The organism is Hymenobacter sp. 102 (assembly GCF_049949205.1).
In the GTDB taxonomy this organism is placed as follows: Bacteria; Bacteroidota; Bacteroidia; order Cytophagales; family Hymenobacteraceae; genus Hymenobacter.
In genome coordinates, this window is sequence record NZ_CP188172.1 from 2,607,091 (window position 1) to 2,664,761 (window position 57,671).

49 protein-coding genes and 1 riboswitch (2 of these 50 only partly in view) are annotated in these 57,671 nt (G+C 61.2%); of the genes, 33 read left to right on the top strand and 16 right to left on the bottom strand.

Annotation, left to right across the window (positions count from 1 at the left end):
- The 4 genes from ACN19L_RS11215 to ACN19L_RS11230 all read left to right on the top strand — a co-directional run.
- Positions 1-86, top strand: the end of a protein-coding gene (locus ACN19L_RS11215; RefSeq protein WP_426489600.1) for a hypothetical protein. It extends 418 nt beyond the left edge of the window; 86 of the gene's 504 nt are visible here — the last part of the coding sequence; its start codon lies beyond the left edge, outside the window; it ends in the stop codon at positions 84-86.
- A 21-nt stretch (positions 87-107) separates the two neighbouring features.
- Positions 108-767 (top strand): outer membrane beta-barrel protein, encoded by a 660-nt coding sequence (locus ACN19L_RS11220; protein ID WP_426489601.1) that lies wholly within the window; start codon positions 108-110, stop codon positions 765-767.
- Between the two features lie 94 nt (positions 768-861).
- Positions 862-1,539 (top strand): outer membrane beta-barrel protein, encoded by a 678-nt coding sequence (locus tag ACN19L_RS11225; RefSeq protein ID WP_426489602.1) that lies wholly within the window; start codon positions 862-864, stop codon positions 1,537-1,539.
- A 164-nt stretch (positions 1,540-1,703) separates the two neighbouring features.
- On the top strand, positions 1,704-2,717 hold the full coding sequence (locus tag ACN19L_RS11230; protein ID WP_426489603.1) for a transglutaminase-like domain-containing protein: 1,014 nt from the start codon (positions 1,704-1,706) through the stop codon (positions 2,715-2,717).
- A 151-nt stretch (positions 2,718-2,868) separates the two neighbouring features.
- Here ACN19L_RS11230 and ACN19L_RS11235 read toward each other — a convergent pair whose 3' ends face one another.
- Positions 2,869-4,551: a S41 family peptidase gene (locus tag ACN19L_RS11235; RefSeq protein ID WP_426489604.1), complete on the bottom strand. Its 1,683-nt coding sequence runs from the start codon at positions 4,549-4,551 to the stop codon at positions 2,869-2,871.
- A 421-nt stretch (positions 4,552-4,972) separates the two neighbouring features.
- Between ACN19L_RS11235 and ruvX the strand changes: the two genes are divergently transcribed.
- The 4 genes from ruvX to ACN19L_RS11255 all read left to right on the top strand — a co-directional run bounded on the left by ruvX (position 4,973) and on the right by ACN19L_RS11255 (position 9,643).
- On the top strand, positions 4,973-5,383 hold the full coding sequence (gene ruvX, locus ACN19L_RS11240; RefSeq protein WP_426489605.1) for a Holliday junction resolvase RuvX: 411 nt from the start codon (positions 4,973-4,975) through the stop codon (positions 5,381-5,383).
- Complete coding sequence (def, locus tag ACN19L_RS11245; RefSeq protein WP_426489606.1) at positions 5,380-5,979, top strand: peptide deformylase; 600 nt, start codon at positions 5,380-5,382, stop codon at positions 5,977-5,979. The genes ruvX and def overlap by 4 nt, the downstream gene beginning before the upstream one ends.
- Positions 5,980-6,127: 148 nt before the next feature.
- Complete coding sequence (locus ACN19L_RS11250) at positions 6,128-7,105, top strand: zinc dependent phospholipase C family protein (protein WP_426489607.1); 978 nt, start codon at positions 6,128-6,130, stop codon at positions 7,103-7,105.
- Between the two features lie 195 nt (positions 7,106-7,300).
- Positions 7,301-9,643 carry a patatin-like phospholipase family protein gene (locus tag ACN19L_RS11255; RefSeq protein ID WP_426489608.1) on the top strand — a complete coding sequence of 781 codons (2,343 nt, stop codon included), beginning with the start codon at positions 7,301-7,303 and terminating at the stop codon, positions 9,641-9,643.
- Positions 9,644-9,837: 194 nt separating this feature from the next.
- On the opposite strand, the gene pulA is transcribed toward ACN19L_RS11255, so the two are convergent.
- The 3 genes from pulA to ACN19L_RS11270 all read right to left on the bottom strand — a co-directional run bounded on the left by pulA (position 9,838) and on the right by ACN19L_RS11270 (position 13,377).
- Positions 9,838-11,844 (bottom strand): type I pullulanase, encoded by a 2,007-nt coding sequence (pulA, locus tag ACN19L_RS11260; RefSeq protein ID WP_426489609.1) that lies wholly within the window; start codon positions 11,842-11,844, stop codon positions 9,838-9,840.
- A 150-nt stretch (positions 11,845-11,994) separates the two neighbouring features.
- Positions 11,995-12,744 carry an alpha/beta fold hydrolase gene (locus tag ACN19L_RS11265; protein WP_426489610.1) on the bottom strand — a complete coding sequence of 250 codons (750 nt, stop codon included), beginning with the start codon at positions 12,742-12,744 and terminating at the stop codon, positions 11,995-11,997.
- A gap of 24 nt (positions 12,745-12,768) precedes the next feature.
- Positions 12,769-13,377: a TlpA family protein disulfide reductase gene (locus ACN19L_RS11270; RefSeq protein ID WP_426489611.1), complete on the bottom strand. Its 609-nt coding sequence runs from the start codon at positions 13,375-13,377 to the stop codon at positions 12,769-12,771.
- Positions 13,378-13,725: 348 nt separating this feature from the next.
- Between ACN19L_RS11270 and ACN19L_RS11275 the strand changes: the two genes are divergently transcribed.
- Complete coding sequence (locus ACN19L_RS11275) at positions 13,726-14,439, top strand: hypothetical protein (RefSeq protein WP_426489612.1); 714 nt, start codon at positions 13,726-13,728, stop codon at positions 14,437-14,439.
- A 12-nt stretch (positions 14,440-14,451) separates the two neighbouring features.
- Here the strand turns inward: ACN19L_RS11275 and ACN19L_RS11280 are convergent, their stop codons facing one another.
- The 4 genes from ACN19L_RS11280 to ACN19L_RS11295 all read right to left on the bottom strand — a co-directional run bounded on the left by ACN19L_RS11280 (position 14,452) and on the right by ACN19L_RS11295 (position 19,366).
- A complete protein-coding gene (locus tag ACN19L_RS11280) occupies positions 14,452-15,786 on the bottom strand; it encodes a family 1 glycosylhydrolase (RefSeq protein ID WP_426489613.1) in 1,335 nt (444 codons plus the stop codon).
- A 101-nt stretch (positions 15,787-15,887) separates the two neighbouring features.
- The gene (locus ACN19L_RS11285; RefSeq protein ID WP_426489614.1) at positions 15,888-17,570 is read right to left on the bottom strand and encodes a GMC family oxidoreductase; all 1,683 of its coding nucleotides are present in this window, start codon (positions 17,568-17,570) and stop codon (positions 15,888-15,890) included.
- 99 nt (positions 17,571-17,669) lie between these two features.
- A complete protein-coding gene (locus ACN19L_RS11290; protein ID WP_426489615.1) occupies positions 17,670-18,266 on the bottom strand; it encodes a gluconate 2-dehydrogenase subunit 3 family protein in 597 nt (198 codons plus the stop codon).
- Between the two features lie 95 nt (positions 18,267-18,361).
- Entirely contained in the window at positions 18,362-19,366 is a 1,005-nt protein-coding gene (locus ACN19L_RS11295) for an SDR family oxidoreductase (RefSeq protein ID WP_426489616.1), read from the bottom strand.
- A gap of 218 nt (positions 19,367-19,584) precedes the next feature.
- On the opposite strand from ACN19L_RS11295, the gene ACN19L_RS11300 reads away from it, so the two are divergent.
- The 13 genes from ACN19L_RS11300 (at position 19,585) to ACN19L_RS11360 (ending at position 33,315) form a co-directional block, all read left to right on the top strand.
- Positions 19,585-19,716, top strand: a complete 132-nt coding sequence (locus ACN19L_RS11300; protein ID WP_426489617.1) for a hypothetical protein — start codon at positions 19,585-19,587, stop codon at positions 19,714-19,716.
- 89 nt (positions 19,717-19,805) lie between these two features.
- Positions 19,806-19,919, top strand: a riboswitch (SAM riboswitch).
- A 73-nt stretch (positions 19,920-19,992) separates the two neighbouring features.
- On the top strand, positions 19,993-23,733 hold the full coding sequence (metH, locus tag ACN19L_RS11305) for a methionine synthase (protein WP_426489618.1): 3,741 nt from the start codon (positions 19,993-19,995) through the stop codon (positions 23,731-23,733).
- A 240-nt stretch (positions 23,734-23,973) separates the two neighbouring features.
- Entirely contained in the window at positions 23,974-24,930 is a 957-nt protein-coding gene (gene metF, locus ACN19L_RS11310; RefSeq protein WP_426489619.1) for a methylenetetrahydrofolate reductase [NAD(P)H], read from the top strand.
- Positions 24,931-25,036: 106 nt separating this feature from the next.
- Complete coding sequence (locus ACN19L_RS11315; protein WP_426489620.1) at positions 25,037-25,507, top strand: tetratricopeptide repeat protein; 471 nt, start codon at positions 25,037-25,039, stop codon at positions 25,505-25,507.
- A gap of 289 nt (positions 25,508-25,796) precedes the next feature.
- Positions 25,797-26,366, top strand: a complete 570-nt coding sequence (locus ACN19L_RS11320) for an energy transducer TonB (protein WP_426489621.1) — start codon at positions 25,797-25,799, stop codon at positions 26,364-26,366.
- A 54-nt stretch (positions 26,367-26,420) separates the two neighbouring features.
- A complete protein-coding gene (locus ACN19L_RS11325) occupies positions 26,421-26,948 on the top strand; it encodes a hypothetical protein (protein ID WP_426489622.1) in 528 nt (175 codons plus the stop codon).
- Positions 26,949-27,008: 60 nt separating this feature from the next.
- The gene (locus tag ACN19L_RS11330) at positions 27,009-28,568 is read left to right on the top strand and encodes an N-acetylmuramoyl-L-alanine amidase (protein ID WP_426489623.1); all 1,560 of its coding nucleotides are present in this window, start codon (positions 27,009-27,011) and stop codon (positions 28,566-28,568) included.
- Positions 28,569-28,787: 219 nt separating this feature from the next.
- Complete coding sequence (locus ACN19L_RS11335; RefSeq protein WP_426489624.1) at positions 28,788-30,191, top strand: OFA family MFS transporter; 1,404 nt, start codon at positions 28,788-28,790, stop codon at positions 30,189-30,191.
- 38 nt (positions 30,192-30,229) lie between these two features.
- Positions 30,230-30,367: an MFS transporter small subunit gene (locus ACN19L_RS11340; RefSeq protein ID WP_426489625.1), complete on the top strand. Its 138-nt coding sequence runs from the start codon at positions 30,230-30,232 to the stop codon at positions 30,365-30,367.
- A 93-nt stretch (positions 30,368-30,460) separates the two neighbouring features.
- The gene (locus ACN19L_RS11345; protein WP_426489626.1) at positions 30,461-30,892 is read left to right on the top strand and encodes a DUF2007 domain-containing protein; all 432 of its coding nucleotides are present in this window, start codon (positions 30,461-30,463) and stop codon (positions 30,890-30,892) included.
- Positions 30,893-30,978: 86 nt separating this feature from the next.
- A complete protein-coding gene (locus ACN19L_RS11350; protein ID WP_426489627.1) occupies positions 30,979-31,140 on the top strand; it encodes a hypothetical protein in 162 nt (53 codons plus the stop codon).
- Between the two features lie 3 nt (positions 31,141-31,143).
- Entirely contained in the window at positions 31,144-32,295 is a 1,152-nt protein-coding gene (locus ACN19L_RS11355; RefSeq protein WP_426489628.1) for a DUF692 family multinuclear iron-containing protein, read from the top strand.
- A 297-nt stretch (positions 32,296-32,592) separates the two neighbouring features.
- Positions 32,593-33,315, top strand: a complete 723-nt coding sequence (locus ACN19L_RS11360) for a tetratricopeptide repeat protein (RefSeq protein ID WP_426489629.1) — start codon at positions 32,593-32,595, stop codon at positions 33,313-33,315.
- Positions 33,316-33,333: 18 nt separating this feature from the next.
- Here ACN19L_RS11360 and ACN19L_RS11365 read toward each other — a convergent pair whose 3' ends face one another.
- The gene (locus ACN19L_RS11365; protein WP_426489630.1) at positions 33,334-34,572 is read right to left on the bottom strand and encodes a molybdopterin molybdotransferase MoeA; all 1,239 of its coding nucleotides are present in this window, start codon (positions 34,570-34,572) and stop codon (positions 33,334-33,336) included.
- A gap of 305 nt (positions 34,573-34,877) precedes the next feature.
- On the opposite strand from ACN19L_RS11365, the gene moaC reads away from it, so the two are divergent.
- The 3 genes from moaC (at position 34,878) to ACN19L_RS11380 (ending at position 38,934) form a co-directional block, all read left to right on the top strand.
- Complete coding sequence (gene moaC, locus ACN19L_RS11370; protein WP_426489631.1) at positions 34,878-35,366, top strand: cyclic pyranopterin monophosphate synthase MoaC; 489 nt, start codon at positions 34,878-34,880, stop codon at positions 35,364-35,366.
- Positions 35,356-36,534, top strand: a complete 1,179-nt coding sequence (locus ACN19L_RS11375; RefSeq protein WP_426489632.1) for an NTP transferase domain-containing protein — start codon at positions 35,356-35,358, stop codon at positions 36,532-36,534. Before moaC ends, ACN19L_RS11375 begins: the two co-directional genes overlap by 11 nt.
- Before the next feature lie 132 nt (positions 36,535-36,666).
- Complete coding sequence (locus ACN19L_RS11380; protein ID WP_426489633.1) at positions 36,667-38,934, top strand: S41 family peptidase; 2,268 nt, start codon at positions 36,667-36,669, stop codon at positions 38,932-38,934.
- 110 nt (positions 38,935-39,044) lie between these two features.
- On the opposite strand, the gene ACN19L_RS11385 is transcribed toward ACN19L_RS11380, so the two are convergent.
- Both ACN19L_RS11385 and moaD read right to left on the bottom strand, forming a co-directional pair.
- Positions 39,045-39,464, bottom strand: coding sequence for a molybdenum cofactor biosynthesis protein MoaE (locus tag ACN19L_RS11385; protein ID WP_426489634.1), 420 nt, complete (start codon positions 39,462-39,464; stop codon positions 39,045-39,047).
- Positions 39,465-39,628: 164 nt separating this feature from the next.
- On the bottom strand, positions 39,629-39,871 hold the full coding sequence (moaD, locus tag ACN19L_RS11390; RefSeq protein WP_125417260.1) for a molybdopterin converting factor subunit 1: 243 nt from the start codon (positions 39,869-39,871) through the stop codon (positions 39,629-39,631).
- Between the two features lie 179 nt (positions 39,872-40,050).
- On the opposite strand from moaD, the gene moaA reads away from it, so the two are divergent.
- From moaA to ACN19L_RS11410, 4 genes are all read left to right on the top strand, one after another.
- Positions 40,051-41,040, top strand: a complete 990-nt coding sequence (gene moaA / locus ACN19L_RS11395) for a GTP 3',8-cyclase MoaA (protein ID WP_426493581.1) — start codon at positions 40,051-40,053, stop codon at positions 41,038-41,040.
- Between the two features lie 58 nt (positions 41,041-41,098).
- Complete coding sequence (locus tag ACN19L_RS11400; protein ID WP_426489635.1) at positions 41,099-41,404, top strand: DUF1294 domain-containing protein; 306 nt, start codon at positions 41,099-41,101, stop codon at positions 41,402-41,404.
- Between the two features lie 213 nt (positions 41,405-41,617).
- A complete protein-coding gene (locus ACN19L_RS11405) occupies positions 41,618-42,418 on the top strand; it encodes an alpha/beta hydrolase (RefSeq protein WP_426489636.1) in 801 nt (266 codons plus the stop codon).
- An 81-nt stretch (positions 42,419-42,499) separates the two neighbouring features.
- Complete coding sequence (locus ACN19L_RS11410; RefSeq protein WP_426489637.1) at positions 42,500-43,315, top strand: DUF2490 domain-containing protein; 816 nt, start codon at positions 42,500-42,502, stop codon at positions 43,313-43,315.
- A 109-nt stretch (positions 43,316-43,424) separates the two neighbouring features.
- Here the strand turns inward: ACN19L_RS11410 and ACN19L_RS11415 are convergent, their stop codons facing one another.
- The 3 genes from ACN19L_RS11415 to moeB form a co-directional block, all read right to left on the bottom strand.
- On the bottom strand, positions 43,425-43,736 hold the full coding sequence (locus ACN19L_RS11415; RefSeq protein WP_426489638.1) for a hypothetical protein: 312 nt from the start codon (positions 43,734-43,736) through the stop codon (positions 43,425-43,427).
- 6 nt (positions 43,737-43,742) lie between these two features.
- The gene (locus tag ACN19L_RS11420) at positions 43,743-44,906 is read right to left on the bottom strand and encodes a putative sulfate/molybdate transporter (protein WP_426489639.1); all 1,164 of its coding nucleotides are present in this window, start codon (positions 44,904-44,906) and stop codon (positions 43,743-43,745) included.
- A gap of 208 nt (positions 44,907-45,114) precedes the next feature.
- A complete protein-coding gene (moeB, locus tag ACN19L_RS11425; protein ID WP_426489640.1) occupies positions 45,115-46,224 on the bottom strand; it encodes a molybdopterin-synthase adenylyltransferase MoeB in 1,110 nt (369 codons plus the stop codon).
- 184 nt (positions 46,225-46,408) lie between these two features.
- On the opposite strand from moeB, the gene fdhD reads away from it, so the two are divergent.
- The 4 genes from fdhD (at position 46,409) to ACN19L_RS11445 (ending at position 51,338) form a co-directional block, all read left to right on the top strand.
- Complete coding sequence (gene fdhD, locus ACN19L_RS11430) at positions 46,409-47,287, top strand: formate dehydrogenase accessory sulfurtransferase FdhD (RefSeq protein WP_426489641.1); 879 nt, start codon at positions 46,409-46,411, stop codon at positions 47,285-47,287.
- A gap of 80 nt (positions 47,288-47,367) precedes the next feature.
- Complete coding sequence (locus ACN19L_RS11435) at positions 47,368-47,694, top strand: DUF7009 family protein (protein ID WP_426489642.1); 327 nt, start codon at positions 47,368-47,370, stop codon at positions 47,692-47,694.
- A gap of 45 nt (positions 47,695-47,739) precedes the next feature.
- Positions 47,740-50,289 carry an FdhF/YdeP family oxidoreductase gene (locus ACN19L_RS11440; RefSeq protein ID WP_426489643.1) on the top strand — a complete coding sequence of 850 codons (2,550 nt, stop codon included), beginning with the start codon at positions 47,740-47,742 and terminating at the stop codon, positions 50,287-50,289.
- 410 nt (positions 50,290-50,699) lie between these two features.
- Positions 50,700-51,338, top strand: coding sequence for a hypothetical protein (locus ACN19L_RS11445; RefSeq protein ID WP_426489644.1), 639 nt, complete (start codon positions 50,700-50,702; stop codon positions 51,336-51,338).
- An 86-nt stretch (positions 51,339-51,424) separates the two neighbouring features.
- On the opposite strand, the gene ACN19L_RS11450 is transcribed toward ACN19L_RS11445, so the two are convergent.
- Positions 51,425-53,881 carry a BamA/TamA family outer membrane protein gene (locus ACN19L_RS11450; protein WP_426489645.1) on the bottom strand — a complete coding sequence of 819 codons (2,457 nt, stop codon included), beginning with the start codon at positions 53,879-53,881 and terminating at the stop codon, positions 51,425-51,427.
- Positions 53,882-53,937: 56 nt separating this feature from the next.
- Positions 53,938-57,671, bottom strand: partial view of a translocation/assembly module TamB domain-containing protein gene (locus ACN19L_RS11455; RefSeq protein ID WP_426489646.1) — the 3' portion only. 1,753 nt of this gene lie beyond the right edge of the window; 3,734 of the gene's 5,487 nt are visible here — the last part of the coding sequence; the start codon falls outside the window, past its right edge — the gene reads right to left on this strand; the stop codon is at positions 53,938-53,940.

The following is a 57,671-nucleotide window of genomic DNA, read 5'->3' on the forward strand; positions in this document are numbered from 1 at the left end:
CCGGTTCTGGGTATGTTCGTGTAGGAAGTGATTTAAATAGTGGTGCTGGCGGAGACTACATCTTTTTCTGCATTAAACATCGGTAATACACATTCCTCCTTTCTGCCGTGCGCTCTTACTATACTTCCCTGCTAGCTTGCCTTCTGCTGTCAGCATCTGTACACTGTACAGCCCAGGATACGCCCGGCTTTCCGCGGCTGTACGCTGGCATCTATGCGTCAGCAGGAAACTACCCCATTTTTTACCCAAGAGAAACAACATCCTACCTGATTGCCTCAAAGCCGGTGCAGGTAGGTGTCGGGTACCGTTTTACACCACAATGGGCCATTCAGGTAGGCTACACGGGCAGTCGGCAAGCCTTTCATGATGCGGGAGGCTACATAGGCTCAACCGGGCAAGCCGTAGCTTACGATACGCGGGATACACAACGGAACACGGCTCTACCTCTGTTGGCCCGGTATACCGTTACCCGGCGCACCTCCCACCGGCTGCAATTCGATGCCCTGGCAGGTATTACCGTCGTTTGGGCTTCTTATCACAAGCAGGGCTACCGAACTGAGAACGGGGCTACTGTTTTTCAGGAAAACAGGGCCAACCGCGCCACCAACGCATTTTTAACTGTCGGGCCTAGCTTGCGCTACGTTTTGGGCAAGCACTTGCAACTAACTGGTGCGGTGGCGGTGCATAAGTCTTTGCACAAAGCCAGTGCTTCCCCCGGCTTAGGCACTTCGGTAAGTGCGGGGGTGCAGTATCTATTTGGCAAGTAGTGAGCAGTACGTGAAGCAGTGGCGCAAGCCTTGAAAAAGCCCGTTGCACAGTAATGCAACGGACTTTATTATCAATGAATTAACAGGCTTACTTGTGAGGCACTACCTTTTTCTGCTTTGCTGGTTGTTTCCTGCAGTCCTACATGCTCAGGATACATCCAGCTTCCCCCGCTGGTATGGCAGCCTGCAATACGGCCGGCAGAATTATCAGCTTTTTCGTCCTAATAACCCGGAACCCTGGCGCACCAATCAGCGGCGGCCGCAATTGGCCTTGGGCTATCAATTCACCCCACGCTGGGCGGTACAGGCAGGCTGGGGACCTGCCCGATATAGTGGCACAAACTCGGCCATCGGGACAAATGAATTAGGGCAGCCGCTGACAGAAAATAGCTGGGGAGAGGACCGCAGCAATGTATTCTCCGTTTCCGGGCGCTATACTCTCCCCCGCGAAGTGCTGAAGCATCTGCAGTTTGAAATAGTAGGTGGCCCGATAGTTTTGACCGACCATAACTGGGGAGAAACCACGCACACGGAAAACGGACAGGTCACGCTTTATCATAAGAGCGACATCCGCTCCGTGAATGTGTATGCGCTGCTGGGCGCGGGGGCAGTATATTCTTTCGGCCGGCATTTCCAGGCTACCGCCGACCTGACGTTCAACAAGAACTTCAAACGCACGCTGGACGCCTACAATGTATATACTACCGGCAACCGGGCCGGCATCAGCCGCTCCGTGAGCCTGGGCGTGCGGTACCGGTTTCTGTACCGCTAAGTTTGCTCGAACCCGTTGTACGGCCCTGCTGGCTTCCGCCGGCGGGGCCATGTTGTTTTCTGAAACCGGGCCACTGTTTGGCGCTTGGTCGTCGGCAGCAGTAGCCGAACGGCCACTAACTGGAAAACGCCGGTGGCCAGCAACTTTTCTGCCCGTCCGTAGCTTTGCATAGTTCGCCAACTGCCCGCGCCGTGTACTCGTTTCTGCTGCCCCTGCTCTCGTTTCTTGCCCCCGATGCGCCGGCCGCGCCCGCGCCGCGCAGCCGCACGTTCACCTTCACGTACGCGGCCACCGTGCCGCCCCTGCCCGCCGGCACCGACTCGGTGGAGCTGTGGCTGCCGGTGCCCCACCCCGATGCTTCCCAGCAAATCAATGGCCTGACGGTGAAAACCACCGCGCCCTACACCGTGCGCACCGGCCAGTACGGCAACCAGCTGCTGCACCTGAAAGTAGCCGCCGCCCAGGCTGCCAGCCTGCGGGTGGAAATGCAGCTGCAAGCCACCCGCCAGGAGCGCCTCAACCCCTACCTGACCAGCACCGCGCCCAAAAAAGCCCGCCGCGCCGAATCCACCGACCCCGACATGGCCCGCTGGCTGCAACCCGACCGCCTCGTGCCCCTCGACGATAAAATCAAGCAGTGGGCCCAGGAAGTCGTCACGAAGGCCCAGGCCAAAACCGACCTCGAAAAAGCCCGCGCCATCTACGAGCACGTGGTGAGCACCGTGACGTACGACAAAACCGGCCAGGGCTGGGGCCGGGGCGACATCTACTACGCCTGCGATGCCCGCCGCGGCAACTGCACCGATTTCCACGCCGTGTTTATCGGCTACTGCCGGGCCGTAGGCATTCCGGCGCGCTTCAGCATCGGGTTTCCGCTACCGCCCGAGCGGGGGCAGGGCGAAATCAAGGGTTACCACTGCTGGGCCGAGTTCTACACGCCTGAAACCGGCTGGGTGCCCGTCGATGCCTCCGAAGCCGCCAAAAATCCCACCCGCCGCGACTACTTCTTCGGGGCCCACGACGAAAACCGTCTGGAGTTCACCCGGGGCCGCGACCTGGTGTTGTCGCCGCGTCAGGAAAGCACCCCGCTCAACTACTTCATCTACCCCTACGCCGAAGCCGACGGCAAACCGCTGACCGGCCTCCAGCAAACCTTCCGGTTTCAGGATGTGAAGTAGTAATTATGGCCGTTAGGAAAGCTTATAAGACTGTCATGCTGAGCTTGCCGAAGCATCTCTACCGCTTCGGTTGTTCGGTAGAGATGCTTCGGCAAGCTCAGCATGACAGTTCTATTTTTTTGGCAGTGGCCTAGCGGCAACCCTTTCTTTCCTACTTCTCCAGCAGCCCAAGCATCACGGGGTTATTGGGCTCCTGCACGGCTTTCAGGGCCTGCTGCATTTCGGCGTCGTCCTGGTTCAAGACCTGGAAGTAGGCCGATTTGCCGTAGGCGCTGCGAGCAATGAGGGCTTTGAGCTGAGTGCGCAGCAACGGCGTGCTGCGGCGCAGGCCGGCGGCATCGGCCGGCACGCCATTCTGAGCCGCGCGGGCGGCCAGCTGCTGCAGTTGCGCTTCGCTCACGCGGAACGCCTGATTGAACTGCTCAAACCGCAGGGCTTCCAGCTCGCCTTTGTGCTCCTGGTAGTAGGTCACGGCAAACTCCCGCACCAGGTTGTTGCTCTGCAGCCGGGTGTAGTAAGCTGAGGTAGCCGAGGTGTCGCGGGGCACAAAAAGGTCGGGCATGATGCCGCCGCCCCCGTACACGGTGCGGCCGTGGGCGGTGCGGTAACGCAGGGAATCGGCAAAATGGATGCTGTCGGCGTGGAACAGCTCGCCGTGGCGCAAACGGTTCTGCAGGTCCTTCTCGTACTCACCCAGTCCGCCCCGGTAGGATTTCTGGATGCTGCGGCCCGAGGGTGTGTAGTAGCGGGCAATGGTGAGGCGCAGCTCCGAGCCATCGTTGAGGGCAATGGGCTGCTGCACCAACCCTTTACCGAACGTACGGCGACCCACCAGCACGGCCCGGTCGTGGTCCTGCAGGGCGCCGGCCAGCACCTCGGCGGCCGAGGCGCTGCCTTCGTCCACCATCACCACCAGGGAGCCTTCCTCGAACTCCCCGACTACCCGGGAAAAGGTCTGGGTGTCGTACTGGTCACCTTTGCCGTCGGTGTACACAATCTTTTTGGTGCCCCCGATGAACTCATCGGCCATTTTGGTGGCCCGGTCGAGGTAGCCACCGGGGTTGCCGCGCAAATCCAGCACCAGCCGCGTAAGCCCCTGCCGACGCAGGTCGCCGAGGGCGGCCTTGAACTCATCGTAGGTGCCGCTGGCGAAGCGGCTTACTTTAATGTAGCCGGTCTGGTTGTCCACCATGTAGGCCACGTCCACCGAGGCATTGGGGATGCGGTTGCGCGTTACCTGCACGTTGATGGGGCGCGGCAAACCGCGCCGCATTAACTGCAGCACCACGTTGGAGCCCCGGGGGCCGCGCAGCTTGCCGAACATCTGCTCCGTGGTCATGTGCACGCCCGAAACCCGCTGCCCGTTCACGGCCAGAATCCGGTCACCGGGCTGCAGGCCGGCCTGCTCGGCGGGCCCTTCGCTGAGCGGAGCCACTACCGTTACCGTGTCGCGGAACAGGTTAAATTCTACGCCAATACCGTCGTAGTCGCTTTGCAGAAAGGAGGAAGCCTGCTGCTGCTGCCTGGCGGGGATAAATACGGAGTGCGGATCCAGACGCTCCAGCATGCGGCTGATGGCGTAATCCGACAGTTCCTCGGCATTCACCGAGTCCACGTAGTCCCGGTCCACGTAACTGAGGATTTCCTTGAACTTCAGGTAGCCCCGGGCCGTGAGGTCGGGGTTTTGGTCGGACGGGCGGAAGGGATTGGACCCCAGCAGGATGCCGGCCAGTAGTGCCAGCCCCAACAGCAACGGCTGCCGTACCTGCCGCCGGGTATTCCGCGGGGTCGGCTTCGACGCGGACAGCGACGAGTCAGGAGGCTCGGGGGTCATAACGCGTTGAGAGAGTAACAGTTTAGCCGATAGGTGGGAATGCTCAGTACAGACAGGTCTTCAAAACTATTGAAACTTTTCCAAGAAACCACAACGCCTAGCAGACCGTCCGCTACTTTCAAATAACAGTACAATTTTTTATTCATCCAGAACAATAAAATACCTCCGCAGATTATTCCAGTGCAATACGAAATCAACTGACTGTGAATCGAATACAAAGGTTATTTTATCATTTTAAAAAGAAGGCGGCTCTTCGACCAATGCTGACTTTCACGCCGTGAGCAACTGTTTGCGGGTGGCCTACGGCTTTTGGTGCCCGACCAGCGGCTGGCACCTTTCTTCGGGGGCCTCGTATCTTTGTGCGCGGGGGCGACTCACCGATTGCGTAGCGGCCCCGCCACGTACCTTTATTCCTGTTCCGATGGGCCGCATTCTTGCCATCGACTACGGTCATAAGCGGGTGGGTCTTGCTGTAACGGACCCGCTTCAGCTGATTGCCACCCCGCTGGACACCATTCACAGCCAAGACCTGCTGACTTACCTGAAGGCGTATCACCAGCGCGAACCGCTGGCGGCCCTCGTCATTGGCATGCCCAAAAGCCTCAACAACGAGGCCACCGACTCCACCAGTGCCGTGGTGGGTGTGGTGCGCAAGCTGCGCAAGGAGTTCCCGACGGTGCCCGTGCACGAAATTGACGAGCGGTTTACCTCCCGCATGGCCCACGCCGCCATGCTGGCCGGGGGCCTCGGCAAAAAAGACCGCCGCGACAAAGCCACCGTAGATAAGGTGGCCGCCACCATCATTCTGCAATCCTACCTCGAATCCCGATGATTTACCCCATTGTTGCCTTCGGCGACCCAGTGCTGAAAGCCAAAGCCAAACTTATTCCAGCTGATTTTCCGGCTGCGGAACTCAAGCAGATTATTGCCGACATGTACGACACCATGTACCACGCCCACGGCGTGGGCCTGGCCGCGCCCCAGGTGGGCAAAAGCATCCGGCTGTTTGTCATTGACTCCGAGCCGATGCTGGATGAGGACGAGGACGGCAACCCCATTGTGGAGGAGCCCACGGCGGCTCCGGTAAAGCGGGCCTTCATCAACCCCCAGATGGTAAGCGAAACCGGCGAGGAATGGGGTTTTGAGGAAGGCTGCCTGAGCATTCCGGGGGTGCGCGAGAAAGTGGTGCGCCACTCCACCATTGTACTGCGCTACGAGGACGAACACCGCCAAGAGCACGAGGAAACCTTCTCGGGCATGACGGCCCGCGTGATTCAGCACGAGTACGACCACCTGGAGGGCGTCCTGTTCACCGACTACGTGTCGGGTCTGAAGAAGCAACTGCTCAAAGGCAAGCTGGCCCGCATCAGCAAAGGCGATGTGAATGCCGACTACCGCATGAAGTTTGCCGGCCAGGGCCGGCGGTAAGCATTCGTTCGTTCCTTTCTTTCCGTTATCCGGAGCAGCGCGAAGGACCTTATCATGTCAGAACAAATCGGTTCAGGCACGGCAAGGTCCTTTGCGCTGCTCCGGATACCAGTTTTTTCTTCTGGCTGAGGTTGTTACCTTATGCTCTATGAAATCCTTATCCCGTTATCAGCTGACTATTTTATGCCTGTTGCTCACGGCTTCCTCGGCCCAGGCCTGGGGGTTTTTCGGGCATCGGCTGATTAACCGGCTGGCGGTGTACACGCTGCCACCCGAAATGATTGGCTTCTACAAAGCCAACATCGACTACCTCACCGACAACGCCACCCGGCCCGACTCCCGCCGCACGGTAGTGCCCGGCGAGGCCCCGCGCCACTTCCTGGACGTGGACGTGTACGGCGACTCGGCCCTGACCAAACTACCCCATAACTACGCCGATGCCGTGGCTTTGCTGGGCGAGGACTCCTTGCTGCGCCACGGCATTGTGCCCTGGCAGGTAGCCCGGATGAAGGGCCAGCTCACGGCCGCCTTCCAGGCCCACGACGCCGACCGGATTCTGCACCTCTCGGCCGATATGGGGCATTACGTGGCCGATGCCTGCGTACCGCTGCACACCACTCACAACTACAACGGGCAGCTGACCGGGCAGCGGGGCATTCACGGACTCTGGGAAAGCCGCCTGCCGGAGCTGCTCAGCAACGGCTACGACTTCTTTACCGGTCCGGCTCCGTACCTCGACCGGCCTACCGACGCCATTTGGACCACGGTGGCCCGCTCCAACGCGGCCGTGGACTCGGTGCTGCGGTTTGAGCGGGAGCTAAGCCAGAAAACGCCCGAGGACCGCAAGTACGGCTTCGAGCAGCGCGGCAACCTCACCGTGCGCACCTACTCCCGCGAATTCGCCCGCGAGTACCACCAGCGTCTGAACGGGCAAGTGGAACGGCAGATGCGGCTGGCTCTGCGGCTGGTGGGCGCGTTCTGGTACACGGCCTGGGTGGATGCCGGCCAGCCCGACCTTGACCGGCTACCCCGCACGCCTTCCGAGAAGGAGCAGCAGCGCCTGGCCCTGGAGGCTAAGCAAACCGAGCAGGCGCCCGCCAAACCCGTAGCCGGCCACGAAGAATAGCGGGGGATGCGCTCTGCAAAGCCGGCTGACTATTCGCCGGATACCCGGCTTTCACCCGCTTTCAGCCCGCGAAAAAGGCCCTGCGCCGAGTGAGGCGTACGGCTCAGCTCGGGGCGCGCAACTTGCCGGCTTGGTCTGCGTAGGAAACGCGCCCCTCCTTCGGGGCTTTTCCCCGTTCCATTCCCCTCCGTTTGTATGCGTAACTCTACTTGCGTCGTTGCCTTCCTATGCGCGTGGCTGCTGGCTTCCTTTACTGCTCAGGCCCAGAAAGTAGGCTTGGTGCTGAGCGGGGGCGGGGCTAAAGGCCTGGCCCACGTGGGTGTGCTGCGGGTGCTGGAGGAAAACCGGATTCCCATCGACTACATTGTGGGCACCAGCATGGGGGCCATTGTGGGTGGCATGTACGCGGCCGGCTACTCGCCCCGGGAAATTGAGGAAATCATTTTAAAGCCCGAGTTTCAGACCTGGGTTTCGGGCCGGCCCCTGGAGGGCAAAGTATTCAACTACTACGATACTGACCCCAGCCCCGCCGCCCTGCACCTGCGCCTGGCCCTCGACTCAACCCTGAAAGTGCGAGTGACACCCCGCCTGGTGGATGACGTGACCCTGAACTACGTGCTGGCCACCATGCTGGCCCCGGCCGGGGCCATTGCCAACTACAACTTCGATAACCTGCTGGTACCGTACCGGGCCGTGGCTTCCGAGGTGTTCACCCGCGAGAAGGTGGTGCAGCGCAACGGCTCCCTATCTGATGCCGTGCGCAATTCCATGGCGTTTCCGCTGGCATTCCGGCCTATTCGTCAGGCCGATGGCCGCTACCTGTTCGACGGGGCTGTGGTGGATAACTTTCCTACCGGCGTAATGCGGCAGGAATTCAAGCCCGACGTCATTATTGGGGTGAACGTGGGCGACGTAGCATTTGAGAAATACCCCAAAGAACGGGATGACGCGCTGCTGACCAGTACGCTGCTGTTCCTGGGCTCCAACGTGGCCGATACGACCTCCGTGGGCCGCAACGGCATCTTCATTCAGCCCAAGCTGGGCGACATTACGGCGGCCGATTTTACCAAGGTGAAGCAACTGGTGGCGCTGGGCACCCAGGCCGCCGTGGAGAAGCTCCCGCTGATTCAGCAGCGCATTACCCGCCGCGAGGATACCTTGGCGCTGCAAGCCCGGCGCCGGGCTTTCCAGGAGCGGGCCCCGCGCCCCGAGTTTAAGCAGGTGAATGTACAGGGCATTCCGGAAGTACAGCAGACGTTTGTGCGGCGCTTCTTTCAGCGCTCCGGCTCTACCTACTCCCCGGCCGATATTGAGGAAGGCTACTACCGCTTGGTTAACAACGACTTCTTCAACAACGTGTACCCCCGCATCCGCTACGACCGGGACAAGCAGGGCTACGTGCTGAACGTGGATGCCCGCCAGAACTCCAACCTCTCCACCGACCTGGGCGTGCTGCTGACGACGCGCTCCATGAACAACTTTTACATTGGGGGCAGCTACCGCTACCTGAACCGCTACCTGTACACCATCAAGGCTGATGCCACCATCGGGCGCTTCTACAACGGGGCCCGGGGCTCGTTCCGGGTGAGTATTCCGGGCAACGTACCGGTGTATTTCGAGCCCACTATCCTGTTCAACAACTTCAACTACCAGGATACCGGCGGCCTGCTGGGTACCGGCAAAGCCGCCCAGAACATCCAGATTCAGCAGCGCGACCTGAAAACCTTCGTGCAGGTGGGCATTAGTCCCAACTACCGCAGCCGCTACGTGCTTAGCGGGGGCCTGTTCACCAACCGCGACAATTTTGCCAACACCGACCAGATTCGCTCCGATGACAAGCTGGACATCAGCCGCTTCCAGGGTGGCACGGCCGCCGTGCGATTCGAGCGCAACTCCCTTAACCGTCGCCAGTACCCCACGGCCGGCCGCCGCGTAGAGGTAGCTTTCCGGGGCGTGAGTGGGCAGGAGAAGTACGAGCCGGGCTCCACCGCTGAGGGGCTGACGGCTCGCAGCCATAATCACCAGTGGCTGAAAGCCACTCTGTTTATGGAGCAGTATTTTAACCTCAATAAAGTAGATACGGTAGGGGCCCGCACCAATGCCTGGGGCTTTATGGTGGATGCCGTGGCCAGTACGCAAGGCAAGTTCTCCACGTACCGCTCCTCCCTCACGGCCGCCCCGGTCTTTCTGCCCTTACCCGACTCGCGCACTATCTTTCTGGATAATTACCGGGGCACCGCCTACGCGGCCGTGGGCCTGCGCTACGTGAAGGCCCTGTTGGGCTCTTTGGAATGGCGCACCGAGGGCTACGTACACACGCTGATTCGCCCCTGGGAGCGGCAGGCTGAACGCCCGTTAGAGGCCCGGCGCGGCACCATTGCCACCCGCCCCTACCTTACCCTCATGACGGGTTTCCAGTACCAGACGCCCGTGGGTCCGGCCGCCCTGCAGTTTATTCACTACGACGAGAAAGAGCACAAATTCGGCGTCTTCGCCCACATCGGCTACGTGCTGTTCCGGGACCGGTCGTTGGATTAATGAAACGTCATTGCGAACAAAGCGAAGCAATCCGTCCTGCGAACAGCTCAAAGCCTTGGTAAGCACAAAGCCCCTGACGTCCGTGCTGATGTCAGGGGCTTTTGAATGGGTCGATATTTAGCGCTTAGAGAAGGACGGATTGCTTCGTCGTACCTCCTCGCAATGACACCTCACTCACTCACTCACTCACTCACTCACTCACTCACCAGAATCAGGGCGGAAGAGGCCGGCACTTCCACCGTGGCCCCGGCGGCTACCGGCAGCGGGCGGAGGCCTTTCTGGTTGATTTCATCTCCGCTGAGCACTACCGAGTAGGTACCGCCGGACACGGGCAGGTGGGCGAGTTGGCGGTTGCCGTTGAACAGGACCACGATGTTGTTCCACTCGTCGCCGCCGGCGTGGTTTTTCAGGCGGTAGCCAATGGTGGTAGCGGGCAGATTGGGCAGGAATTCCAGATGCTGCTGAATGAGCTCCTGCGTGGGCAGGCGGAAGGCCGGGTGAGCCTGGCGCAGGGCAATGAGTTGGCGGTAAAACGCAAACACGCGGCCGTACTGCGCCTTCCGGCGCCAATCAATCTGGTTGATGCTGTCGGGCTGGTTGTAGGAATTGTGGGAACCGAACTTAGTGCGCAGAAACTCGTCGCCGATGGGCAGGAAGGGTACGCCCTGGGAGGTAAACACGATGGTGTTGCTGAGCAGGTCCATCCGCAGCCGTTCCTCCTCCGAAGCCCCGGGGTTGGAGGCGGCCAGCTTATCCCAGAGCACCATATCATCGTGGCAGGCCACGTAGTTGATAGTTTGGGCCGGGGAGGCTGCCCAGGGAGCCTGGGAGTAGTTTACCTTGGTGTAATTCAGCTGGGGGTGCTGGGTAGCGGCCACAATACCGAACTTCACGCTTTCTTCCAGGCCCGGCCGGCCGCTGGCAAACCCCGGCTCCGTCTGGCGGGCAAAGTGGCCCTTCACCCCGTCGCGCAGCTCATCCGAAAACGCCGCCACGCGGTCCATTTTCAGCACGTTGACTTTCAGGGCCCGCTCGGTGTCGGGCAACGGACTGCTGCCGGCCGTCCAGCCTTCCCCGTACACGAAAATGCTGTGGTCCTGCTGGTCCAGGGCCACGCGCACGGCCCGCATGGTGCGCAGATCCAGCACGCCCATCAGGTCAAACCGAAACCCATCGGCGTGAAACTCCCGGGCCCAGTACGCTACTGACTCCACGATGAGCTTACGCACCATGGGCCGCTCGGAAGCAATTTCGTTGCCGCAGGCGGCCGCGTCGGAAAGGGTGCCATCGGGGCGGTGGCGGTAGTAGTAGCCGGGCACCAGCTGCTCGAAGGAGGTGCGCCCAACGGCCGTGGTGTGGTTGTACACCACATCCAGCACCAGCCGCAGGCCCCGGCGGTGCAAGGTTTGTACTACCTGCTTCAACTCCCGAATGCGGCTGGCGGGGTCAGTGGGGTCGGTAGCGTAAGAGCCTTCGGGCGCGGAGTAGTGCAGCGGGTCGTAGCCCCAGTTGTATTGATTATCGGTTAAACGGCTTTCATCCACTGAGGAGAAGTCGTTGGTAGGCAGCAGGTGCAGGTGGGTGATGCCCAGCTCCGCGAGGTGGTCGAGGCCGGTTCTGACGCCGCCGGGGCCGCGCGTGCCGGCTTCCGTGAGGCCTAAGTATTTGCCCTTCTGCTGCACGCCCGACTGCGGGTGCATGGACAGGTCGCGCACGTGCAGCTCCCCAATCACTACATCGGTTGGCTGCTTGAGCTGAGGCCGCGCGTCCTCGTCCCAGCCGGCCGGGTTTACGGTGGCGGGGTCAAGCAGAGCCCCGCGCTGGCCGTTCAGGCCCACCGCGTGCACGTAGGGGTCGGGTACTTCGGCCATCTTCTGGCCTTTGATGGTGGCCTGCACCACGTAAAACCGGCCGGCCGGCTGAGCGGGCAGGGTGTACACCCAGGTTCCGCCCGATGATTTCTGCATGGCGTACTCCGCCGCCGGGCTTCCTCCGGTACCGGTAGTGTAGAGCTTTAGTTGGAGCTTTTCAGCCGTTGGGGCCCATACCCGCAGGCGGGCCTGGCCCTGGCGGAACGTCAGACCGAGGTCAGGACCCTCATAGGTGGGGTAGGCATCGTAGCCCTCCCCTACCTGGGCCGTGCGGCAGGTAGTCAGGGAAAGAGCGACGGAAACAAGCGTCGGGAAGAGCCAGGCGTTCATAGAGGGCAGAAAAGTCAGCCCGCAAGTTCGGGGGTTTGCCGCGCTTCCCAATACGTTGGACAGGCCGGTTTCAATGGGTACTGCACCGGATATCCGGCCGTGCCGGCAACAACCGGCCCAACGGGTTGAGGCAGCTAAAGCAGAGTGTTGTTATGCCGTTTTCAACCGCTCGGCAAACCGGCGCAGTAAGGCCGCTACTTCCTGCGGGGCCTCGTAGGGCAGCAAGTGGCCTGCTCCTTTGATAATTTCCAACGGAGTACCCTCGGGCAGCAGCGGCAGGGTTTCCAGCCCGTGTACCGAAGGCGACATCACCGCATCCTGGTCGCCGGCCACAATCAGGCAAGGTACCAGCACGTCGCACATCCGGGTGCCCATATTTTCCCGGCTGCCGTGTAGCAGCCAGGCATCCCAGGCGGCCCGGGAGCTGCGCAGGTTATCCTGCACAATCTGCTGGTGTACTGCCGCGGGCAAAGGCCGGGCGGTAATGGTGCGGAAGGTTTTTTCGGCTTCGGCAGGCTTACCGTAGGCTTTCACGCTACTCATGCGGTCCTCGTCGGTCATAGGCTCGGGCGTGGGTGGGGACGGGCTCAGCAGGGCCACGCCCGCCAGACCAACAGGCTGCCGGGCCGCCAGAGCCAGTGCTATTTTCCCACCCATACTGTGCCCCACCAGCACGTACCGCTTCAACTTTCGCTCAGTAATGAATGCCGCTACTGCGTCGGCGTAGGCATCTACTGAAAATTTGTTTGCCTCGGATGGAGCTGCGCCCCCAAAGCCCGGCAGGTCGGGGGCGAGGAACGGGTAATTGGGGGCCAGAAGCTGGGATATGGCGTCGAAGGCGCGGCTGGAACCGGCCCAATAGTGCAAGCCGATGAAAGTGAGCGGAAATGATGCAGGCATACCCGCAGTACGCAGCCAGCCGGGCTAGGGCTGACCAGAATCGGCCAGTTTTTCCAGTGCGGCCTGAAACGCCGGGGTATCGTAGTCGGCCATACCCTCGTGGCGGGCGGCTACCCGTCCGTCGGGGCCCAGCAACACGGTGGTTGGGATGGACTCGGTATCAAAGGGAGCGGGCAGCGCAGCCGTGGGGAAATACACGGGCATGGTGTAACCCCGGCGCTGTACCAGGCGCTGGGCTTTAGCGGGGTTTTCGTCCAAAGAAATCAGCACAAAGGCTACTTTGTCCTTGTCTACCCGTTCATATAAACGCTGCAAACCAGGCATTTCGGCCACGCAGGGTGGGCACCAGCTGGCCCAGAGGTTCACCAGCACCGCCTTTCCCCGCAACTCCCGCAGGTTCAGGGTGCTGCCATTGAGGCCGCGCAGGGTAAGCGCGTGCGGGTAGCCGCCCATTGTAAGCCGGGCCGGCGGGCCAGCTGGAGCAGTGGGTAAAGCAGGCCGCCACAGACCCGTAGCTAACAAACCTTGTTGCAGCCGGCCCAGTACGGGCGTGCGCAAATCGGTGGTCAGAACGACGATAAAGGCTAGTAGAAGCAGCCACTGTAACGCGGTGCTGAGTTTGGGACGACTCATTGAGAACGGGTATTCACTGCAGTAAAACGGACAAAGCTACTCCCACCGGAATACTAACCGCACGTACACCCTGGCAAAACCCCTACAGGCTCCCTGGTTGTGTATCAGCCCGAACACCCAGGCCCTCCCTACATGCCGTTGAGCGTACCAATCTGCCGGTTGAAAAGTCAGATGTGCTGGGTGCTTACCTTTCAGATTCACCGCCTGGCACCCAAAAACCGGCTTTATACAGCTACGCACTACCATCTACCTGACTAACAGAAGTCAGGCGAAGCCGAATTCCGGATTGTATGGAACGGAAATAAAGCTGCTTCTTCGGCTTCTAGTCTATCATCTCCTGCTACCGCCATGAAATCTGCTATTCACCCCAGCCTGTTTGCCGCCGCCGCGAGTCTTATACTGGGCGGCGGCTGTCAGAAACAGGACCCCACTCCGGACTGCCCGGGCGGCTGCACTACTGTGAAAGGGCGTTTCGTAACGGGTAACGGCCAGGCTCCCCTGCGCGGAGTTGGTCTGACGCTGGTGTGGTATAAGGGCTGGGGATTTTTTGGGCGCACCGGCGCACGTACCAAGGCCACTGCCACCACCGATGCCAACGGTAGCTATACCCTAAACTACTCCCTGAGCGAAGAAGAGGTCCAGACCGGCCACCTTCATGTTGATGTGAAAGCGCCCTCTTACTTTGGCGTGAGTGGGGTGTACCTGCCGGCACCCCAGCAGCGCGACACTACAATAACGGCCCCTACCTACTGGCTGCCCCGCACGGCCAAGCTAACCTGCCAGCTTACCAATTCAACTGCACTACAGGGAAGTGACCGAATCAGCGTAGATATCAGTTTCAAGCCGGGTCCGGCCCGCACGGGTTTCCAGGCTACCATTGGCGGGTTTGCCAGCGCGGCCCAGGGAGGCAGCAGCAGCTTTGAGCCCGAAGTACCGGCCGAGCAATTACTGCGCATCAAGGTGCTGCGGTACCGTAATGGGTCGTATGTTTCGTTCCGCACCACCCAGGATTCAATGTTGCTGGCCCCAAACGAAACGCGCACGTATCCGGTGGCTTTTTAGCACGCAGCGGCGCTATTTCTCCACTTTGAGCGTGGCGGGGCGGCCGGTAAATTCGAACATCTCGGCATGGGGCACAATGGTTATCTGGCCGAACTCCTGAATCATCATCTTGTAGCTCTCCCCCACCGGCCGGATTTTCCGGTCCAGGTCGTAGAGGCCGCAGGCGTTTACCTTCAGGCGCTTCTCCCGCAGGCTGATGTCCCAGTCTACCTGATCCAGCAGGCTGTACCAGGTGAAGCCCACTACCGGTACCCCATCCTGCCGGATGCGCTGCACGTTCACCCACTGTTTCCACAGCCAGCACTCGGCGTCCTTGGGGTTGAAGGTGTTGGTTTCGGTGTGCATTACGGGCTTGCGGTACCGCTCGTAATACTGTTTGGTCATGGTGTACCAGCCCAGCACATCCTCAGCCTCGCACCAGTCGCCGTTGGGCTTGATAATTTTCTCGTTCCGACCATAATAGTCATTGCCCATGATCTGGTAGCCGGGCGGCTCGCCGGCCATAAACCACTTCAGCTCCTCCCGGCTCATACCGTTATCCATGCAGTACAGCAACACTTCCGCATCAATGGTGTGGGCGTACAGCAAATCGAGCGACAGGAAGCGCAGCTTGTTCTGCAGCCGGATTTCGGGACTTTCCACGGCCCGCATCTCGTGGATGTACTCGGCCGACTCACTTTGCACAATGATGCAGTCGGGCCGCACTTTGGCAATCTGCTGGGTGCCCATGATGCTGGCCGCCGTAATGTGCTTCATGGCCGTAATGAAGGCACGGTCGTCCTTGAGCTGTTCGTTCCAGATACCGTCTTTGGCCGAGGCCCGGGCGGTTACATAAATCTCATTTACGGGCGTGTAAAACCGTACCCAGGGGTAGCGCCGGGCCACGGCACCGCAATACTCCGCGAAGTGCACCGGCAGTTCGGGGTTCTGAAAATTGCCTATCCAGTCGGGTACGCCGAAATGCATCAGATCCAAAATGGGCGTGATACCCAGCCGCTTGATTTCGGCCATGGCCAGATCCGCAAATTCCCAGTCGAACTGGCCCGGCCCTTTATGAATGAGGTAGTACGGCAGGTTGTAGCGCAGCACTTTCAAACCCAGTTCCTTCACCAATCCCAAATCTTCCTTGTAGCGGGTATAATGGTCGGTTTCGGCCAGCAAATCGCGCCGGATGGTGCCGTTGGCAATGGTCGGATATGAGCACTCTATACCAGTGGCAAACATAAAGTTGCCTGGCGTACCGGTGGGCAACCCGGAACCGTCGTGGCCGCCGGCGCCACCAAACTGGTCGCCCTCGTAGCCACCTTTACCGAATTTCTCTTCAATATGAGTGAGGAAGGATTTCATGTGTTAGTGCTTAGTGCCTAATGCTTAGTTGGTCGTGTTTGGGAAGCAGATGTTAGTTTCTCCTGGGTTGATGAAATAGTCTAAGCCCCAAGCACTATCCCCTACGCACTCAAACTGGCCAGAAACTTATCGGCGGTGCGCAGACTCAGGGCCATGATGGTAAGAGCCGGATTAACGCTCAGGGCGCTGGGGAACACCGAGTTGTCGCAGATGTAGAGGTTGGGCACATCAAAGGCTTTGCCGTCGGGATTTACCACCGCGTCGTCGCCGCTGCGGCCCATGCGGGCCGTTCCGATAACGTGAGCATACCGTTCAAATGCCCAGATATCGGTGGCACCGGCAGCTTCCCAGATCTGGCGCATAATGCGCTCCGCGTGCCGGTTCATGCGCTGCTCGTTTTCCTGGGCCGTGAAGTGCAAACGAGGCTTGGGCAGGCCGCGGGCGTCCTTTTCGTCGCTGAGCTCCATAAAGTTGGCTTCGTGCGGCAGGCAGTCACCCAGAATGTTGATGCCGGCAATGTGGTTGTAGTTGCGCATATAGTCGCGCAAGGGCTGGCCCCAGAGCTTGCGCTGGCGTACCATCTGGGTGGCAAACGTTACGGGCATCACCCCGATGCTTTGCAGCAGGTAGCCGCCGGCAAAGTCGGCATCTTTCGGCCGGTGGGTGTCCTCAGAAATCAGGCCGCCGGGAATGCCTTTGTAAGGCCGGACATCCTCCTGGAACGTGCCCCACACCTGCATACCGGGGTGGGCCATGAAGTGTTTGCCCACGTGGCCGCTGCTGAGCGCTAACTCATTAAGCATGAGCAGACGGGGCGTTTCCACGGCCCCGGCGCACAGAAACAGGTGGCGGCAGCGCTGGCGCACGGTGCGGCCGTGCTGCTCGTACACCACGCCCGTTACGCGGCCCGAAGAGTCGCGCTCAATTTCCGTCACGTAGGCATCCGCCCGGATTTCGGCCCCGTAGCTTTCGGCCAGCGGCAGGAAGGTCACGTCCATGCTGGCCTTGGCCCCGCGGTTGCAGCCGGCCTGACAGAAGCCCCGATTGGTGCAGGCCTCGCGCCAGCCGAGGCCCTCCTGGTAGTAGCGCGCCGAAAGGGCCGCATTAGCCGCCGGTGAGGTTTGGATTCCGAGCTGCCGACAGGCGCGCTCCATCAGCTGAGCTGCGCCGTTTAAGGGCAACGGCGCTAATGGGTAGCCCTTGCGGCGGGTAGGGTCCCAGGGGTAGGGCGTGGGCCCCGAAATGCCCAGGAAGTGCTCAATTTCCTCGTAGTACGGCTCCAGCTCCTCGATACCAAAAGGCCAGTCCACACCCTGACCGAAATCCGTGTGCAGTTGCAGGTCGCCGCGGTGGGCGCGGGGCGTGTAGGCGGTGTAGTGCAGCGTGGAGCCGCCCACGCCGGTGCCGGAATTATTCTTGCCAAAGGCCACCGGGTTCTGGCCCGCCGAGAGGCGCTCATCGTTCCAGAACAGAAAGTTCTGGGCTTTCTCATCGGTGGCGTAGTCCTTGGTCGGGTCGCGGCGGGGACCGGCTTCCAGGGCCACTACTTTCAGACCGGCCATGGCCAGCCGGGCCAGCAGCGGTGCCCCGCCCGCTCCGGTGCCAATCACTACGCAGTCCACTCCATCAGTTGGGTCGGGCAACGGATCAGGGGATTCCTCGCCGGTAGGCTCCGTAACCGGAGTGGCTTCGTTTTCGGCCAGAATGCGTTGAAGCAGCGGGTCCTGTATTTCAGGCTGAACCGGGTTCAGTACGCCTTCTTCGAGTACTTCTTCGTCGGGCATTTTAAGAGTAACTGAGTAGTTGAGTAACTGAGTAGAGAGTGATTAAGTAGCCGGGTAATCACCTGTTGATCAGTACAGATTACTCAGTTACTCAGGCACTCAACTACTCTCCCGCGGTTCCCGGTCTTCCCGCTCATTGAGGCCGATGCGCTGCCAGCCGGGCACGTCGGCCATGCCTACGTAGCCGATTTCTTCCTGGGCCAGCGGATGGGCGTAGTAGCTCTCCGTCAACTCAGCCAGCATTTCCTCGAAGAAGCGGTTTTGCGGTAACTGCTGCCAGTTTTCGCCCGGAGCTTCGCCGGCTGCCAGCTGCCCGATTACCTGGTCCTGCTGCGCCGGCGTCAACTCAACAAAGGCCTGCTCAAAGATCTGCTGCGCCGCCTGGTTGATGCCGCCTAAGCCCAGACGGTACGCTTCCCGGTCGGGGGGCATGGCGTCGTAGCGCCAGCCGTCGGCAGTGCCGGCCAGCAGGCGCTTATCTATGTTAGGAGCCAGCTCGATGGGCGTTTCCCGCTCGGGCTGGGGGAATACGCGGGCGGCCACGGCTTGCAGCAGTGCGTAGGTATCGGCGTCGAAAAACTGGGGCTGATAATTGGCCGGGGCATTCAGGCGGGCCTCCAGCGCAGCGCGGGTTGCGGGCGTTACCTGGTCGGTAGCCAGCAGGGCCCGGACGGTACCTTCGGGATAGTGGGGCATATGGTGAATGAGTAAATGAGTGAATGAGTGAGTAGTGAGCAGTTGGAATGAGTTACTGCACGTAGCTTCCCTCATTCACTCATCTACTCATTCACCTACTGGTCGCTGCTCATTTTGCCGCCGGTTACGTGCACCAGCGAGCCGGTCATGAAGGAGCCATCCTGGGAAGCCAGCAGCACGTAGGCCGGAGCCAGCTCTTCCGGTTGGCCGGGGCGGGCCAATGCCACCTCGTAGCCAAACTTCTCAATTTCCTCTCGGGGCATGGTGCCGGGAATGTTGGGCGTCCAGACCGGGCCGGGCACTACGCAGTTTACCCGGATACCCCGCTCGCCCAAGTGAGTAGCCAGGCTCTTGGTAAGGGCGTGAATGGCTGATTTGGTGCAGGCATAATCAATCAGAATTGGAATGCCCGTCAGCCCCACAATGCTGCCGGTGTTGATAATACAGTCGTCCTTTTTGAGGTGCGGCACGGCCGCCTGGGCCATCCAGATATAGCCGAGAATGTTGGTATCGAAGGTGCGGCGGATCTGCTCCTCGGGAATGTCCTCGAACTTCTCCTGCGCCATCTGGAAGGCGGCATTGTTGACCAAAATGTTGAGGCCGCCCAGCTCGGCGCGGGTACGGCGCACGGCCTGCTTGCACTGCTCCGGGTCGCGCACGTCCAGCTGCAGCAGAATGCAGCGGCGGCCCTGGGCTTCCACGAGGCGCTTGGTTTCCTCGGCATCCACCACATTTTCGTTGAACAGTACGGCTACGTGAGCTCCTTCCATGGCAAAGGCCACGGCCACCGCCCGGCCAATACCGGAGTCGGAGCCAGTTACCAGCGCAATCTTGTCCTGCAACTTACCAGCGGCGCGGTAGGTGCTGAAATTCATGGCAGGCTGCAGCTTCATATCGGCCTGTTTGGCGGGATAAGGCAGCGTCTGGGCGTGCTGTTTCATATCCTTGGCCGTAGGCCGCTTCACGGGGGCGGGTGCTTCGGCGGCGGCTTTGGCAGCCTGTTTGGCAGCGGGCGTAGCGGCCGTTTTGGCGGTTTTACCAGTAGCAGGGGTATCGGGGGTGGCAGCTTTTTTGGGAGCCGCCGCTTTTTTAGCAGCCATAGAGCGGAGTGGTCAAGGAATACGATTGAGCTTATGCCTTACGCGAAACTGATGAGGTTGTTGAGCGCAGGCCAAATTGATGTACGTACACGCAGATGTTTATGCTTACAGAATTTCGGCATCTGCCGCATGGGCCCGGGTTTACATCAACTCACTACTACAGGCCCACGTACCACCTTTACCAACAGGAAGTTTACTTAGCCCTGTTTCCATCCGTTATGCCCACTAAGAAAACCACTGCTTCGCATACCACTGCCAAGAAAGAAGACCCCTGCTGGAAAGGCTACGAGCAAGCCGGCACCAAAAAGAAAGACGGTAAAACCGTACCCAACTGCATCAAGAAAGATTAGCTGCAACCCGGTACGCTGCAACAGGCCCGGCCGCACGTGTGCGGCCGGGCTTGTTGTTTTTCGGGCGTTGCGGCGTATCTTCGTCCTGTTACTTATCCAGAAAGACCGAGGGATTGGGCCCGATGACGTCTTAGCAACCTGAAATAAAACAAGGTGCTAACTCCCTTTCCACCGTCTTAGCGGGCGTTGGAAGAAGATAAGTGCGGAACCGGCCTGCGCGCCCGGCTCTTTCTGGATAGGCACTTTTCGCCGCTGATTTCCCTTAGAAGAGCCGATATGCCGACCGTTTCCCCTGCCCCCGCCCCCGTTGCATCCCCTCTCCACGATATCCTGCGCCGCCGCGTGCTGATTCTGGATGGTGCTATGGGTACCATGATTCAGCGCCATACGCTCACGGAGGACGATTTCCGGGGCCCGCGCTTCCAGGACCACCCCAGGCCTTTGCGCGGCAACAACGACCTGCTGAGCCTCACCCGGCCCGACATTATCAAAGGCATCCACGCCGAGTACTTTGCCGCCGGGGCCGACATGGTGGAAACGAATACGTTTTCGGGCACTACCATCGCCCAGGCTGATTATGCCCTGGAGCACATCGTGTACGAGTTGAACTACGAGTCGGCGCGTATTGCCCGCGAGGTAGCCGACGAGTTTGAACAGAAGGACCCCACGCGCAAGCGGTTCGTGGCCGGCGCCATCGGGCCCACCAACCGCACTGCCTCTCTCTCGCCCGACGTAAACCGGCCCGGCTTCCGCGCCGTGACGTTCGACGAGCTGGCTACGGCCTACCTGGAGCAGGTGCGCGGGCTGATTGACGGCGGCTCCGACGCACTGCTGATTGAAACCATCTTCGACACGCTGAACGCCAAAGCGGCTCTGTACGCGGTGCAGCAGTTCTTCGACGAGGGCGGCCGGGTGGTACCCATCATGATTTCGGGCACTATTACCGATGCCTCGGGCCGCACGCTGAGTGGGCAGACGGTGGAGGCCTTCTGGAACTCCATCCGCCACCTGCCGCTGCTGAGCGTGGGCCTGAACTGCGCCCTTGGGGCCGACCAGCTGAAGGTGTACATTCAGGAGCTGAGCCGCCTGGCCGACGTGCACATTTCGGCCTACCCCAACGCCGGCCTGCCCAACGCCTTTGGGGGCTACGATGAATCGGCCCAGGAATTTGCGGCGGTGGTGGAAAACTACCTGCAGGACGGGCTAGTGACGGTGGTGGGCGGCTGCTGCGGCACCACGCCCCAGCACATTGCCGAGCTGGCCAAGCTGGCCGATAAATATCAGCCCCGCCAACTGCCCGCCGTGAAGCCCGCCACCCGCCTCAGCGGCCTGGAGCCCTTCGGCATTACCGAGCAGAGCCTGTTTGTGAACGTGGGCGAGCGGTGCAACGTAACCGGCTCCCGCGCCTTCGCCCGCCTCATCCGCACCGGCAACTATGAGGCGGCCCTGCAGGTGGCCCGCGACCAGGTAGAGGGCGGCGCCCAGGTGCTGGACGTGAACATGGACGAGGGCATGCTTGACTCGGAGCAGGCCATGACCACCTTCCTGAACCTGATTGCCTCCGAGCCCGACATTGCCCGCGTGCCGGTGATGATTGACTCCTCGAAGTGGACGGTGCTGGAAGCCGGCCTCAAGTGCGTGCAGGGCAAGAGTATCGTCAATTCCATTTCCCTGAAAGAAGGCGAGGAAGCCTTCCGGGCCCACGCCCACAAAGTGCGCCAGTACGGGGCCGCCGTGGTGGTAATGGCCTTCGATGAGCACGGCCAGGCCGACAACTACCAGCGCCGCATCGACATCTGTAAGCGCAGCTACGACATCTTGGTCAACGAGGTAGGCTTCCCGGCCGAGGATATCATCTTCGACCCCAACATCCTGACCGTCGGCACCGGCATCGACGAGCACCGCAACTACGCCCTCGATTTCATTGAGGCCGTGCGCTGGATTAAGGCCAACCTGCCCGGCGCCCTGACCAGCGGGGGCGTCAGCAACATCAGCTTCGCCTTCCGGGGCAACGACGTGGTGCGCGAGGCCATGCATTCGGCCTTCCTCTACCACGCCATCCGGGCCGGGCTGGATATGGGCATTGTGAACCCCGGCCAGCTGGCCGTGTACGACGATGTGCCCCGGGAATTGCTGGAACTGGTGGAAGACGTGCTGCTAAACCGCCGCCCCGATGCCACCGAGCGGCTCGTGGACTTCGCCGAAACCGTAAAGGACCAGAAAGCCACCGGATCCGGGGCCGTAACCAATACGCTGGCCTGGCGGGAGCTGCCCGTGGCCGAGCGCCTGCAGCACGCGCTGGTAAAAGGCATTACCGAATTCATCGACGAGGACACCGAAGAAGTACGCCGGCAAGTGGGCCGCCCTCTCGACGTGATTGAAGGCCCCCTGATGGCCGGCATGAACGTGGTGGGCGACCTGTTCGGGGCCGGCAAAATGTTTTTGCCCCAGGTAGTGAAGTCGGCCCGGGTGATGAAGAAGGCCGTGGCTTACCTGCAGCCCTTCCTGGAAGCCGAAAAAGCCGGCAGCGCCCGGCAGTCGGCCGGCAAGATTCTGCTGGCCACGGTGAAAGGCGACGTGCACGACATCGGCAAAAACATTGTGGGCGTGGTGCTGGCCTGCAACAACTTTGATATTGTGGATTTGGGGGTGATGGTGCCGCTGGAGCGGATTCTGGACGAGGCCCAGAAGCAGCAGGCCGACGTTATCGGCCTCAGCGGGCTGATTACCCCCAGCCTCGATGAAATGGTGTACGTGGCCCAGGAAATGGAGAAGCGCGGGCTGAAAACCCCGCTGCTCATTGGCGGGGCTACCACTTCCCGCCTGCACGCGGCCGTGAAAATTGCCCCTAACTACAGCGGCCCCATCGTGCACGTGAACGATGCTTCCCGCTCGGTGGGCGTGGCGGCGGGCCTGCTGGGCTCGGGCAAGGAGGCCTACGCCCGCACCGTACGCGACGAGTACGACACCCTGCGCCACGACTACGCCGGCCGCCAGCGCGAGAAGAACTACCTGCCCATTGAAGCCGCCCGCGAAAACGGCTTCAAGGCCGATTGGGCCACTACGCCCATCGTGAAGCCCACCTTCCTCGGCACAAAAACCCTGGACAACTACTCCCTGGCCGAGCTGGCGGAGTACATTGACTGGACACCGTTCTTCCACACCTGGGAGCTGAAGGGCCGCTACCCGCGCATTCTCTCCGATGAGCACGCGGGCGAAGCGGCTACTCAGCTGTTCAACGATGCCCAGGCCATGCTGCGCCGCATTATTGATGAGCAGTGGCTGACGGCCCGGGCGGTGCTGGGTTTCTGGCCGGCCAACACCGTGCAGCACGATACCATTGAGGTGTACCAGGACGACTCCCGCCAGCAGGTGCAGACGGAGTTCTTCACCCTGCGCCAGCAGAGCGAAAAAGCCGAAGGCGTGCCCAACCTGGCCTTCTCCGACTTCCTGGCCCCCCGCGAGTCGGGCCGGGCCGATTACCTGGGCGGGTTTGCCGTCACGGCTGGTATTGGCATCGAGAAGTGGCTGGCGAAGTTTGAGCAGGAACACGACGACTATTCCAGCATCATGCTCAAAGCCCTGGCCGACCGCCTCGCCGAAGCCTTTGCCGAGCGCCTGCACCAGCGGGTACGGGAGGAGTTCTGGGGCTACAACCCGGCCGAGAACCTCAGCAACGAAGACCTGATTCAGGAGAAGTACCAGGGCGTGCGCCCGGCCCCCGGCTACCCCGGCTGCCCCGACCACACCGAGAAAATCACCTTGTTCCAGCTGCTCGACGCCGAAAACCAGACCGGTATCCGCCTCACCGAAAACCTGGCCATGTACCCGGCCTCCTCAGTGAGCGGGCTGTACTACGCCCACCCCAGCAGCCGCTACTTCGGCCTCGGCCGCATCGGCCGCGACCAGGTAGCCGACCTGGCCGAGCGCAAGCACATGCCTTTCCCGGAGCTGGAGCGCTGGCTGGCCCCCAACCTCAACTACGACCCGGCCGCTGTGCCCGTAACGGCGCTGTAACAACGCGTCCCCTCCCCTCCGCAGATGAGGAGGGGAAGGGACGCGTTGTTACAGCCAACCCCGGAGTGGTTGAAGGGCGTTGCTGACTTCCGCGTCACCCGGAACTACCCATCGGCCTTCAACTAGCAACCAGCTTTCCCGCTAAGCAACGTCAGCAACGCCCTTCAACTACCCCCACCGCCGCTAACGCGCCGGCATTTCATCCTCTGCGGAGGGAAGTTGCGTTCTGCTTCCTCTCATATGAAAGTAACTGAGCATATCACCCGCGCCAACGGCCGCACCCTGTTCTCCTTCGAGGTGCTGCCTCCCAAGAAAGGCGAGAACATCCAGACCTTATTCTCCAACATTGAGCCTTTAATGGAGTTTAAGCCGCCGTTTATTGATGTCACTTATCACCGCGAGGAATACGTGTACCGGCAGCACCCCAACGGCCTGCTGGAAAAGAAAACCGTACGCCGCCGCCCGGGTACGGTAGGGATTTGCGCGGCCATCAAAAACCGCTTCGATGTGGATACGGTGCCCCACCTCATCTGCGGGGGCTTCACCAAAGAGGAAACCGAAAACGCCCTCATCGACCTGCATTTTCTGGGCATTGACAATGTGCTGGCTCTGCGCGGCGACCCAATCAAAAGTGAAGGCCAGTTTAAGCCCGAGCCCGACGGGCACAGCTATGCCTGCGACCTGATTGGGCAGGTAGCGGACCTGAACAAGGGAGAATACCTCGACCAGGAGCAGGATGATACCTGGGCCACCGATTTCTGCATCGGCACGGCCGGCTACCCCGAAAAGCACTTCGAGGCTCCCAGCCACGCCACCGACCTGCGCTACCTTAAGCATAAGGTGGACCGGGGGGCCGAATACATCGTAACCCAGATGTTCTTCGACAACGAGCAGTTTTTCACGTTTGAGCGCCGGTGCCGGGAAGCGGGCATCACCGTGCCCATCATTCCGGGCCTGAAACCCCTGACCACCAAGGGTCAGCTGACGGCCCTGCCCCGCTCCTTCTACCTGAACATGCCCGACGAGCTGGTGGACGCCGTGCACCTGGCCCCTGACAACGCCGCGGCCCGTGAAATCGGTATTGAATGGTGCATCAACCAGAGCCGGGAGCTGATGGCCCACGGTGTGCCGGTGCTGCACTATTACAGTATGGGCAAATCGGAGGCGGTGCGCCGGGTAGCAGCGGCCCTGTTCTAGAAGCGCGTGCGTGAAATTGTGAACTGTTCGGCTAACTGTGCTTTCTGACTTCGCGTACTTCTAGGACTGCTCGCTCTCACCTCTTCACCTCTCACCACTTCCCCGCTTGGATTCCCTTGACGACCTGTTTGACCGGTTGCGCACGGCCGCCTCACCTGCCGAAATTGAGGCCCTGCAGGATGGCATCTGGCAACTGTGGCTGACCACCGCTCACCCGCTGCTGGATAAATACCTGGAGGCTGGCATGCGTGCCTTGTCGGCGGAGGAGTACACGCTGGCTATCCGGGAGTTTACCGAGTTGACGGTGGCGGCGCCCGAATACGCCGAAGGCTGGAATAAGCGGGCCACGGCGTACTACCTGCGCGGTGAGTTTAAGGCGGCCCTGCGTGACGTGGCCGAAACCCTGCGCCACGAGCCCCGCCACTTCGGGGCGCTATCAGGCTGGGCAACTATTCTGCGCACCATCGGTGACAACCGCGGAGCCCTGCGCGTACTGCAGCGGCTGGAAAAGCTCTGCCCACACTGGCCCGGACTGCAAAATCAGCTCCGCGACCTGCGTGACACGCTGGAAGACTAACAGCGAAAAAATCAGAGACTTAACCAGGCATCGGTTGGCCGATGCCCTGGATAGTTGTATATTTCCCGGACCTAGCCCGGCGGCTCGTCAATCTTTCGAAGGAATTATTGCGTACGTGCGCCGCTGCTGGCTGGGAACTTACTTGGTTTTACCCGCTCTCAGACCCACGCGCAGGCCCCACCCTGCATTGCACTAATTTTATATTTTTCTTACCGCAGCCCAGCCTTTCTGCTCCCCGTTCAGCAGGCGGCCCTGCGTTTTGCCCGCTCCCCACCTTCCACTCCCGCCCATGAAACAATTTTTACTCGGCTGCCTGCTGCTGGCCGCCTATAGCACGCAGGCTCAAAAACTCCGCAAAACCGATGCCGCCAGTGGCATGCTAGATAAGGGCGAAAAAGTAGGCGTGTGGGAATATTACGCCTATACCCGCGACGGAAGCCAGGTAATTGCCCAGAAATACGACCACACTACCAAGAAGCTGCTGTTCTATCGTCCCTTCGATGACGTGCCCTACTCCGTACGTACGGCCAGCGGCGAATGGACGCGCCAGCGGGTAACGCACCCTATTTTCTTTATCGGCGGCGACGCGGCCCTGGCTCCTTACATGAGCAAAATGGTGTACCCGGCCAACGCCCAGGCCAAAAACGTGCAGGGCCGGGTGGTGGTTGCCATTGTGGTTGATACCTTGGGGCATGCCACCGACCAGCAGGTGCTGTACGGCATCGGAGCGGGCTGCGACGAGGAGGCTTTGCGCGTGGCTCGTACAATTCCCGACCAGTGGATTCCGGCCCGTGTAGGCAGCCGGGCCGTGGTGTCCAAGTTTGAGCTGCCGTTCACATTCCGGCTGCGCACGCAATAGGCCGCCTGGCTGGGCCCGCTAACTACCGACCGCTCATTCCCGTATCTTACGCTCATGAAACAGCTCATATGGGCAGGTGTACTGGCAGCCGGGGCGCTGCTTACAGCCTGCGACTCGACGCCCCGGGAACGGCAGGATATGGTAAAGGAAGAAGCCCGCAAGCTGGATACGGCCGTGGACGAAGCCGCCGCCAAGCTGCGCGTGGCCGGCCGCCGCGCCGCCCGCTTTGATTCGGTATCCAAATCCCGTAGCCGACAGCCGCTGGACAAAGCCGCCGAAACGGCCTTCACCAACGAGTTGCTGGGCACCTACGCAGCTATTGAAACGTTAACGCCCGCCACCATTGAGCCCGCCTTTGTGCAGTTTATGCAGCAGGTGCGGGCCCGCCGCAAGCAGTGGACCCAGCGCGACTGGGACTACGCCACCAGCATCAGCCGCCGCCTCAATGCACAGTTCCGCAACATCCGCCTCGATATCAAAGGCCGCGACGAGCTGCATATCCGGGCTCTGCAAACGGAATTTACCGCTCTGGAAACCGGCCGCGACGTGAAGGACCTCGGTGAGGCCGTAAAGCAACCGTAGTCCGCTATTCCCTCGTAGTACCCAAGCCCCGCCCTGCGCGGGGCTTTTGCTTTCCGGTTTATGCTGCTTCGTTACTTCCTGCCCTTCCTGCTGAGCGTGGCCGGCCTGCACCGGCCGCTCATGGCTCAGGCCCAGCGTCGTCCTGCACTACGCCCGGCACCCACTGCCGCCGCTCCACCGCCCATTATTACCGCCGCCGAAACCGTTCCGGCCCAGGACCAGTGGCTCCAACCCGGTGACCGGCTGCAGGTGCGGCTGGTGGGCACTCCCGGCCTGCAGGGCTCCTTTCTGCACGGACAGCCGCTGCGGGAGCTGCCGCCGGCCCAGACCCAGGGCAAGCGGGGGGTGTATCAAGGCACCTACGTGGTGCAGCCCGGCGACACGCTCCAAGACCGCCCCATCGGGTTTCAGCTGATAGCCCCGGACAGCGCGCGCATTACTGCACTGAGCCGTACAAAAGTGCGGTTTCTGAACCCGAACGAGCCGCAGCTGGCCCTCACCAAAGGCGAGTTGGCCTACCTGAACTATGGCTTGGGCGAGGACCGATTAGGCGGGGCCAAGCTGGGCTACCTTGATTCGGCGGTGGTGCTGCATCTCACGGGCCGGGTGGGCAACCAGTACCGGGTGCAGCTTTCGGAAACCAACGTGGCCTGGGTGCCGCAGGAAATTGTGCGCCTGTTACCCCCGGGCGGTTTTGTGCCAGCTTCACTTACCGGTTCCTGGAGCGTGCAGGGCGATTCGGTGTACGATTACGTGCGCGTGCCGCTTACCCAGCGCCTGCCTTACCGCTCCCAGCTTCTTACGGAACCCAGCCGGCTGGTGGTAGAGGTGTTCGGGGCTACCTCCAACACCAACTGGATAACTCAACGCGACGGGCTGCAAGCGTTGGGCGACGTGACCTATGAGCAGCCGGAGCCCGACGTGTTCCGGCTGGTGCTGACGTTGCGCCACCGCCAGAGCTGGGGCTACCACATTGGGTACCGGGGCAATACGCTGGAAATCCGGGTGAAGCACCCGCCGCAGAAGCTACGCCTGCGCGGCCTAACCGTCGCCGTGGATGCCGGCCACGGCGGTACTAATGTGGGGGCCGTAGGTGCTACCGGGGCCCGCGAGAAAGACCTGACGCTGGCCATTGCCCTGAAGCTGCAGCGTGAGCTGGAGCAGGCCGGAGCCCGCGTGCTGATGACCCGCACCACCGATGCCACCGTGGACAACGGCGACCGAGTGCTGCAGCTGCGCCGCCTCAACCCGGATGTGCTGGTCAGTATTCACGTTAATTCCTCAGGCAACGCTGCCGTGCATGGTACCAGCACCTTCTACCGCTACGTGGCGTTCCGGCCGCTGTCGGTGGCCTTGTATGAACAGATGCGCCGCACCGGGCTGGCGGGCTTCGGCAACGTGGGCAGTTTCAACTTTGGGCTGAATGGCCCCACCGAATACCCCAATGCGCTGGTAGAAACCGCCTTCGTATCGAACCCGGCGGACGAGCAACGGCTAACGGACCCAACGTTTCAGCAGCGGATGGCAGAGGCGATGCGCCGTGGTCTGGATGAGTTCCTTCGGCAGGCTCGCGCCAAAGGTATCCGCGGCTGGCTGCTGAAACGCACGGCTCTTCAGTAAGTTTTCCAGCCGAATTTCTGCGTCTTCGCCCCCCGGCGCAGGCCCTGAGCCGGGGACACGCGACTTGCTATAGCATTTTAGCAAAAAATAGTGTGCCCAGCGGCTGAAATGCGCGGCCAGGCTTCTACCTTACTATCGGTCAACTCGTACAGTCCGGCAGTAGCCGACTGGCCGGCGGCCAGCCCGTTCTTCTTTTCTTCCCCAACACCCACCAACTTTATGGCAAACGACTCTTTGCTGGACCGCAGCCGCACCGTGGCCGGGCCGGGTTACAACCGCTGGCTGGTGCCGCCGGCGGCCCTGGCTATTCACCTCGCCATTGGCCAGGCCTACGCCTTCAGCGTGTTCAAAAAACCAATGGGCGCGCTGCTCAGCGGCAACGTAGACCAGCCTGCCCCGGCCGACTGGACGCCCGGGCAGCTAGGCGTTATTTTCTCCATTGCCATTGTGCTGCTGGGTCTTTCGGCCGCCATTTTTGGCAAGTGGCTGGAGCGGGTAGGCCCGCGCAAAGCCATGATGGCCTCCGCCCTGTGCTTTGGGGGTGGCTTTTTCATTGCGGCACTGGGCGTGCACCTGCACAACATCTGGCTGGTATATTTCGGCTACGGGTTTGTGGGCGGCATTGGATTGGGTATCGGTTACATCTCGCCGGTGAGCACCCTGATCAAATGGTTTCCCGACCGTAAGGGCGTGGCTACCGGCATGGCCATTATGGGCTTTGGAGGTGGGGCCATGATTGGCTCGCCGCTGGCCGTGACGCTCATGGACCACTTCAAGGCCGCCGGTACCGGTTCGCTGGGCGTGGCCGCTACCTTCCTGGCCATGGGACTGATTTATCTGCTGTTTATGCAGTTCGGCGTCTGGACCATTCGGGTGCCGGCCGACGACTGGAAGCCGGCGGGCTACACCCCACCCACCGACCACAACGCCCTCATTACCACCGGCAACGTGACGGCCGACAACGCCATCCGGACGCCGCAGTTCTGGCTGCTGTGGGTGGTGCTGTGCATGAACGTGACGGCGGGTATCGGCGTACTCGAAACGGCCTCGCCGCTTATTCAGGAATCTTTCTCGGATGCCGTGATGGGAGCCGGGCGAGGCGTGACGGCGGCGGCGGCAGCGGGCTTTGTAGGGCTGCTGAGCCTATTCAACCTGCTGGGCCGCTTTTTCTGGTCGTCGGCCTCGGATAAGCTGGGCCGCAAAACTACCTACGCCATCTATTTTGGCCTGGGTATTCTGCTCTACGCCCTGATTCCGACGCTGGGAGCCAGTGCCTCGTTGACGCTGTTCGTAGTGGTTTCCTGCGTGATTCTGACCATGTACGGCGGCGGTTTCGCCACCATTCCGGCCTACCTCTCCGATTTGTTCGGTAAGCTGCAGGTGGGGGCCATCCACGGCCGCCTGCTCACGGCCTGGAGCACGGCCGGCGTGCTGGGGCCGCTGATTGTGAACTACCTGCACTCCAACGCCAAGGCCAACGGCACTACGGGCGCGGCAGCCTACCAGTCGGTTTTCTACACCATGGCGGCCCTGCTAGTGGTGGGCCTGATTGCCAACTTCCTGGTGCGGCCCGTGGCCCAGCAGTATTTCGAGAAAACCGCCGATAAAAAGGTAGCAGCCTAGCTGCGCAGCCATTCACTTCTCCCTTATTCGTAACCCATATGGAATCTAATCATGCTTCTTCGGAAGTTGCCAGCAGCTCAACTGGCTCGTTGGTGCTGGCCTGGCTGGTAGTGGGCCTGCCCCTGGCCTGGGGCGTTTCGCAGACCTTCATCAAGGCGCTGGCGCTGTTCAAATAGGTTTTTCACCCTGAAATACGCATCTTCAGAAGCACCCTAACGGGTGCTTCTGTCGTTTCCAGGCTTGTATGGCCCGCTGGCCCGCCTCCCGTCATGTCTTCAGATTCTGCCACTCCCGCCAACATTGTGTTGCTCGACTCCTTTTCGGATGGCATTGCCGCCCACCTGGCCAAAAACCAATTGGAAGCGGCCGGTATTCCGTGCTTTCTCAGCAACGAAAGCCGGCCTTACGGCCCCGCGCTGGGTAGTGTGCGCCTGTTTGTGCGCCAGCCCGACGTGGCGGCGGCCCAGGCTGCCCTGCACCCCCAGCGCACCGTGATGCACGCCATGCCTCCCGAAGCTCCCGGCGACGACCCGGCCACTGATGCTACCCTGCGCTGCCCCCGCTGCCACCACCCCGATGTGGTATGCCGCCACCAGCCCCAGCCTTCCGATAGCCTGTTTGTGAAGCTGCGCCTGTGGCTGCTGGCGCCCGAAAAGCCCCAGTGCCACTGCTTCCAGTGCGGGCTGGATTTCGAGGGGTAATTCTTTGCTCTGCTTGCAACTTCCGCTCTTTTGAATAGCTCTGTAGTTTATCTACTTTCTTTTCACGCTTTATCTGCCGTATTCCGATGAAATTGTCTAAAGTACTTCTCAGTGCCTTGGCAGTAGGCCTGGCAACCCAGGCTACCAGCTGCAACAGCAACGACGACCCCAAGCCCAAAGACCGCGAGGGCGAAAAAACGGAAACCGTGCAAGTGCCCGACAACTGCCCCGCCTGCGGCAGAGGCTAAACCATGCAATCCGCGCCTGTCCCAGCGCCGCCCGTGTTGGCGGCGCTGGCCTGCAACCTCGACACCGATATCCTGACGGCGGCACTGCCCCTGCTGGCCGAGGGCCGGGTGGAGGCGCTGGAATGGTCTTTTGATGTGCTTTCTCAGACGGAGCAGCTACCGGCTTGGTTTGCGCAGCTGCTCGACACGTACAGCACCGGTGGCCGCCTGCTGGGGCACGGCGTGTTTTACTCCCTGCTATCGGGGCGGTGGCAACCAGCGCAGCAGCAGTGGCTGCAACAACTGCGGACCGTAACCCAGCAGCTACCTTTCGCCCACGTTTCCGAGCATTTTGGATTTTTCACCGGGCAGCACTTTCACGCCGGTGCGCCCTTGCCTGTTCCGTACACCACTGCCACTCTGCGGCTGGGACAAGACCGGATGCAGCGTCTGGCGCAGGCTGGTCAGTGTCCGGTGGGGCTGGAAAATTTGGCGTTTGCCTACAGCGTAGCCGAAGTGCAGCAGCACGGAGAGTTTCTGGGTAAGCTTCTGGAGCCTGTCAATGGGTTCATCATTCTGGACCTGCACAATCTGTATTGTCAGCTTCATAATTTCTCCGCCTCCTTTGACGAACTGCTGGGCTCCTATCCGCTGGATCGGGTACGCGAAATTCATATTTCCGGGGGCAGTTGGGCTCCGGCCCCTACGGCTCCGGCGGGTCGGGTCCGACGCGACACTCACGATGCGGCCGTCCCGGAGGAAGTTTTCCACTTGTTGGAGCAAGCTATGCCTCGCTGCCACAACCTCCGCTACGTGGTGCTCGAGCAGCTGGGTACAGCCCTAACAACGCCTGCCAGTCACCGCTCTTTCCGTCGCGACTTTCGCCGGATGGCCCGGCTGGTGGAGCAGCATCGGGCCAGTCAATCCGGCACAGTGCAGCACGATTTTCGCCCCCCGCCGTTGTCGGTGCCAGAGTCCGCTCTGGAAGATGAGGTATTATACGAGCAGCAACAGCAACTGTCGCACATCCTAGAAACGGCCGCATCCTACGCGGAAGCGCAAGACCATCTGCGCTATTCTTCACTGGCTTCCTCCGCCTGGCAAATTGAGCATTGGGCTCCGCACATGCTGGAAACCGCCCGCCAGATTGCCCGGAAGTGGCAACAAGCTACGTAGCTTTACTCACCTCCGAAACCGCCATATCAATAGCACCGGTCCGGCGGCGAATACGCCCGTTCGGGGGTGGCTTAAGGAGGTCGCCGGAAGTGAACAGGTGCTGTCAGCAGTCCACCGATAACCTGTTTGTGAAGCTGCGGCTGTGGTGGCTGGTCCCCGAGCGCGCACCCAGTGCCACTGCTTCCGGTGCGGGCTGGATTTCGAGGGGTGACTACCAGGGTGGCCGGTTCCGTCTGATAATAGAAATACTGCCCCGCTAGCACTTATTCCTTGCCTCTACCCGGCATCTTTGGAACCATGAAACGTACACTATTCTGGTTCGGCATTCTGTTACTGGCCCAAGCCTGCCAGACCCAAACCACGGTTGATGATTTTGCCTTGGGGGAAACAGCACTCAATGGTGGCAACATGCCCGCTGCCATCCGGCATTTTGATGCTGTATTGAAGCAACAGCCTCAGCAGGAAAGAGCCTTGGTACTGCGCAGCAAGGCTAAGTACCAGCAGCACGATTACGAGGGTGCCCGCGGAGACTCGCAGTTGGTTTTAGACATTAATCCGGCCCAGTTTACGCCAGATGACTATAATGCCCTGTGGAATTTGGGGGTAATCCACAACAGCCTGCGCCAGTTCGACAAGGCTCGCCTGTATCTCAATAAGGCAAAACAGGCTGATTCGACCGATGTACGAATTTATGAAAACATTGGCTACAGCTATTTGCAGGAGCATAATTACCCGGCAGCACTAACTGAGTTTGAACAGGCTGTTCGGGTTTCTCCTTCTGCTAAAACCAGTTTCTACGGAATTGGGAAGGTGCACCTTATGCAAGGCCATTTTGAGCAAGCAATCCGGGCTTATGATCAGGCTATAAAATTAGACCCCAACTACGCTGCAGCTTACGAGAACAGAGCAGCGGCCAAGTATCAACTCCAGGATGTAGCCGGCTGCTGCGCCGACCTTCAACGGTGCATTGCGTTGGGTATGACTCAGGTAGCAGAGTTTCAGAAGCAGGTATGCCACTGATTTCCACCTGATCCGCCGCTACCCCCTAAACCGCCATACCGGCAGCACCGTGCCGGCCGCAAAAAACTCCTGCTCCGGCGGCAGTTCTAGGAAGCCGGCCGAGGGTAGCAGGCTGGCCATGTCGCCGGAGCCGCCGGCCCGCTCGGGGGTGGCCAGCAGGCGGCCATCGGGGCCCGAGGCCAGGCTTACCAGCTTGAAGTGGGTGATGCGCGGCTTGAATACCACGTCTTCGGTCAGCACGGCCGGAACGGGTCCGCCCAAAGCCACGCTGCCAAAATCGGCGGCGGTGGGTTGCTGCACGGCCAGCAGCCAGGGCCGGGCGTAGCGGTAGAAGTTTACGAACGTGGACACGGGGTTGCCGGGCAACGCAAACACCACGGCCCCGCCGGGCTGCCGGCCAAACCAGAACGGCTTACCGGGCCGCTGCCCCACTTCGTGAAACAGCTGCTCCACACCCAGCTCCCGCAGCGTCTCGGGCAGGAAATCGGCCTTTCCCTTCGATACGCCCCCGCTCAGCACCACGGCATCAAACCCGGCCAGCAGGGCGGGCAGCCCCTGGCGCAGTGCGGCGGGGTCGTCGTTGAAGTGGAAGGCTTCGGCCTCGGCCCCGGCCTGCCAAGCGGCGGCCTGCAGCATCAGCCCATTGGAGCGCCGAATCTGGTGGGCCTGCGGCTGCTCGGTGATAGGCACCAGCTCGTCGCCGGTACTCACCACGGCCACCCGGGGCCGGCGGGCCACGGCTACGGTAGCGGCCCCCACGGTGGCGGCTACGGCCAGCTCGGCGGGTTCCAGGCGGGTACCGGCGGATACCAGCAGGTCGCCCTGCCGGCGGTCGGCAGCCCGGGTGTGCACGTTGTGGCCCGCGTGGGGCGCGGGTACCTGCACGGCCGCCCAGCGCTGGCCGGCATCATCGGTGCGGAAGGTGAGGTCCTCGTAGCGAATCACCGTATCGAGGTTGGGCGGCAGGGCCGCGCCGGTCATGATTTCCACAGCTGCCGTGGCATCCTGCGCCGGCACGGGTGGCTGGCCGGCAAACTGGGTGCTTTCGATGCGAAACTCCGTCTGGCCCGCCGCCAGCGCTGCGTAGCGCAGGGCAATACCGTCCATGGCTACCCGGTTGAAGGGCGGAAAGTCCCGGTCGGCCCGCAGGTCTTCGCGCAGTACGCGGCCGGCCGCCAAGGGCAGCGAGAGATACTCGGAGGGCAGCGGCTGCACGGTGGCGGCCACCAGCCGGTTTGCTTCGTCAACTGAAATCATAAGCACGAAGGTAGGACAAGCCGTAGCTTGCGCCGTTTCTCAACGAGGAAACCGGCGGGTTGTTTGGAACGGCTGATGTAGAGACGCAATATCTTGCGTCTCTACATCAGCCGGGAACCTCGTGTAGCCGCCCGGAAAGTAGCGCGAACTTTGTAGTTCGCGCCCCAGAATGATAACTGGATGGCCGACGTCCAAACGGCGCGGGGGCGCGAACTGCAAAGTTCGCGCTACTTTCCGGGCGGTACCTTCGTACAGGCCTTACCCTTTATTTTTCCTCTAACCACAAGCTGACGCTTGTGCTACGTATGTCCGACTCTGCTAAACTCACCCACCTCAACGACGCTGGCCAGCCGGCCATGGTGGATGTGGGCGCCAAACAACCTACCCGCCGCGTGGCGCGGGCCCGCAGCCGCGTGGTACTCGGCCCCGAAATTATGGCGCTGGTGAAGGAAGGCGACCTGCCCACCCGCAAGGGCCCGGTGTTTCAGACAGCTATTCTGGCCGGCATCATGGGGGCCAAGCGCACCTCCGAGCTGATTCCGCTGTGCCACCCGCTGGGCCTGGATAACTGCCAAGTAACGGTTGAGGTGGACGGCCCCGACGCCGTGCTGATTGAGTGCACGGCCACCGTGACGGGCAAAACCGGGGTGGAAATGGAGGCCCTCACCGGGGCCTCGGTAGCCGCCCTTACCATCTACGACATGTGCAAGGCCCTCTCGCACGACATTCTCATTCAGGAAACCCGCCTCATCAGCAAAACCGGCGGCAAACAGGATTTTCACCATGCCGGATAACGCCCCCATCGACAAACCCCGCAGCAAGCACGCCCAGCTGGCCCGCCCCCACGGCGGCGAGTTTGGCCGCTACGAGCTGGCCATTCTGGGCGCCCCCTGCGGCCGCATCAAGGAGCTGGCCGCCCGCCTGACGCCGCTGCTGGCTGATACCTTGCGCGTGGCCTACGTGGACGCCGACCACGCCGCCGGCGACGACGCGGCCCAGGGCGGCAGCGGCGGCCAGGATGCCCTGCTGCAGGCCGGGGCCGCCGCCGAGTTGACCGACAAAATCACCTTCACCCGCCTCGACGTAAAGCGGCCCCTCGACCGGTTCAGTCAGCCCGAGCTGCTGCAGCACCAGAACCTGGTGCTGGTGAACGGCAACCATTTCCGAGCCGCCCGGCAGCTGGTAATTCTGGACCCCGCCAAGCCCCTGGAAAAGAAGCTGGACCGCCTCACCAACGTGCGGGCCCTGCTGCTGCCCGAAGGCGTGACGGAAGTACCCGCCTACCTGCAGGCGCACCTGGGTGAAGCCAACGTACCCATCCTGCCCCTGCACGATACCGCCGCTATTGCCCAACTGATTCTGGATGAATGGCACCAAGCCGCACCGCCGCTGCGAGGCCTGGTGCTGGCCGGGGGCCGCAGCCAGCGCATGGGCCAGGACAAAGGAAAACTAGCCTACCACGGCCAGGAGCAGCGCGCCTACGCGGCTGAGCTGCTGGCGCCCTTCTGCCAAGACGTGCACGTTTCCTGCCGCCCCGACCAAGTGGTGGAGCTGGAATACGCCGGCCTGCGCCCCCTGCCCGATACCTTCGCCGACCTGGGCCCGCTCAGCGGCCTCCTCTCGGCCCTGCGCCTCGACCCCAACGCCGCCTGGCTGGTGGTGGCCTGCGACCTGCCCTTCCTCTCGGCCGATACCCTGGCCCACCTGGTGCAGCAGCGCCAGCCGGCCCGACTGGCCACGGCCTTCCAAAGTCCCTCAACCGAGTGGCCCGAGCCGCTGATTACCATCTGGGAGCCGGCCAGCTACCCGCAGCTGCTGCGCTTCCTGAGCTTGGGCTACAGCTGCCCCCGCAAAACCCTCATCAATTCTGACGTGGCCGTGCTGCCCGCCCCCGACCCCCAGGAGCTGCGCAACGTGAACACGCCCGAGGAAGCCGCACAGGTACGGCAGGAGCTGGAGTAGCGCGCAGCTCCGCTTCGCGCACGAGCCGCAGGCGAGTAGCCGCGCGTATGCCCGCCGGGCACCAGAAAAAAACCGGATAGAGTCAGGGAGTTGCCGCTACTTTAGGGCCACTTTCTGACTCTATCCGGTTATATGAAACGCACGTATCCTCTCGTCACCTTATTGGCCGCCGGCTTTTCGGCCCAGGCGCAGCAAGCAGCACCTAACCTCAACCTCGATTTTGAGCAGATAGTCCGGCAGACGCAGCAGCCGGCACATTGGTGGGCACCAACCGATAATGGCTACACCGTGGCCGTCGATTCGATGGTGAAGTACCAGGGCCGCTACGCGTTGCGGCTGCAGGGACTCAATCAGCCGACCAGTACGGTTTTGGGGGTAGCCTCGGTGCAGCTCCCCATCAGGTTTCAGGGCCGGACAGTGAAGCTCTCGGGCTACCTGAAAACCGACAACGTACAGAACGGCTATGCGGGGTTGTGGCTGCGCGAAGACGGCCCCGGTGGCACGTTGCAGCTGGATAACATGAGCAAGCAGAACCTGCGGGGCACTACCGGCTGGCAGCAGTATTCCGTAACGCTGCCCTTGGAGCCCGAGGCCAAGTCCCTGGTAATTGGCGGCTTGCTTACGGGTACCGGCACGGTGTGGCTGGACCAGCTGGAGCTGACCGTGGATGGCAAGCCCTGGTGGCAGGCTCCGGCTCAAGTGGTACAGCATTTCAAGGCCGAGCAGGATACCGCCTTTCGGCAAGGCTCCGGCATCAGCCTCCAGACCCTGAGCAAGCAGCAGCTGGAAAACCTGGCGGTGCTAGGCCGGGTGTGGGGCTTTGCGAAATACTACCACCCCGTAGTGGCCCGGGGTGAGGTGAACATGGACGCCGAGCTGTTTCGGGTGCTGCCCAAGATACTGCAGGCCTCCAATCAGGAAGCCCGCAGCCAAATACTGAGCACTTGGCTCACCAGTCTGGGCCCGGTGCCGGCCTGCTCCGCGTGCCGGGAGCCGAAACCCAAAGAGGTGCGGCTTCAACCTGACTTAGACTGGCTTACCGATAAGCGGCAGGTAAGCCCGGCCCTCAGCCAGCAGTTGGTGTACCTGCGCCAGAACCGCAGCCAAGGCCCGCACTACTACGTGCGCAGCGCCCCGAACGTCGGCAACCCCTTGTTCGAGCACGAAGAAGCCTATCCGTCGGCTCCCGGCAGCCTGCCCGACGACGGCCTGCGCGTGCTGTCGTTGTTTCGATACTGGAACATGGTGGCTTATTTCTTCCCCTACCGCTACGCCATTGGCGAGGACTGGCAGCAGGTGCTACCGGAATTTCTGCCCAGGATGGTAGCAGCCCGCACGCCGGAGCAATACCGGGTTACGGCCCTGCAGCTCATTGCCCGCATCAACGACTCGCACGCGAATATTTCAGATGCCGATGCTGTACTGGCCAGCTACCGGGGCAGGCTGTATGCGCCCGTGCAGGTGCGGTTTGTGGAAGGCCAGGCCGTGGTGACGGAATACTTCAACCAAAAGCTGGGAGAAGCCACCGGTTTGCAGAAAGGCGACGTGGTACTATCCGTGGATGGCCGCCGGGTAGCGGACTTGGTGAAGGAGCGCAAACCGATTACGCCCGCGTCCAACGAGCCTACCCAACTGCGCAATATGGCCCGCGACCTGCTGCGCGGCAACACTGAGCAAGTGCGGTTGGTAGTGCGGCGCGACGGCCGGGAGCTACCGTTTACCGTCAGTCGGTACCCGACTGCCCAGCTGAATCTGGCAAAGAATGGCGGTACGCCCAGCCCATTGGCGTCCGCTTGGCACCTGTTGCCGGGTAACATCGGGCACCTTACGCTGGGCACCATCCACAACAAAGACCTGCCCACCATTATGGAGGCTGCCCAAGGCACCAAGGGACTCATCATCGACATCCGTAACTACCCGTCGGATTTCGTGGTCTTCACCCTCTCCCGCTACCTGCTGGCCAGGCCCCGGGAGTTTGTTCGCTTCACCAGCCCGCAAATTACCTACCCGGGTATGTTCCTCTTCTCAGAACCACTGCAGGTAATCCCAGGCAAGGAACAGCCGTACGCGGGCAAAGTGGTTATTCTGATAAACGAACTCTCGCAGAGCAATTCCGAATACACCACCATGGCCCTGCGCACCGTGCCGGGGGCCGTGGTGATGGGCAGCACCACCGCCGGGGCCGATGGCGACGTATCGGCCATTACGCTGCCCGGTAACCTGAGTACCCGCATCACCGGCCTGGGCGTGTACTACCCCAATGGCCGCGAAACCCAGCGCATCGGTATTGTGCCGGATATTGAGGTGAAGCCCACCATTGCCGGCATCAGAGCCGGCCGCGACGAGGTGCTGGAACGGGCCGTAGCACTGATTGAAAAGAGCGTGGCCGTGGCGAAGTAAGGTAGCGCGCAGCTCCACTTCGCGCACGAGCGAAGCGAGTAGCAGGCGTGCGGCCCTTGCGCTCCGGAACTCGCCTGCGGCTCGTGCGCAAAGCCAAGCTGCGCGCTACTTTATGGGTGCGCCGCTACCCACACGTCCCCGTCCTCATAGAACTCCTTTTTCCAGATGGTAACTACCTGTTTCAGGGTGTCGATGATGTACTGGCAGGCGGCAAAGCTCTCGGCCCGGTGCGGAGTGGAAACGGCCACTACCACGGCCACGTCGCCTATATAGAGAGTGCCTTTGCGGTGCACCACGGTTACTTTTTGCAGCATGGGCCACTGCTCGACGGCCTGTTCGGCTACTTTGCGCAGCTGGTGCAGGGCCATGCTGTCGTAGGCCTCATACTCCAGGCGCACCACGGCGCGGCCGGTGCTTCGGTTGCGCACCGTGCCGATAAACGTGTTGATGGCCCCGGCCCCATCGGCTTCCACGCTCTGCAGCGCGGCCGAAATATCAATAGGCTGGTCGGTTAGGTCGATGTGAATCAAGGAAAGGAAGGAGAGAAAGTGAGGAGAAAAGAACGTCATGCTGAGCGCAGTCGAAGCATCTCTACTGCAAATCGTGAGGACGAAGCGGTAGAGATGCTTCGGCTGCGCTCAGCATGACGGGCGGTAATGTTTGAAGACTGATAACTGGCAGCCGGCAACTGGAATTATCCGCCGCTTACCGGCGGAATCAGGGCTATTTCGTCGCGCTCCTGCAGCGGGGTATCGTCGGCGGCGTACTCGTTGTTGACGGCTACGGCCAGGCTGCTCAGGCGGGCCAGCTCGGGGTAGCGGGCGTGCAGGCTCTGGAGCAGCCCCTGGGCCGACTGGCCTTCCGGCGCGGAAACCTCCAGCGTAGGCTGCCCCACGATTTCGCGGGCAATGCCGAATAAAGCAATTTTCAGGTTCATGGGTTATCAGGTAAGAAACCGGTAGCTACCCGCCAGCCAGGGGGCTTGCCGCCCGGGCGGCGGCAACGGCCGAAGGTATTGCTCCGAACGGAAAAGCCGGATTTACGTTGTTTGTTTGGGTGCGCCCGCCCCGCCCGAATCTTTTGCTTTCTTTGTCTATGTCTGCTGCTGTACCCTCCGTGCTGTTTGATAACCACGGCCGCCCGCTCGAATACCTGCGGCTGGCCGTAACGGACCGGTGCAACCTGCGCTGCTTCTACTGCATGCCCGAGGAAGGCATCAAGTACCTGCCCAAGCAGGAGCTGCTGACCTACGAGGAAATGGAGCGGCTGGTGACCATCATGGCCGGCTTGGGCGTGCGCAAAGTGCGCCTCACGGGCGGGGAGCCGTTCGTGCGCCGCGACCTGGTGCCGTTTATGGACCGGCTCAGCCAGATTCCGGGCATCACGGAGCTGACCATGACCACCAACGGCGTGCTCACCGCCCCCCACGTGCCCGAGTTGGCCCGCCTGGGCCTGAAAGCCGTGAACCTAAGCCTCGATACCCTTGACCGGGCCCGCTTTGCCAGCATCACCCGCCGCGACGAGCTGCCCCGCGTGCTCGATACGCTGTACGCCCTGCTGGCGGCCGGCATCCGGGTGAAAATCAACGCCGTGGTGATGGACGGGCAGAACACCCAGGACCTCATTCCGCTGGCCGAGCTGACCCGGGACCTGCCCGTGGATGTGCGCTTCATCGAGGAAATGCCCTTCAACGGCGGCAGCCACGATGCCGCCGCCCTGCCCTGGAACCACCGCCGCATTCGGGAGCACCTGGCCCTGAACCTGGGCGAGCTGACGCCCGTGCCCGCCCGCTCCGGCGACACGGCCTCCCACTACACCGTGGCCGGCCACCAGGGGCGTCTGGGTATTATTGCGGCCTACTCGCGCACCTTCTGCGGCACCTGCAACCGCATCCGCCTCACGGCCGAGGGCGGCCTCAAAACCTGCCTCTACGACCAGGGCGTGCTCGATATCCGGGCCCTGCTACGCGGCGGCTCCTCGGATGAGCAGATTGCCGACGCCCTGAAATCGGCCTTCCGCAACCGTGCCGCCAACGGCTTCGAGGCCGAAAGCCAGCGCCCCCTGCACCAGCTCAGTTTCGAGTCAATGAGCACGATTGGGGGGTAGGCGGAACCGTTGACGCGTAACTTGCGGCTCTGCTGCTGTTCGTTTCGTTTCCCGTGCCATGACCGTACTCCTGAGCTGCCTGCTGATTTCCAATCTGCTGTGCTTCCTGCTGTTCGCCCTCGATAAACGGAAAGCCCGGCGCGGAGACCGGCGCATCCCGGAGAAAACGCTGCACCTCGCCACGCTGCCGGGCGCGGCTACCGGCGCGTGGGCGGCCATTCTGCTGCTGCACCACAAAAACCGCAAAGCTGCCTTCTGGAGCATTACGCTGCTGCTGACGCTGCTGCAAGTCGCGGCACTCTATTTCATGTGGCCTTATTTGCAGGAGTTGGTTTCCCCGGAACAAGTGGCTGCGCAACCGTAACGAGCAAGCACTTTGGCTTCAGGCGAAGCTTTTTATCGCAATTCACTGACCAGTGTAGAGACACGACACTTCGCGTTTCCTCGGATGCGCCGCCCGAACGAAATCGGCCAACGCTGAGACGCGAAGTGTCGCGTTTCTACCGCCGGCGCACATCAGGCACAAACTGGTGTAACCTGACAGTATTCCGTGTAAATCCGGTATCCTTGCCCCACTATGAGGGTGCTATTCTGGATACTTGGTGTGGGGGCGGTGCTGTACGTAGCGGTGTGCGTGCTGCTGTATTTTCAGCAGGAGCGGCTGCTGTTCTTTCCGGTCAAGCTGCCCGCCTATTACCGGTTCCGGTTCAGCAACCGGTTTGAGGAACGGTGGATTCCGACGGCCGACGGCACCCGCCTGCACGGCCTGCTGTTCCCGGCCGATTCCGCTTCCAAAGGCCTCATTTTCTACCTGCACGGCAACGGTGGGGCGCTGGATAGCTGGGGTGAGGTGGCGGCCACCTACACCCAGTTGGGCTACAGCGTCTTTCTACTCGACTACCGGGGCTACGGCAAAAGCGAAGGCCGCATCAGCAGCCAAGCGCAGCTACTTGCCGATGTAGATACGGCCTATCGGCAACTCACGCGCGAATTCCCGGAAGACCAAACCGTGCTGCTGGGCTACTCGCTGGGCACCGGGCCGGCGGCGTGGCTGGCGGCCCGGCACCACCCGCGCCTGCTGGTGCTGCAAGCTCCCTACGCCAGTATGCGGGCCATGGCGCGCCAGCATTACCCCTGGGTGCCGCCCTTTATTGTGCGCTACCCGCTGGCTACTGATGAGGTGCTGGCCCGCGTAACGGCCCCCATCGTCATCTTCCACGGCGACCGGGACGAGGTCATCAGCCCCGCGTCCACGGCCCGGCTCCGGCAGCAGCTTAAGCTCCAGGACCAGTTTATCACCCTGCCCGGCGCGGGCCACAATGGCCTGACCGACAACCTCGACTACCAACGCACTATCCGGCGGGTGCTGGCGGAGTAGTGGCCGCACAATCAGAAATTGACGGAAAGCCACTGCACTCGCCCGAGTGAAGTCAGGACGTTGGGTATCTTCGGCCCCCCTATGCTGCTCCGTTCCACCTTCCCGGTTTATTACGCACTGCCCGTGCTTGGCAGCTTGAGTCTGATATCGGCCGCGCAGGCCCAGACCAACGCCGGGCTCGACCGGCAGTGGGGCACCTGGCACATTGCCACGGTGGTGCTGCCCGGTGGCCCTAAGCACTGGGGCGGCTACGTGGAGCTGCAGGCCCGGTCCAACAGCCCGTTCCGGCAGTATTTCTACTATGAAACCAAGGCTGGGGTAAGCTACGATGTGGCCCGGAACTTCACTTTCATGGTAGCCGGGGGGCGGTACTCCACCTCCGATTACCGGGCCTTGAGCGCGGGGCCGCTGAATGTGGAGAAGCGCCTGTGGGAGCAGGTGACGTTTACGCACTATAGCGCCCGCCTGAAGGTGGAGCACCGCTACCGCGTGGAGCAGCGCTGGTTCCGCTTCCGCGACGACGTGATACCCACTGGCTTCAGCCGGTTTCGGGGCCGCCTGCGCTACCGGCTCAATGGTTTTCTGCCCCTCAACCAGCCGACCATAACCACCAAGACTGTATTCCTGTCGGTGTACGATGAGGTGTTTTTCAATCCGCGCGGACCGTTTTTTGAGCGCAACCGGGTGTATGCCGGCGCGGGCTATCAGTTTGATGCGCACTGGACGGCCCAGGCCGGGTGGTTGAACCAGGCCAACTACACCCCCGCCAGCTACCGGCAAAACATATTCATTCCCCAGACCACCGCCACCAAAAATAATGTGGTACTATCGGTGATATACCGCATTGGCCGCAGGAATGGCTCCTCTCCCGAGTTTGTACCTTCCCAGCCGGATTAGTAGCGAGTAGTGAGTAATGAGACATTACCGGCGGCAGGTACGGAGTGCTTGCATCGTGTCCTGTCCACGTCTCACTACCCAGTACTTCATACTTCATACTAAAGACTCACTACTCGCCTGGCACCAGATGCAGCGTGAGCGTGTGGCGGGCCTCCCCAACATAGTGCATATGCAGCTCCAGCGTCAGGTGTTGCGCCGTCAGGGTTCTGATGAGCAGATGCAGCGCTGCCTCGTTGCCGGCCTGCACAATTTTGCCGGCCTGCTTTACCCAGCCAGTAGCCGGAGCCGTAGCGGCTGGCTGGTTCAGAAAGCTGAAGTCGAACACGACACCTTCGTCCATGCTCCAGTAGCCCTGAAACGGCTGCGGGCCGGCCTCAATGCGCACCGTTTTCCAGACCTGACAGAGTATTCGTTCTTCCATACGCAGTTATTTTCCCAAGCCTACCCAGCCGCGCTGCATGGCGTAGTACAGGGCCGTACCCACTATAAGGCCTACAAGGTACCCATACGGCAGCCCACTGCATAATAATCCTACCAATAGTGCCAGCAGCAGGTCGGTGCGGGAGCCGGCAATATCGCGCAGCAAGGTAGCCAGCGTGAGGGCCTCAAACAGGAGCAGTACGCCGAGAATGGGCAGCGGAAAAATCTGGACAATTTGCTGGAAGCCCTGGCTGAACCCCAAGCCCAGCACCAGAAACAGCAGGCCATACAGCACGACTGAGCCGCCGGTGCGCCCCCCAAACGTGTAGTGCCCCACCATGCCGCCCGAGCCGTGGCACACCGGAAATCCACCCAGAAACGGATTCACCAAATTCATCAGGCCATAGGTGAAGCTGATTTGCCGTACCGTAAGCGGCCGGTCCGGGAAGTAATCCTCCACCACCTGCCGGGTAGCCAGCACCGAGTTGCCCAGGGAAAGCGGAATCTGGGGCAACGCCAGCAGCACCGCACCGGTCAGGATATCGGGCCACTGCGGCACGTGCCAGCCGGGCAGGTGCAGGCCAATGGCCCGGTGCGCCGTGGCCACATCCAGCTTGAACAGAAGGCCGTAGGTGACGCCCAGGGTTAGCACAACCAGGGCGGCGGGCCAGCGCCGGTTACCCAGCAGCACTACCGTTACCAGAAACGCCGCCGCCGCCAGCACGAACCCGGCTACACCATCGGCGGGCACATACTCCTTCAGGGCTAGCGTGGCCAGCTGCAGGGCCAGCCCAAACTGAATACCCCGGATAACGGCCTTGGGCACCAGTCGGGCCAGCGCGTCAATCAGGCCGGTTACCGAGAGCAGCAGCATGCTTACCCCAATGGCCAGTCCACCCCCAAAAATGATGCGGCCGGGAATTTTCTGGGCGATAACCAGTGCCGCAAAGGCCTTAAGCGGCTGTACCGGCATAGGCATGCCGTACCATAGCCCCGAAAACACCTGCATCAGCCCAAACATGACCAGTACCCCGGCGCTATCCATGCCGGAAGCGGCAATGATGCCGATAAGCAAGGGCAGATCGGTCCCCAAATCACCGAGCGCGCCCGCCAGCTCGTTTCTGTCGAAGCGAATACGGGGGCGGGGTGGCGGAGTAGCGGTAAGCGGCATGGGGAACTGTCAGAAGGCGTAAAGACGCGTATTCGCGGCCGGTCGTTGTGTAAGCTGTGTACTTGGTACCATTTAGCGTGGTCCTAGTTGATGTAGAGCGTCATGCTGAGCGAAGTCGAAGCATCTCTACTGAGGGCAACCAATATCAGTGCAACGAAGCGGTAGAGATGCTTCGACTTCGCTCAGCATGACGTTTTTATTCTCCCAATTATCTCACCACCTCATCACCCATAGCCGCATCTTCCCAGGCCAGAATGCCGCCTTCCAGGTTAATGAGGTTAGCCAAGCCGAATTCCGTTTGCAGCCGTTCGATGGCCTGGGCACTGCGCCGGCCGGAGCGGCAGTACACTACTACCGGGTGCTGCTTGGGCAGGAGGCTTACCCCCTTTTCCAGGGCACTCAGGGGCAGCAGTGTGGCGTTGGGCAGGTGGCCGGCGGCGTACTCGTGGGGCTCCCGCACATCCAGCAGGAAAGGCGGCTGGGCTGAAGCTACTTGTTCCTGCAGCTCTGCGGCCGAAATACTGCGTACCGATGCCCCGCACAGGTCGGCATAGTCGGTGCGGCTGGCGGTGTCCAGGGTAATGGCGGCTTGCTCAGGGCGGCGGTTGAATTTCAGGGTGCGGGTCTGGAAAGTCAGCGCGTCAAACAGCCAGAGCCGGCCGCTGAGCACCTCTCCAATGCCCAGCAGCACCTTCAGGGCCTCGGTGGCCTGAGCCGTACCCACCAGGCCAGGCAGCACGCCCAGCACGCCGGTGGCGTCGCAGTTGGGAGCCTCAGCGGCGGACGGGGGCTGCGGAAACAGGCAGCGGTAGGTGGGGCCGCCCTGGTAGTTGAACACCGACACCTGCCCTTCATACTTGTAAATAGCCCCGGAAATCAGCGGCTTGCCCAACAGCACGCAGGCGTCGTTGAGCAGGTAGCGGGTAGGGAAGTTATCGGAGCCATCAACAACCAGATCAAACTTGCTCACCAGCGCGCGTACGTTGCCCAGCGTGGCCCGGCAGCCGTACACTTCGGTGTGAACCAACGGGTTGATGCGGCGCACGGCGCGGGCGGCGGTGTCGGCTTTGGGCTGGCCCAGGTCGGCGGGGCCGTATAGGATTTGGCGCTGCAGGTTGCTGCGGTCCACTTTGTCGGCATCCACAATGCCCAGGGTGCCCACACCGGCGGCAGCCAGATACTGCAGCACGGGGCAGCCCAAGCCGCCAGCACCTACTACCAGTACGCGGGCCGCTTTCAGCTTTTCCTGGCCGGCTTCTCCAATTTCGGGGAGCTGCAGGTGACGGCGGTAGAGGTGGCGTTCTTCGGGGCTGAGCATAGCTGAGTGATGATATGACCCGCAAAGTGGTCAGGATGAGCAATGTACATGGCAAACCAACCGGCCTGGCCACGCAGCTTCTGAAACTCAAACTTAGTTACGGCCCCGAAGGTTAACCCAATATACCACCAGTCCGGCTGCTGGTGCGTAGAGCCTGCTGATTCCATCCGTTTTTCCCCCCGCCGTGTCTGCTCCTGTTTTTCTTCCTCCTACCAGCTACGAATACGCCACCGTTCACCGCGTGCAGGGCATGGCCGTCACAGAAACTTCGGATGTACTGGCCGCCGAGGAGCCGCTGGAAATCCGGGTGGGCTACGGACCGGCAGACGGGCGGCAGCATCGTACCCTGAGTATCACTATGCGTACGCCGGGCCACGATTTTGAGTTGGCAGCCGGTTTTTTGTTCACGGAGGGCCTCATCCGCAGCCGGCAGGAGCTGCAGGGCATTCTGTACTGCCCCGATGTGGAAAAGGAAGAGGAGCGGGAAAACGTGGTGCGGGCCGAGTTGGCCCCCTCTGCCCTGCCCGACCTGCCCCGGCTGGAACGCCACTTTTACACCAGCAGCAGCTGCGGGGTGTGCGGCAAAACCAGCATTGAAGCGGTGCACGCGGCCGCCTGCCCCGTGCTGCCTTCCGAAGGCCCGTACGTAGCTGCCCGCGTAATTCATCAGTTGCCCGAGCGGCAGCGGGAAGCACAGGCCCTGTTTGAGCAGACGGGCGGGTTGCACGCGGCGGCCCTGTTTTCGCCGGAGGGCGAGCTGCTGCTGCTGCGCGAAGACGTGGGCCGCCACAATGCCCTCGATAAAGTAATTGGCGCGGCGTTGCTGCAGGAAATGGTGCCGCTTCATCACACTGTGCTGCTGGTAAGTGGCCGGGCCTCATTTGAGCTGGTGCAGAAGGCCGCCGTAGCCGGCATTCCGGTGCTGGCGGCCGTGGGCGCCCCCAGCTCCCTGGCCGTATCCGCCGCCCGCGACTTCGGGATGACGCTTTGCGGCTTTGTGCGCCAGAACCGGTACAATGTGTACTCGCACCCCTGGCGGATTCTACCGGCTGAAAACGTATAAAACGTCTGTCAGCCCAGGCGTAGCGCCCATCAAGCCCGAATCCAGGATCTTGTCATCCGCCCGTTTTCATCTCCCTTACTATGAAGCTTCGTCTCGAAGATAATACGCTCCGCCTGCGCCTTGACCCACCCGAAGTGGACATATTCCGACAACAGGGCCGCCTGCAAACCACTGTACCACTGGGTCCGGCCGCCTTCGAGCAACTTACGTATAGCCTGGAGCGTGATGCCGGGGCCCCCGCCCTTATGGTTCGCTACGAGGCGGGTCACATTCGGGTGCTGTTGCCCACAGCCGTAGCCGACCAGTGGACCTCGACCAACGAAGTAAGCCTGCGCGGCAGCATCGAAGTTGCGGATAACCAAGTATTGCATATTTTGGTAGAGAAAGATCTGGGCTGTAAACACTAACGCCTTGGCTTACCTGCCTTCCCACCGTCATTTCCACCCAGCACCATGGAAGAATCTCCCGCCCACGACCCCAGCAAAGCCGGCAAACCCGAACAGCAAAAAGCGGAGAACAAGCCCCGCAGCGGCGAGCGGCCCGACCAGGGCGAAGCTCCCGCTCCCGACCACTACCGCCCCGATCCGCAACACGAACGTGACGAAAGCATGATACCCGCCCCCGACGTCCCCAACGCTAAATACCGCCACCCCATTCTGGCTCAGCCTCCGGAAGCCTTTACCGGCCTGAAGCTGGAGGAACGAGCCAAGGTAGCCGCCGGAGTTACCGCGGTTATCAAGAGCATGGAGTTTAGCTGGAGCGAAGGGGGGCTGAACCGCGGCACCCGGGGTCTGCTGAAAATGAACCAGAAGGACGGTTTCGACTGCTCCAGCTGCGCCTGGCCCGACCCCGACGACCACCGCTCGGTGGCCGAGTTCTGCGAGAACGGGGCCAAAGCCACCGCCTCGGATGCCGACGATAAAGCCGCCGGCCCCGAGTTCTTCGCCCGTCACAGCCTGGCCCAGCTTTCCCAGATGACCGACCGGGACCAGAACAACGCCGGCCGCCTTACCCACCCCATGGTGAAGCGCCCCGGCGACAACCATTACTCCCCCATTGCCTGGCCCGACGCCTTCCAGCTGATTGCCGACAACCTGAACTCACTGGCCTCGCCCGACGAGGCGGTGTTTTACACCTCGGGCAAGGTGCCCAATGAGCCGGCGTTCCTGTTTCAGCTGTTTGCCAAGCTCCTGGGCACCAACAACCTGCCCGACTGCTCCAACATGTGCCACGAGAGCAGCGGGGCGGCCCTGAGTCCCACGCTGGGCCTGGGCAAGGGCTCCGTTACGCTCAACGACATTCACGAGGCCGAGGTCATCCTTATCATCGGGCAGAACCCGGGCACCAACCACCCACGCATGCTCACGGCCCTGCAAAAGGCCAAGCGCAACGGGGCCAAAATCATTTCGGTGAACCCGCTGCCGGAAGCGGGTCTGATGGCGTTCAAGAACCCGCAGGATTTCATGAACCCCTTCAAGGCGCTGGGCGCGTTGCTGGGCGACGGCACGCAGATTACCGACCTATTCCTGCAAGTGCGCGTGGACGGCGACATGGCTTTGCTGCGCGGCATCATGAAGCACCTGTTCGAGGCTGAAGACCGCAACCCCGGCCAGGTGGTTGACCGGCCCTTCATCGACAAGTACACCACCGGCTTCGAGTCGTTTGAGCAGAACATCCGCAACACCAGTTGGGAGGATATTGAGGAGCTGAGCGGCATTTCGCGCGGGCAGCTGCTGGAGGCGGCCAACATCATTGCCACCAAGCAAAAGATTGTGACCTGCTGGGCCATGGGCGTTACCCAACAGCGCCAGGGCGTGCAGACCATTCAGGAAATCGTGAACCTGCAGCTGATGAAGGGCGCCATTGGCAAGCCCGGCGCGGGTACCTGCCCGGTGCGCGGCCACTCCAACGTGCAGGGCGACCGGACGATGGGCGTGTGGGAGCAACCCACCAAGGAGTTCCAAGATTCGCTGGCGAAGGAGTTCAACTTCCAGCCGCCCTACGAGCATGGCTACGACACCGTGGAGGCCATCAAGGCCATGTACAAGGGTAAAACCAAGGTGTTCTTCAGCCTGGGCGGTAACCTGCTGGCTGCCGGCCCCGATACTGAGGTAATTGCCGAGGGCATGCGCAAGCAGAAGCTCACCGTGTTTGTGGGCACCAAGCTCAACCGGGGCCACCTCACCACCGGCGAAACCAGCCTGCTGCTGCCCTGCTTCACCCACGCCGACGTGGACATGCAGAAGTCGGGCCACCAGATGACCTCCTGCGAAAACTCAATGGGCGTGGTGAGCCAGAACAAAGGCGTGTTGATGCCACTACCCGGCCAGATGATGAGCGAAGTGGCTATCCTGTGCGGTATGGCCATTGCCACCTTCGGCAACAAAATCAACATCGACGACTGGGTGGCCATGACGGAGAACTACGACGTTATCCGGGACCACATCAGCCGGGTAATTCCGGGCTTCGAGAACTTCAACGAAAAGCTGCGCCGTCCCGGCGGGTTCTACCTGCCCAATGGCCCTCGCGAACGGAAATTCACCACCAAAAACGGGAAGGCGAACTTCAGCACCACTGAGCTGGAGAAGTACACCCACGAGCCCGACCAGCTGATTTTGATGACTGTGCGCAGCCACGACCAGTTCAACACCACCATCTACGACTACAACGACCGGTACCGGGGCGTGCTGGGCGAGCGGCGGGTGCTGTTCATGAATGAGCAGGACATGGCAGCCCGGGGCCTCAAAGCCAAAGACCTCATCGACATTACCAGCCACTTCAAAGGCGAGCAGCGCACCGTGGAGAAGTTCCTGGCCATTCCCTACGACATTCCGAAGGGCAACGTGGCCGCCTACTTCCCCGAGGCCAACCCGCTGGTACCGGTAGGCAGCGTGGCTAAAACCAGCAACACGCCCACTTCCAAGTACGTGGTAGTAACCGTGGTACCCGCCCACAAAACGGTAGGAGCGCCGGTAGAGGTGCGCATGGCGGCGGAGGCGTAACGCTGAATAACAGTATATTACAAAGAGGCCCGGTTGCAGTGCTGCAATCGGGCCTCTCTGTGTTAAAAATATTTCTCAAGCTCAGCAGTATCGATGAATAACTACTAGGTTTGTACTGCTTGCTCGACACTAGTACCCCGCGCTTGAGCTATGCCCCTTACCTGTTACCTATTGTTACAAGGTGTTTTTCTAAAATGAATAACGCCATAATAAATCGAATAACATATTAGTACATAATGTAAATGAAAACCAAAATTTTCTTGCTAGCACTTTTCACATTAGTGCTCAGTAACACAGTGCAAGCTCAGCGTAAACTGTACTTGGATGTTAAGGCAGGAAGTGAATATGCTTATGCCGAAGGTGCTCATTTCGGTTTAGGCTAAAGACCACTAAAAGGAAGAAAATTCATTATGAAGTTCGTTCCTTCGATAACAGCACGTTATCAGCTAAATGAGAAATTATCTTTCTCTACGGGCTATTCCGGCGGAGCAGCCGGTTTCGGCTATAAGCTGAAAATACCGGACAACATTACGCATAATGATTTTGGAGGCGCATGGAATTCGGCCGCTTCTGCAACGTACATAGACAGAATTCCATCCCTAGTAAATTATAGATTTCATCAATTTAATTTCACACCGATAGACACTGACAAAAAATTATATAATTATTCTATAAAGTTTGATATAACAGCAGGTGTATGTGTCAACAGAATTCATAGCTTCACTAACAGCAAGCTTGCGCTTGGCCCTGTATTTCTTAAAGACACTATAGATTTCAACGAGTCTAATTCTCAGATAGTCAACCGCTGGGGTGGCTATGCAACGCTGGGAGCTACTGCGCGGTTTTATCACCTAGGTAAGGAGCGCATGAATGTTAGCTTGTTCATCAATCAGGGCTTCACTGATTTGATGCATACCCAACTTGACTATACCTACAATTCCCGCACGGGTACTCAGCTGTTTCGTTCGCGGGGCTCAGGAGTTGGCTTTGCCGTGGGTATTCCGCTTCTGCTGAAAACCTTCGAAACCAAAGCGAAACCCGCTCCTTAAGGCGGCAAGGCGCAAACTACCTATATAAAAGGCTCAGCTACACAATTAGCTGAGCCTTTTACGTGGTGGGCTTGAATTATGCGCGGCTAGAATGGATACCCAATGGCAATATTCAGGCGGCCGGCTCCCAGGTCCTGTTTGCTGAACGATTGGTTGAGGCTGGGGCGGATAACCTCATTGTTGGTGTAGGGCACGCGCAGCGGGTAGGCGTAGTCGAAGCGGATGACGAAGAACTGCACGTCGATGCGGATACCGGCGCCCGCGCCTACGGCCAGTTCTTTCAGAAACGTGCTGGGCGAGAATTGGCCGTTTTTGCCGTCGGGGTTGCCATCCTTGTCCACCGTCACGCGGCTGGGGTCTTGGTTGATGAGCCAGATATTGCCAGCATCTACAAACAAGGCCCCTTTCACGTACGGGAACAAATCTTGGCGGTACTCGGCGTTGGCTTCCAAGCGCATGTCGCCCACTTGGTCGTAAAACGAACTATTCTCGGAGGAAATAGGGGCACGATACGTACCGGGGCCAATCCCCCGGGCAGCAAAGGCCCGCACGCTGTTGGGCCCGCCAATGCCGTACTGCTTCAGATAGGGCAGCACCCGCGAGTTCTGGTACGGCAGGCCCGCCCCAATCAGCAGGCGGGTGGCCAGCTTGTTGCCGCTGCTGGGGTTGGAGCTGGTGCGGAAGTAGTTGCGAAACTCCAGGTCGACTTTGGTGTACTGGGCAAACTGCTGGCTGAGCAGTGTATAGGCTTGGCTGCCGTCGGCGTTGGTAATGCGGGGCTGCCCAGTCCGGGAGCTAAGCAGGTACGCCAGGTTACCGGCCACTTCCACACCGCCGCTGAAATACACCTGATTGCGGCGCTGCTCCAGCGCCTGCTGGTTGTAGGTGTAGCGGTAGGAGCTGGCCAGCACAAACTGCTGCCGGAAGGAGTTAGCTAGAAATGGTCGCTCTAGTAGTAGCCGATTAAACGTAGCACTGGTATCAGCCAGACGCAGGTACTGTACGTCGATAGGACGCAACTCGTGCTCATTGGTAAGCCGGTTTTTCCAGGTGTAGCCGTAGTTCACGTTGAACGCCTGCTGGGTAAAGGCGTCGCGGCGGGTAACGGTTTTGGCTCCTACTCCGAACGTAGTACGGGGCTGGAAATCGGAGTTTTTCAGCCGGATATCGAAGGGCGGCGTAATGAGACGGGGCACCACCAGTTGGGCATTGGCCCCCAGCTCGTAACTGGTCAGACCAATGGTATTGGTGTTGCTGCGCGTCTGGTTTTCGAACGTGCCCGTTACGTTCACCAGCAGCTGCTCAGCCCCGCGCAACGCCGAGCGGTTACGGAACTGTATTTGGAAGCCCGGTCCTGTAAAGCCGTTCGATTTGCTCACCAGCAGCACCTCGGCCCGCAGGCTTTTCTTGGGCAGCTGGGTCATGCGCACGTAGGAATTCAGGAAGCCGTACCCCGCCGAATCCGCCTTCTGGCGGGCGGGGCGGAAACCGATGTCCACGTACTTGAAGGTGCCCAGGCTCATCAGGCGACTCAGGGTCTGGTCCTGGCGGCGGCGACGGTACAGGCTATCCGGGTACAGGAACACGGCGTTGGTAATAGCCTTGGCCTTAAACACCTTTTCATCGGGGTAGTAGATGTAGCCCTGGTAGCGGATGGGCCGCTCACTCACTGTCGTATCATTCAGGGTATAATCGGTATTCAGCCGAATACGGTCCAGGATATAGGGCTTAGCGGCCTGGGCCGGGGTTTTGCCCTTGATTTTTAGGTACACATTCACCTGGTTGTTCAGGGTGCTGTCCACCTGAAACAGAATGTAATCGGGGTTGAAGTAGTAGAACCCCTGATTCTTCACGGCCTGGTCGATGCGGAGCCGTTCGTTGGTGAAGGTTTGCAGGCTGTACGGGTCGCCCACTTTCAGCAGCGAGGCCGCCTGGGTGGCGCGCACGGCGCGGGGCAGCAGGGAGTCGCCTTCGGGGAAGTGAATTTCCTTGATGGTGTAGGGCCGGCCCACGGTGGCGGTGTAGTCAACGGAAGCGGCCTGGCCCTTCACCTGTACTTTGCTGTGCACTACCGGCTGGAAGTACCCGTTATTGTACAGCCGGTTTATCATCAGGCCCTTTACCTTCTGGGTATCAACTTGGCTTAATAGCACGGGCTTTTCGCCGTACTTATTAGCCAACCAGTGGCCCAGACCTTTGGTTTTGCCCTCGCCCATGTGCCAGAAATACAGCTTGGGCCGCAACCCCAGAAAGGAGGCGTTGGGCTTAGGCGTAATCACGCCGGTCAGCTCCGTGGTCAGTTCCGCTTCCTTGGGAATCGGGCTTGCGGACTTCACCTTCACCGTGCTGCCGGTATAGAGCTTGCTGCCCTCTGGAATGAACTTCGTACCCGAGCAGGCCGCCAGCAGCAGCCCGCTGCCCAGCATCAGCCACCGCCGAAGCGCCTTCCCCGGCCCATATTCCGCGGGGGAACAAGCCGGAGCCTGACGATTGGTATCGGCAGCTTGCGTGGTCGATGAAGAAGCAGGTCGGTGAAAAAGCATGCGGTACACGTTCAGAACGAAGAATCGGTAGGCTCCTGTCAGGAGCCGGAATAAGGTTATCGGCGGGTAGAATCGGGGCGGGAAACCGGGCGACTGGCGCGCCGGGCCGAATCGGGCCGAGCGGCAGGGCGCTGACGCAACGAGTCGGGCCGGGGGCTGGGGAAAGCCGCGGAAGAGTCGCGGGCGGTGCGGCGGTCCTGCCGACGCTGGCGGCGGTTTAGCTTGATGTCCTCCTTCACGTTGTCGTCGATGCCCTTAAACAGGTCGGCCAGGGTCTGGTAGTCGCGCTGGAAGATGAGCGAAGCCCCGGTGCGCACAAACTGCCCGTCAATGTCGCCGTAGGCGTTGTTGCGGAAGGCCCGCAGGCGGATGCGGCCGTTGGCCAGCACGTTGTACTCCACGCTCACGTCGCCGGCAAAAGCACTCACGCCGGCCCCGTTCTGGCCGGTGCTGGTTTGGTTGCCCCCGCCCAGCGGCACATCGGTGCCGAGGCGCACAGTGAGACGGTTGTTGAGCAGCTGGCGGCGCACGGCCACGTTCAGGTCGGTGCGGGTTTTCTCTTGGCCGCTGCTGAAGTCGGCGTAGGAGTTCACGCCCAGCTCCACGCCCAGGTTGGAAAGGTAGGAGCCGGTGAGGTTGTTGAGCTGCTGGGTGAGCACCTGGCTGGCCGAGCCGCGCAGCTGCTGGGCCACCAGGTTGCCGCTGCTGCTCCGGAAGGGGTCGTCGGCCAGGAAGCGGCCCAGCACCAGCAGCGAGAACACCTGCTTGTTCAGCTCGCTTTCCTGGGAAGGCTGACGCAGCTGGGTGAGGCGGGCCTCAATGGGGCCGCGCAAGTCGGAGCGGGCCTCCTCGGGCAGCCGGATATCAAACCCGATAACCGGCTTGAGCAGCTCCCCGGTTACTTTCAAATCCACCACAAACGGCAGCGGATTGCGGCCGATGGCGTTCAGGGTTTCGTCAGTAGTCCCCTGGGCCGAAATCAGCTCGGCGGGCGCGGCCCGCACGTTGTAGAGGGCCGTTACGTTGGCTTGGCCGTTGTAGGGGTCCCCGCTCCAGGTGATAGACGAGCCGGGCGCAATATCGAATTCCCGGGAAGCCAGGTCGTAGAGCGACATCTGGTACTTGCCCTTGGCTACATCAAGGCGGCCGGTGAGGGTGATAGTGCCGGTAGGGTCGATGGCCGTGTTGAGCGTGCCGTTGGCCTGCACCTTCAGGTTGTCGCCGGAGGCCTCGTCCACCACAATGGTAAAGGGCGTGTTGTCGGTTACCGTTACTACGGCCTGAATATCGTAGCCGGCGGCGGTTTGGGCGGTGTCTAGGGCCAATTGCCGGGCCAGCATGGTATCAATGGGTGCGCTCTTGTCGATGAACTCCACAATGCCGTCGCGCTCCACTTTCACCGGGTCATCGGTGGGGATGCCCACAAACAGGTTGGAGCCGTCGGCCACGCGGGCCCGGGTACGCACCACTGGCAGGTTCAGGGAGCCGGTAATGCGGGAGTCGGAATCCACGAACAGCTTGCCCCAGAACAGGTTGTTCTCGCGGCGGGAGCTTTGCACGGCCAGGAAGTTGTCGGTAGTAGCCTCCAGGTTGAAGCGGAAATCCGACACGTAATCCGTAGTCAGCACCTGCCCGTTGATGAGGGCTTCGCTGCCTAGGGAGTCCGTCACGGCAAAGTCATCGAAGCTGATGCCTTGGTTGGTAAACGCAATTTCCTGGGATTTCAGGAAGAAAGGAGCCCCCAGCTGGCTGAGCGTGAAGGTGGCATCAGGCGTAGTGGTGAGCGTGCCGTTGATGTCGGGGCGGCTTACCGTGCCCGTTACGGCCAACTGCCCGGTTACGCCCCCGCCCATCTGCTGGAGTTGGCCCAGGGAGAAGGGCTCGATGATTTTCAGGTCCAGCCGGTTCACGTTCACGTCAAACTGAATGGGCGAAGGCGGGGTGGCCAGGTAATAGCCCACGGCGCGCACATCCATGCCCTGCTGGTTGGTGAGGCGGGCATCCACGTTGAAGCGGTCGGGGGTGGGGTTGGTAGCCTGCACGGCCACATCCCCAATAATGGACTTGTTGTAGGTGAAGCCGCCCAGGGTGGCATTGGCCGTGAAAGCCTGCCGGGGCTGGCCCAGGCTGTAGGCCACGGCCTGCCCGTTCAGCGTACCCGCAATCAGCGAGTCCTGGAAGCCGGCAGCCCGGCCCAGGGCGTTGATTTCCAGGTTCTGCATGTTCACCTGCAGCGGGAACTGCGGCCCGGTGAGGGTTTCGAGGCTGAGGCGGCGCTGGTTGCGCGAGAAGCTCACGTTGCGGGCGAAAATGGCCCCGGTGCCGGTGGTGTAGCGCAGCTCATTATCTGCCGGGGTATCCCACTGCTTGCGGTCCAGCATCAGCTTGGGGTCGAAGCGGAACACGTACGCCTCGCCACCGTTCAGCTCCCGCAACGCCCCGGCCAAGTTCAGCCGCTCGGCGCTGTCGGATTCGGCAATGCGCAGGCGCGTCCCGATTTCGTTGTTCTGGATGCTGCCCGTGAGGCTGGGGTTCGGGATGGTCAGCGTGGTATCCTGGCTGACTTGGCGCAGGCCCAGGGCATAGTCCAGCTTCTGGGGGTCCGACTGCACGGCCAGCTTCAGGGAGTCCATAGCATAGCCCATGTACACGATGCGGCGGATGGCCGTGTTCAGGCGCAGATCGGCCTGGCGGCTGTCGTAGCTGCCGGTGAGCTTGAAGGGCGTGAGGCGCTTGAGGTCGGGCACCAGCTGCTGAATCAGGCGGGGCTGCTTCACATTGGCCTCGAACGAGAACTGCCGGTATTCGCCGCCGGGCCGGAACTGCACGCCCGGCAAATCAAAGTACCGGTCGATGTGCTGCTGCAAAGCCGTGGCAATGTCGCCCAGGCGGGTGTTGCCGCGCAGGGTCACGTCGGCCACCGAGCTGGCAAAATCCACCTCGGTGCGGCCGGTGCGCTGCACAATGCGCCCACTCACCGAATCCAGCGCAAATGGCTGGTTGTTGCTCACAATCACGATGCGGTTGCCGGAGAACGTGCCGTTCAGGGTGTTCAGGTCGGAGCCGCTGAGGTTGGCGGTCAGGTTGCCCTGCACGCGAAGGTCGCCGCCCGAGTAGAAGCCCAGGGCCGTGAGGTTGGCCCCGCGCAGGTTCAGGCGGTCCACGGTGTAGGTGGGGTTGGCAGCGTTGCGCAGGTCGATAGTGGCCAGCACGTCCAGGTTCAGGTTGGGGTCGTCCTTGCTGCTGGCTTCCACCACGTAGCGGTTCCGGTCGATGTCCACGTTGGCGGTGATGCCGCGGTAGGTGTAGCCGTTGTAGGTGGCCTGCTGCACGTTGGCTTTCAGCTGGCCCCGCAGCTGGTTGGGGTCGAGGCCGCCGCGGCCGGTGAGGGTGCCGTTGGCGGTTACCTTGCCAATGGTGGGGTCGTTCAGAAACTTGCCCACGTCCAGGCCCTGGGTGCTGAACACGGCCCGCACCGGCTCCTGACCCTGGGGCCCCTCACCCACGTTCACCTTGACGGCCAGGTTGCCGTAGGTGGTGCGGGCCTTCAAATCAGTATCAAACACCAGTGCCGTAGGCCGACCCCGGAACGTGCCGGTGGCCGAAATGCGGGGTGGCAGGTTGTAGCCCGCCGGAATGGTGCCGGCTGGCAGAATTCCCCGAATATCGGCGGCGGTAGAGGTGAACTCCTTAATGTTGAAGTCCACGAACAGGCGGCGGTCCGTATTCGGCAAACCCACCAGGCGGCCGGTAGTCCGGATGCGGGTGCCCTGCAGGCCCTGGAAGTTGA

Coding starts and splice junctions, on each gene's coding strand:
- def (WP_426489606.1), top strand. CDS start 5,380: ATGATTTACCCCATTGTTGCCTTCGGCGACCCAGTGCTGAAAGCCAAA.
- ACN19L_RS11290 (WP_426489615.1), bottom strand. CDS start 18,266: ATGCCCCACTATCCCGAAGGTACCGTCCGGGCCCTGCTGGCTACCGAC.
- ACN19L_RS11300 (WP_426489617.1), top strand. CDS start 19,585: ATGCCCACTAAGAAAACCACTGCTTCGCATACCACTGCCAAGAAAGAA.
- ACN19L_RS11255 (WP_426489608.1), top strand. CDS start 7,301: ATGCGTAACTCTACTTGCGTCGTTGCCTTCCTATGCGCGTGGCTGCTG.
- ACN19L_RS11330 (WP_426489623.1), top strand. CDS start 27,009: ATGCTGCTTCGTTACTTCCTGCCCTTCCTGCTGAGCGTGGCCGGCCTG.
- ACN19L_RS11435 (WP_426489642.1), top strand. CDS start 47,368: ATGAAGCTTCGTCTCGAAGATAATACGCTCCGCCTGCGCCTTGACCCA.
- ACN19L_RS11420 (WP_426489639.1), bottom strand. CDS start 44,906: ATGCCGCTTACCGCTACTCCGCCACCCCGCCCCCGTATTCGCTTCGAC.
- ACN19L_RS11445 (WP_426489644.1), top strand. CDS start 50,700: ATGAAGTTCGTTCCTTCGATAACAGCACGTTATCAGCTAAATGAGAAA.
- ACN19L_RS11340 (WP_426489625.1), top strand. CDS start 30,230: ATGGAATCTAATCATGCTTCTTCGGAAGTTGCCAGCAGCTCAACTGGC.
- ACN19L_RS11405 (WP_426489636.1), top strand. CDS start 41,618: ATGAGGGTGCTATTCTGGATACTTGGTGTGGGGGCGGTGCTGTACGTA.
- ACN19L_RS11350 (WP_426489627.1), top strand. CDS start 30,979: ATGAAATTGTCTAAAGTACTTCTCAGTGCCTTGGCAGTAGGCCTGGCA.
- ACN19L_RS11380 (WP_426489633.1), top strand. CDS start 36,667: ATGAAACGCACGTATCCTCTCGTCACCTTATTGGCCGCCGGCTTTTCG.
- ACN19L_RS11335 (WP_426489624.1), top strand. CDS start 28,788: ATGGCAAACGACTCTTTGCTGGACCGCAGCCGCACCGTGGCCGGGCCG.
- ACN19L_RS11295 (WP_426489616.1), bottom strand. CDS start 19,366: ATGGCTGCTAAAAAAGCGGCGGCTCCCAAAAAAGCTGCCACCCCCGAT.
- ACN19L_RS11270 (WP_426489611.1), bottom strand. CDS start 13,377: ATGAGTCGTCCCAAACTCAGCACCGCGTTACAGTGGCTGCTTCTACTA.
- ACN19L_RS11250 (WP_426489607.1), top strand. CDS start 6,128: ATGAAATCCTTATCCCGTTATCAGCTGACTATTTTATGCCTGTTGCTC.
- moeB (WP_426489640.1), bottom strand. CDS start 46,224: ATGCTCAGCCCCGAAGAACGCCACCTCTACCGCCGTCACCTGCAGCTC.
- ACN19L_RS11320 (WP_426489621.1), top strand. CDS start 25,797: ATGAAACAATTTTTACTCGGCTGCCTGCTGCTGGCCGCCTATAGCACG.
- ACN19L_RS11325 (WP_426489622.1), top strand. CDS start 26,421: ATGAAACAGCTCATATGGGCAGGTGTACTGGCAGCCGGGGCGCTGCTT.
- ACN19L_RS11280 (WP_426489613.1), bottom strand. CDS start 15,786: ATGAAATCCTTCCTCACTCATATTGAAGAGAAATTCGGTAAAGGTGGC.
- ruvX (WP_426489605.1), top strand. CDS start 4,973: ATGGGCCGCATTCTTGCCATCGACTACGGTCATAAGCGGGTGGGTCTT.
- metF (WP_426489619.1), top strand. CDS start 23,974: ATGAAAGTAACTGAGCATATCACCCGCGCCAACGGCCGCACCCTGTTC.
- metH (WP_426489618.1), top strand. CDS start 19,993: ATGCCGACCGTTTCCCCTGCCCCCGCCCCCGTTGCATCCCCTCTCCAC.
- moaC (WP_426489631.1), top strand. CDS start 34,878: ATGTCCGACTCTGCTAAACTCACCCACCTCAACGACGCTGGCCAGCCG.
- ACN19L_RS11375 (WP_426489632.1), top strand. CDS start 35,356: ATGCCGGATAACGCCCCCATCGACAAACCCCGCAGCAAGCACGCCCAG.
- ACN19L_RS11265 (WP_426489610.1), bottom strand. CDS start 12,744: ATGCCTGCATCATTTCCGCTCACTTTCATCGGCTTGCACTATTGGGCC.
- ACN19L_RS11365 (WP_426489630.1), bottom strand. CDS start 34,572: ATGATTTCAGTTGACGAAGCAAACCGGCTGGTGGCCGCCACCGTGCAG.
- ACN19L_RS11355 (WP_426489628.1), top strand. CDS start 31,144: ATGCAATCCGCGCCTGTCCCAGCGCCGCCCGTGTTGGCGGCGCTGGCC.
- ACN19L_RS11360 (WP_426489629.1), top strand. CDS start 32,593: ATGAAACGTACACTATTCTGGTTCGGCATTCTGTTACTGGCCCAAGCC.
- ACN19L_RS11285 (WP_426489614.1), bottom strand. CDS start 17,570: ATGCCCGACGAAGAAGTACTCGAAGAAGGCGTACTGAACCCGGTTCAG.
- ACN19L_RS11400 (WP_426489635.1), top strand. CDS start 41,099: ATGACCGTACTCCTGAGCTGCCTGCTGATTTCCAATCTGCTGTGCTTC.
- moaD (WP_125417260.1), bottom strand. CDS start 39,871: ATGAACCTGAAAATTGCTTTATTCGGCATTGCCCGCGAAATCGTGGGG.
- ACN19L_RS11275 (WP_426489612.1), top strand. CDS start 13,726: ATGAAATCTGCTATTCACCCCAGCCTGTTTGCCGCCGCCGCGAGTCTT.
- pulA (WP_426489609.1), bottom strand. CDS start 11,844: ATGAACGCCTGGCTCTTCCCGACGCTTGTTTCCGTCGCTCTTTCCCTG.
- ACN19L_RS11345 (WP_426489626.1), top strand. CDS start 30,461: ATGTCTTCAGATTCTGCCACTCCCGCCAACATTGTGTTGCTCGACTCC.
- ACN19L_RS11450 (WP_426489645.1), bottom strand. CDS start 53,881: ATGCTTTTTCACCGACCTGCTTCTTCATCGACCACGCAAGCTGCCGAT.
- ACN19L_RS11440 (WP_426489643.1), top strand. CDS start 47,740: ATGGAAGAATCTCCCGCCCACGACCCCAGCAAAGCCGGCAAACCCGAA.
- ACN19L_RS11410 (WP_426489637.1), top strand. CDS start 42,500: ATGCTGCTCCGTTCCACCTTCCCGGTTTATTACGCACTGCCCGTGCTT.
- ACN19L_RS11415 (WP_426489638.1), bottom strand. CDS start 43,736: ATGGAAGAACGAATACTCTGTCAGGTCTGGAAAACGGTGCGCATTGAG.
- ACN19L_RS11235 (WP_426489604.1), bottom strand. CDS start 4,551: ATGACCCCCGAGCCTCCTGACTCGTCGCTGTCCGCGTCGAAGCCGACC.